35 protein-coding genes and 2 pseudogenes are annotated in these 42,898 nt (G+C 42.2%); 26 read left to right on the forward strand and 11 right to left on the reverse strand.

Features of this window, described 5'->3' with window-relative positions:
* Positions 1-301 precede the first annotated feature (301 nt).
* A pseudogene (locus tag RM368_RS24235) lies at positions 302-433 on the forward strand (Uma2 family endonuclease); the annotation flags it as partial.
* Positions 434-471: 38 nt separating this feature from the next.
* On the opposite strand, the gene RM368_RS24240 reads toward RM368_RS24235, so the two are convergent.
* Positions 472-672 carry a hypothetical protein gene (locus RM368_RS24240; protein WP_322696402.1) on the reverse strand — a complete coding sequence of 67 codons (201 nt, stop codon included), beginning with the start codon at positions 670-672 and terminating at the stop codon, positions 472-474.
* A 240-nt stretch (positions 673-912) separates the two neighbouring features.
* Between RM368_RS24240 and mnmE the strand changes: the two genes are divergently transcribed.
* From mnmE to RM368_RS24255, 3 genes are all read left to right on the forward strand, one after another.
* Complete coding sequence (gene mnmE / locus RM368_RS24245) at positions 913-2,307, forward strand: tRNA uridine-5-carboxymethylaminomethyl(34) synthesis GTPase MnmE (RefSeq protein WP_322696403.1); 1,395 nt, start codon at positions 913-915, stop codon at positions 2,305-2,307.
* Between the two features lie 511 nt (positions 2,308-2,818).
* Complete coding sequence (locus RM368_RS24250) at positions 2,819-3,172, forward strand: element excision factor XisH family protein (RefSeq protein ID WP_322696441.1); 354 nt, start codon at positions 2,819-2,821, stop codon at positions 3,170-3,172.
* Positions 3,160-3,489, forward strand: coding sequence for a XisI protein (locus RM368_RS24255; protein WP_322696404.1), 330 nt, complete (start codon positions 3,160-3,162; stop codon positions 3,487-3,489). The genes RM368_RS24250 and RM368_RS24255 overlap by 13 nt, the downstream gene beginning before the upstream one ends.
* A 75-nt stretch (positions 3,490-3,564) precedes the next feature.
* Here RM368_RS24255 and RM368_RS24260 read toward each other — a convergent pair whose 3' ends face one another.
* The 3 genes from RM368_RS24260 to RM368_RS24270 form a co-directional block, all read right to left on the reverse strand.
* On the reverse strand, positions 3,565-5,046 hold the full coding sequence (locus RM368_RS24260; protein ID WP_322696405.1) for a DICT sensory domain-containing protein: 1,482 nt from the start codon (positions 5,044-5,046) through the stop codon (positions 3,565-3,567).
* A 328-nt stretch (positions 5,047-5,374) separates the two neighbouring features.
* Entirely contained in the window at positions 5,375-6,877 is a 1,503-nt protein-coding gene (locus RM368_RS24265) for a UDP-N-acetylmuramoyl-L-alanyl-D-glutamate--2,6-diaminopimelate ligase (RefSeq protein WP_322696406.1), read from the reverse strand.
* A gap of 53 nt (positions 6,878-6,930) precedes the next feature.
* Positions 6,931-7,206 (reverse strand): glutaredoxin family protein, encoded by a 276-nt coding sequence (locus tag RM368_RS24270; protein WP_322696407.1) that lies wholly within the window; start codon positions 7,204-7,206, stop codon positions 6,931-6,933.
* A gap of 184 nt (positions 7,207-7,390) precedes the next feature.
* On the opposite strand from RM368_RS24270, the gene RM368_RS24275 reads away from it, so the two are divergent.
* The 11 genes from RM368_RS24275 to psb35 all read left to right on the forward strand — a co-directional run bounded on the left by RM368_RS24275 (position 7,391) and on the right by psb35 (position 19,704).
* Positions 7,391-8,356 carry a homogentisate phytyltransferase gene (locus tag RM368_RS24275; RefSeq protein ID WP_322696408.1) on the forward strand — a complete coding sequence of 322 codons (966 nt, stop codon included), beginning with the start codon at positions 7,391-7,393 and terminating at the stop codon, positions 8,354-8,356.
* Positions 8,357-8,359: 3 nt separating this feature from the next.
* Entirely contained in the window at positions 8,360-8,833 is a 474-nt protein-coding gene (locus RM368_RS24280; RefSeq protein WP_322696409.1) for a tetratricopeptide repeat protein, read from the forward strand.
* Positions 8,834-9,397: 564 nt separating this feature from the next.
* Positions 9,398-11,551, forward strand: coding sequence for an ATP-binding protein (locus tag RM368_RS24285; RefSeq protein WP_322696410.1), 2,154 nt, complete (start codon positions 9,398-9,400; stop codon positions 11,549-11,551).
* Between the two features lie 292 nt (positions 11,552-11,843).
* Positions 11,844-13,070 (forward strand): tetratricopeptide repeat protein, encoded by a 1,227-nt coding sequence (locus RM368_RS24290; protein WP_322696411.1) that lies wholly within the window; start codon positions 11,844-11,846, stop codon positions 13,068-13,070.
* A 107-nt stretch (positions 13,071-13,177) separates the two neighbouring features.
* The gene (gene cobA / locus RM368_RS24295) at positions 13,178-14,767 is read left to right on the forward strand and encodes a uroporphyrinogen-III C-methyltransferase (RefSeq protein ID WP_322696412.1); all 1,590 of its coding nucleotides are present in this window, start codon (positions 13,178-13,180) and stop codon (positions 14,765-14,767) included.
* Positions 14,768-14,836: 69 nt separating this feature from the next.
* Positions 14,837-15,433 carry a dephospho-CoA kinase gene (coaE, locus tag RM368_RS24300; protein WP_322696413.1) on the forward strand — a complete coding sequence of 199 codons (597 nt, stop codon included), beginning with the start codon at positions 14,837-14,839 and terminating at the stop codon, positions 15,431-15,433.
* Between the two features lie 239 nt (positions 15,434-15,672).
* Complete coding sequence (locus RM368_RS24305) at positions 15,673-15,978, forward strand: hypothetical protein (protein ID WP_322696414.1); 306 nt, start codon at positions 15,673-15,675, stop codon at positions 15,976-15,978.
* A 496-nt stretch (positions 15,979-16,474) separates the two neighbouring features.
* Positions 16,475-17,629, forward strand: a complete 1,155-nt coding sequence (locus tag RM368_RS24310; protein ID WP_322696415.1) for a KamA family radical SAM protein — start codon at positions 16,475-16,477, stop codon at positions 17,627-17,629.
* A 198-nt stretch (positions 17,630-17,827) separates the two neighbouring features.
* Positions 17,828-18,214 (forward strand): SET domain-containing protein, encoded by a 387-nt coding sequence (locus tag RM368_RS24315; protein ID WP_322696416.1) that lies wholly within the window; start codon positions 17,828-17,830, stop codon positions 18,212-18,214.
* Positions 18,215-18,253: 39 nt separating this feature from the next.
* Positions 18,254-19,294 (forward strand): D-alanine--D-alanine ligase, encoded by a 1,041-nt coding sequence (locus tag RM368_RS24320; protein ID WP_322696417.1) that lies wholly within the window; start codon positions 18,254-18,256, stop codon positions 19,292-19,294.
* Positions 19,295-19,476: 182 nt separating this feature from the next.
* Entirely contained in the window at positions 19,477-19,704 is a 228-nt protein-coding gene (gene psb35 / locus RM368_RS24325; protein ID WP_322674798.1) for a photosystem II assembly protein Psb35, read from the forward strand.
* A gap of 126 nt (positions 19,705-19,830) precedes the next feature.
* Here psb35 and RM368_RS24330 read toward each other — a convergent pair whose 3' ends face one another.
* Positions 19,831-20,271: a cyclic nucleotide-binding domain-containing protein gene (locus tag RM368_RS24330; protein WP_322696418.1), complete on the reverse strand. Its 441-nt coding sequence runs from the start codon at positions 20,269-20,271 to the stop codon at positions 19,831-19,833.
* A 588-nt stretch (positions 20,272-20,859) separates the two neighbouring features.
* Between RM368_RS24330 and RM368_RS24335 the strand changes: the two genes are divergently transcribed.
* Complete coding sequence (locus tag RM368_RS24335) at positions 20,860-21,534, forward strand: cadmium resistance transporter (RefSeq protein WP_322696419.1); 675 nt, start codon at positions 20,860-20,862, stop codon at positions 21,532-21,534.
* 242 nt (positions 21,535-21,776) lie between these two features.
* A complete protein-coding gene (locus tag RM368_RS24340; protein WP_322696420.1) occupies positions 21,777-22,448 on the forward strand; it encodes a pentapeptide repeat-containing protein in 672 nt (223 codons plus the stop codon).
* Positions 22,449-23,048: 600 nt separating this feature from the next.
* Here RM368_RS24340 and RM368_RS24345 read toward each other — a convergent pair.
* Positions 23,049-24,734, reverse strand: coding sequence for a SulP family inorganic anion transporter (locus tag RM368_RS24345; RefSeq protein WP_322696421.1), 1,686 nt, complete (start codon positions 24,732-24,734; stop codon positions 23,049-23,051).
* A gap of 624 nt (positions 24,735-25,358) precedes the next feature.
* Between RM368_RS24345 and RM368_RS24350 the strand changes: the two genes are divergently transcribed.
* The 8 genes and pseudogenes from RM368_RS24350 to RM368_RS24385 all read left to right on the forward strand — a co-directional run bounded on the left by RM368_RS24350 (position 25,359) and on the right by RM368_RS24385 (position 32,681).
* Entirely contained in the window at positions 25,359-25,805 is a 447-nt protein-coding gene (locus tag RM368_RS24350; protein WP_322696422.1) for a hypothetical protein, read from the forward strand.
* Positions 25,806-25,822: 17 nt separating this feature from the next.
* Positions 25,823-25,975: a hypothetical protein gene (locus RM368_RS24355; RefSeq protein ID WP_322696423.1), complete on the forward strand. Its 153-nt coding sequence runs from the start codon at positions 25,823-25,825 to the stop codon at positions 25,973-25,975.
* Between the two features lie 33 nt (positions 25,976-26,008).
* The gene (locus RM368_RS24360; RefSeq protein ID WP_322696424.1) at positions 26,009-26,191 is read left to right on the forward strand and encodes a hypothetical protein; all 183 of its coding nucleotides are present in this window, start codon (positions 26,009-26,011) and stop codon (positions 26,189-26,191) included.
* Positions 26,175-27,914, forward strand: a complete 1,740-nt coding sequence (locus RM368_RS24365) for a DnaJ domain-containing protein (RefSeq protein ID WP_322696425.1) — start codon at positions 26,175-26,177, stop codon at positions 27,912-27,914. Before RM368_RS24360 ends, RM368_RS24365 begins: the two co-directional genes overlap by 17 nt.
* Before the next feature lie 57 nt (positions 27,915-27,971).
* Positions 27,972-28,589: pseudogene (locus RM368_RS24370) on the forward strand (Uma2 family endonuclease).
* A gap of 663 nt (positions 28,590-29,252) precedes the next feature.
* Positions 29,253-30,704, forward strand: a complete 1,452-nt coding sequence (locus RM368_RS24375) for a glycoside hydrolase 100 family protein (RefSeq protein ID WP_322696442.1) — start codon at positions 29,253-29,255, stop codon at positions 30,702-30,704.
* A 90-nt stretch (positions 30,705-30,794) separates the two neighbouring features.
* The gene (locus RM368_RS24380) at positions 30,795-32,201 is read left to right on the forward strand and encodes a 16S rRNA (cytosine(967)-C(5))-methyltransferase (RefSeq protein ID WP_322696426.1); all 1,407 of its coding nucleotides are present in this window, start codon (positions 30,795-30,797) and stop codon (positions 32,199-32,201) included.
* Positions 32,202-32,258: 57 nt separating this feature from the next.
* Positions 32,259-32,681, forward strand: a complete 423-nt coding sequence (locus RM368_RS24385; protein ID WP_322696427.1) for a TerB family tellurite resistance protein — start codon at positions 32,259-32,261, stop codon at positions 32,679-32,681.
* A gap of 295 nt (positions 32,682-32,976) precedes the next feature.
* Here RM368_RS24385 and RM368_RS24390 read toward each other — a convergent pair whose 3' ends face one another.
* Positions 32,977-34,455, reverse strand: a complete 1,479-nt coding sequence (locus RM368_RS24390) for a cobyrinate a,c-diamide synthase (RefSeq protein WP_322696428.1) — start codon at positions 34,453-34,455, stop codon at positions 32,977-32,979.
* Positions 34,456-34,693: 238 nt separating this feature from the next.
* Between RM368_RS24390 and RM368_RS24395 the strand changes: the two genes are divergently transcribed.
* Positions 34,694-35,329, forward strand: coding sequence for a glutathione S-transferase (locus RM368_RS24395; protein ID WP_322696429.1), 636 nt, complete (start codon positions 34,694-34,696; stop codon positions 35,327-35,329).
* A gap of 915 nt (positions 35,330-36,244) precedes the next feature.
* On the opposite strand, the gene opcA is transcribed toward RM368_RS24395, so the two are convergent.
* The 4 genes from opcA to fbp form a co-directional block, all read right to left on the reverse strand.
* Positions 36,245-37,627 (reverse strand): glucose-6-phosphate dehydrogenase assembly protein OpcA, encoded by a 1,383-nt coding sequence (opcA, locus tag RM368_RS24400; RefSeq protein WP_322696430.1) that lies wholly within the window; start codon positions 37,625-37,627, stop codon positions 36,245-36,247.
* Between the two features lie 157 nt (positions 37,628-37,784).
* Positions 37,785-39,314 (reverse strand): glucose-6-phosphate dehydrogenase, encoded by a 1,530-nt coding sequence (gene zwf / locus RM368_RS24405; RefSeq protein WP_322696431.1) that lies wholly within the window; start codon positions 39,312-39,314, stop codon positions 37,785-37,787.
* Between the two features lie 125 nt (positions 39,315-39,439).
* Entirely contained in the window at positions 39,440-40,585 is a 1,146-nt protein-coding gene (gene tal, locus RM368_RS24410) for a transaldolase (protein ID WP_322696432.1), read from the reverse strand.
* A 525-nt stretch (positions 40,586-41,110) separates the two neighbouring features.
* Positions 41,111-42,160: a class 1 fructose-bisphosphatase gene (fbp, locus tag RM368_RS24415; protein WP_194043026.1), complete on the reverse strand. Its 1,050-nt coding sequence runs from the start codon at positions 42,158-42,160 to the stop codon at positions 41,111-41,113.
* Positions 42,161-42,898 lie beyond the last annotated feature (738 nt).

Genomic DNA, 42,898 nt, shown 5'->3' on the forward strand with positions numbered 1-42,898 from the left:
CGGGCGGTCGTTTATTGAATTCGGGCGGTCGTTTATTGAATTCGGGCGGTCGTTTATTGAATTCGGGCGGTCGTTTGTTGAATTCAAGCAGTGATTAGGGTGGGGTAAAACCCAGATTATTGAACAACGTAGAGACTTGTGTGTACACCGTAGCGCCTTTTAGGAGAGGGAGGCTGTCCGGGAGAGGTCTGTCGAACTCACGTTAGTTTAGGCTACTGGGAGGCGATGAAACAAGAACTGAACAGCAAGTATTAGGCGATGCCTAATTTTGCCTAAGTTTCAGAGAACGGTTGTTTAAGAAAAATTACGCTTTTACACTTGTGAAGGAGAACTGATTCCCACACCGGAAGAAGTGGCACAACACCAGAAACAACGTAGCGATCGCTTGGCAGCAAAACTGCGAGAATTAAATATAGATCCAGATACCATTTAACTTCCACGCTGTCTTGCTTGTGCCTGTTACCCTGAATGCTATGGATCTTCAGGAAAAACCCATTTTGGCGGTTCCGCCATTTTTTTTCGCAGACGTTCTTGTGCCAACTCCAGCATTTTCTCTAAGGGAGTCTCTTCAATAAATTTTGTGGCTGATTCTTTAAACTCGGTATTGGGGCATTTATCCCCTAAAACACACCCATTAACACAGGCTACAGCGCAGTTAATCTTTTGCTCCACAGTACATTCCTCTCTCTAAAAGTTATAAGTTATAAGTTGTGAGTCATGATTTTCATCTCTAACTCTTCACTGTTAACTCTTTACTATCAGGCATGACCTACAGGTAAATTTTACCTTGCCAGTTGGTATCTCATTAGTCTAAATACTCACTATTTAGAAAGTTATGAGTTATGAGTTATGAGTTATGAGTTATGATTTTTACTCCTAACTCCTTACTCCTCACTTTTATAAAGGGCGCTCATGTCAGAACTGTTTGCTACTACTGGAACTATAGCCGCGATCGCCACTGCTGTTGTCCCCCAACAGGGTAGTGTTGGGATTGTGCGGGTATCCGGTTCTCTAGCAATGGCAATCGCCCGAAGTCTCTTTCATACACCAGGGCGACAAGTTTGGGAAAGTCACCGGATTCTCTACGGTTACATTCGCCATCCCCAGACGCAACAAATAGTGGATGAAGCTTTGTTGTTGATGATGAAAGCACCCCGTTCTTACACCCGTGAAGATGTAGTGGAATTCCATTGCCACGGGGGAATTATCGCAGTGCAGCAGGTGTTGCAACTGTGTTTGGAAAATGGCGCTAGACTAGCGCAACCTGGAGAATTTACTCTCCGCGCCTTTTTGAATGGACGATTAGATTTAACTCAAGCCGAAGGTATTGCTGATTTAGTGGGAGCTAAATCACCCCAAGCTGCTCAAAGTGCTTTAGCTGGTTTACAAGGAAAATTAGCTCATCCGATTCGGCAGTTACGCGCTAACTGTTTAGATATCTTGGCAGAAATTGAAGCTCGGATTGATTTTGAAGAAGACTTACCTCCGTTGGATGATAAAGCAATAATATCAGCAATCGATCGAATTGCCGCAGAAATAACTAGGTTATTACAAACCAAAGATCGAGGTGAGTTGCTACGTACTGGTTTAAAAGTGGCAATTGTTGGGCGTCCGAATGTGGGTAAGTCGAGTTTATTGAACGCTTGGAGCCGGAGCGATCGCGCCATTGTGACTGATTTACCTGGTACAACCCGCGATGTTGTCGAATCTCAGTTAGTTGTCGGCGGAATTCCCATACAAGTGTTAGATACAGCAGGGATTCGGGAAACAACAGACCAAGTGGAAAAAATTGGCGTTGAGCGATCGCGTCGTGCTGCAAATGCAGCTGATTTAGTCTTGCTTACCATCGATGCTTCCGCAGGTTGGACAGAAGGTGATGAAGAAATTTACCAAAAGGTACAACACCGTCCGGTGATTATAGTGATTAACAAAATCGATTTAGTAGAAGAAAGTGAAAGAACAACTTTTCAATCTAAAATCTCAAATCCAAAATCCAAAATTGTCACAGCCGCAGCCCAAAATCAAGGTATTGATAATTTAGAAGCAGCAATTTTGGAGATAGTTCAATCTGGAAAAGTGCAAGCTGCTGATATAGATTTAGCCATTAACCAAAGGCAGGCGGCAGCCTTAACTCAAGCTAAAATGTCTTTGGAACAGGTGCAAGCGACAATTACCCAGCAGTTACCTCTTGATTTTTGGACAATTGACTTACGAGGTGCGATTCAAGCTTTAGGAGAAATTACTGGAGAGGAAGTAACAGAATCAGTTTTAGAGAGGATTTTTAGCCGTTTCTGTATTGGTAAATAATCTAGATAAGTATCAATAAAAAAATAAAAAGTCGTAATATTTATGTCGAATTGTTAATTGTTATAATATAATGCTTGATACAATACCAGCTCGAGTTCTTGGTTGTCTTAGACCAGGCATAATCACGGTTATAGCCTTTCCCGGTGCAGGAATGTTAGATGGTGGGTTACTAATGGAGTTACCAACTGAAATAATTCCGGTAGAGCTACGAATGCCAAATAGTGAATTTATAGTAGTTCGCAATAAACAAAGTGGAGAGTTTACACAGGTGTTGCCAAAAGATTCATCCAAATAACATTATGTCTTTTATCAATAAGATTAATTCTGTAAACGGATTAATTTTAAAACCCAATCCAGGTAAAATTACCAGTGTAAACTATTTGCTTTAATAAAATTTTTATAGTTGCTGCCAACAAAAACTGCCAGTGAATATATTTATAATTAAATTATGTCAGCTAAAGATATTTTTCATATTGCTGTTTGTTCAGCTTTAAAAAAGGATGGGTAGACTATTACCCATGACCCTCTATCAGTTAAAGTTGATGAAATTGAATTTTATGTAGACTTAGGGGCAGAAAGAATCTTAGCTACTCAAAAAGCTGGTCAAAAAATCGCAGTTGAGATTAAATCTTTTATCGGTGCATCGGAAATTAGTGATTTTTATGTCGCTTTAGGTCAGACGCTCACCTACCGTTCAGCATTACGGAAAAAGTACCCTGAACGAATTTTATACTTAGCTATCTCTGAAGATGTTTATCAAGACTTTTTTATTCGGCCATTTATTCAAGAAATAATCGCTGAACATCGGCTGAAGCTTCTGATTTTTGAACCCATTAAAGAAGAGGTTTTGCTATGGAAAGAATAAACTACCGTGAATTAGTGCAGACAATCCTGAAACGTCATTCAATTCACCACTCAAATGATGATACAGAAGTACAGTTAATTTTTGATACAGAGCGTGACCATTATCAAGTTCTTCATTTGGGATGGGAAGAACTGAGGCGAGTTTATGGTTGCATCATCCATATTGATATTAAGGACGGCAAAATTTGGATTCAGCGCGATGGAACTGAGACCGGAGTAGCAAATGAGTTAGTAACTGCTGGAGTGCCAAAACAAGATATTATTTTGGGTTTTCATGCTCCTTACAAGCGAAAGTTTACTGAGTTTGCACCAGGTTAGGCAAAATAACTGTAGGAATTATAAGTTGTGAGTGATGAGTTAAAAATTCATAACTCATCACTTATAACTCATAACTCATAACTCATTTTCTGTTGCGATCGCTCTTGGGATATTACCAGCAGTTGCCAGTTGCACTGTAAAGGTAGAACCTTCAGATAATTTACTTTTTACAAAAATAGATCCACCACAGCGCAGCAGCAATTGCTGTACTATCGTTAACCCTAACCCAGCACCACCATAATCTTCGGTTGCTGTTGTACGCACGCGATAAAAGCGATCGAAGATTTTGGGAATTTCGTTTTCTGCAATACCGATCCCTGTGTCGCGGAATTCTAATTGGACATAATCGCCTTGATTACGGGCACGCACCCATACTTGACCTCCATTAGGAGTAAACTTAAGACTGTTGTGCAACAGATTAATTACAATTTGTCTCAGCTTACCAGTCATGCACCAAACAGATGGAAGTTCAGTTGGTACGGTGTAGGCTAGCATAATTCCTTTTTCTTGGGCTACAGGTTGGTAGGTACTAACTACTCCAGGTACTATATCTGAGAGACGCACCAACTCCAAAGTCGTCCCGTCCAAATTTTGTTCTAGCTGCACCAGTTCCAAAAAACCAGTAATCAGGGAGTTTTGCCGATCGCACTGGGTATTTAACATCTGTAAATAACGTTGTCGTTGCGGGGGTTTCAGATTAGGGGAATTTAATAACGAAAGTGCCGTTTTCATGTGCGTCAAAGGTATACGCAGTTCTTGACAGACATTTTTCAGGTATTCATCTTTGAGTTGCTCTTTGTTGTGCAGTTCTTGATTTTGCTGCTCCAACTTATTAGTGCGTACTGTGATGATTTGACGATTAATTTCATCTTGTCGGAGGAGTTGTTTTGCCAACAGTTGATTCATCAGTACAGGTTGGGGCACGGTTGGACAAATAAAACTAGCAGGTAGTGAAGATGATTCTGGTGCAATCGCTTGTTGGATACTATTTAATACTTGCTGAATTACTCTCCCTTCAACAGTAGTTACAATCAGCAACGGCTGGTTTTTATTAGTATTTACCTTCCCCGATGTCTTATTTTTACGTTTTTTAAGTGGTCGATGAGCCAAAATTAAACTGCAAAACTGTGGCGATAACACCATCAGAAAGTTTTCCCGTCGCATTTGGCTATCTGGTGGTAGGTGAACAGGAATGTGATAGGGGGACAAGGAGGATGAGGGGGACAAGGAGGTATTTACTTTTTCCTCTGCCTTGTCTCCCCCTGCTCCCTGATCTCCCCCTGCTTCCTTTTTCCTACTCTCATCAATCTGGCAACTATAAATAAGACTAGACGCACCTACCGAGGATTGATAACGCGCTAATTCTGATTGCCAAATTTTATCTGGTGGTAGCTTCACCCAGAGAGTCGCTGCAATTTGCTGCTCAATGAGTAAGTCAATTTGCGCTCTCACCAGTGATAGCAGAGTAGCAGGACTGAGCGACAATGGTTTCGGAGGCGCTTGCACTCCCATAACCAGTTGATAAACAGACAGATCCTTAGCCAAAGAAATATTCATGAGTCAAGCACAACTTGGATGAAGCAAGAAATAATTCTGTCTTCGATTTTCACCTTTATATGTGCATTTTTTACAAAATCACCACGGAAAGAAACATTAATACCAATTCAAAATTCAAAATTCAAAATTCAAAATTAAGAAAGCCAGACAGAACAAAGGTTTGGGAGTATGTATCTGTCGCTCTACCTAGAGGGGGAGTAAAGAGGCAGGGGAGAAATCAATTCAAAATTCAAAATTCAAAATTCAAAATTCAAAATTCAAAATTAAACAACTTCTGCCTCCTGCCTCCTGCCTCCTCTTTCCCAATGCCCAATGCCCAATGCCCAAATTAAGCTTGGACGTTAAGTCTTTCGTGTAAAGCGTCGCGGGCGTGTTCTCGGTCGTCAAAATGGATTTTTTCGGTGCCGAGAATTTGGTAATCTTCGTGACCTTTACCAGCAAGCAATACTCCATCACCGGGTTGTGCTTGTAAAATAGCGGTACGAATTGCGATCGCTCGATCGCAAATTACTGTTGGCTGCACTGTGTCAGCTATTCCCGCCAAAATATCTTGCAAAATCCTTTCTGGGTCTTCAGTTCGAGGATTATCTGATGTCACCACTGCCACATCAGCTAACTCAGCAGCGATTTTACCCATTTTTGGGCGCTTGGTGCGATCGCGATCGCCTCCACAACCAAATACACAAATCACTTTTCCAGGTATAAACGGACGCGCAGCTTTCAATAAATTTTCTAAGCTATCGGGCGTGTGGGCATAATCCACAATCACGCTAATATCTTGCTCACTACTAATTTGTACGCGTTCCATCCGTCCGGGAACTCCGGGAAACTCAGGTATTACATTTGCCACTAACTGCAAATCTAGCCCTAAGTGCAAAACTGCTCCTACGGCTGCTAAAAGATTTTCTAAATTATATTGTCCGACTAGAGGCGATCGAAAAGCCACATCACCTTTTGGTGTATGTAATGTCCCACTAACACCATTTGGCTGGTAATTTAAATCGCTCATCCATAAATCAGCGCTGTTGTCGTTGACGCTGTAACTCCAAACTCGTTCGGAATCTAACGAGGCAATTAACCGCTTCCCGTAAGCATCATCAGCATTAATTATTGCCCGTCCCTTGAGATAATTAGGACTAAACAATAACGCTTTGGCAGCAAAATAATCTTCCATATCGCTGTGATAGTCGAGATGGTCTTGAGTAAGATTACTAAATACCGCCACCTCAAATTCACAACCCAACACTCTACCTTGGGCCAAAGCGTGAGAACTGACTTCCATCACCCCGAACTCACTCCCAGCCTTTAGTGCCTCTGCTAGCTGCTGTTGCAGTTCCACTGCAAAGGGGGTAGTGTGGGCAGCAGTTTGCTCAAAACCTGCCCAACGAGTGTAGAGAGTTCCCATCAAAGCTGTAGCTAAATTAGCTTTGTTGAGGAGAAATTCAATTAAATGAGTAGTTGTAGTTTTGCCATTTGTACCAGTTACGCCTACCAACTTGAGTTTTCGCCCTGGATAACCATAAAAAGCACTGGCTATCTGCGCACAAGCTTGAGTGATGTTGCTTGCACTAATGACCACAGCCTGATTTGTGGGAGGATTTTTTTGTGCAGCTTCGGGAGAAACGATCGCAGCTACAGCCCCCGATGCGATCGCACTTTGCCAAAATTCCCCACCATCAACCCGCGTTCCTGGCATCCCAATAAACAAATCTCCCACACGACAAGCATGGGAATTCGTCTTTAAACCCCTAACTTCCACATCCTCTAAAGTTGGATAACTAGGCAATTGCTCAACACTGTCTACCGCCGTTAGTAATTCCCGCAATTTCATTTTGTGAACCTCGTCACATTCTTGATCTTGCGCTTATTCTGCATTATTTTTTTCTAATTGGCTAAATATTTACGCAACATTTGCTCCAATTGCTGTACGTTAGCACGAGGAGAAGGACGCGGCAATGGTTTTTCCTCTGCGTCCTTGGCGCCTTGGCGGTTCGATAAATAAAGCATCGGCACCTCATACTCATACGCAGCAAACCAATCTTCACGAGTCGTAATATCCCTAACTTCCAACTCGAAACTAAGATTTTGGATTTGTTCTAGCTTTTCTTGCAAGCCTTCACATAAATGACAGCCGGGCTTACTGTATAAAATTAATCGCATTCTTGATATGAGTTGGCGCAAGAAGTTATAAGTTTAGAATAACGTAGACGCTGCGGCTTGTCGCAAGCTACAGCAGAGGGCACGGAGGAGAAGGGTGAGGGCTGTTGATTCATGAAAGAAGTCTAATGACCAAATTCTGTAACAATGATTAACAACCAATCAGAATACTGTATTTAAGCTACTCATGAGCCAAAGTTCTCAAAACAGCCCTTTACCAGGCAAACCTGTTCAATCATATTTCCAGTGGTTATACGCCTTCTGGAAATTCTCTCGTCCTCATACGATTATTGGTACAAGTCTGAGTGTTTTGGGTTTATATTTAATTGCCATTGCCATCAGTAGAGACGCAATGAATCTTGTCTCTACGTATTCTCTATTCCCTGTTTTTGGTGCATGGATTAGTTGTCTGTGTGGCAATGTTTATATTGTCGGGCTGAATCAATTAGAAGATGTAGAAATCGACAAGATTAATAAGCCTCATTTACCCTTAGCGTCTGGTGAGTTTTCTCAGCAAACTGGCCAATTAATTGTCGCTTCTACTGGAATTTTGGCGCTGGTTGTGGCGTGGCTAACTGGCCCGTTTTTATTGGGTATGGTAGCAATTAGTTTGGCCATTGGTACTGCTTATTCTTTACCACCAATTCGCTTAAAACAGTTTCCCATTTGGGCGGCGCTGTGTATTTTTTCGGTGCGCGGTACAATTGTTAACTTAGGTTTATATCTGCATTACAGTTGGGCGTTGCAACAAAGCCAAACAATTCCGCCTGTGGTATGGGTGCTGACGTTATTTATTTTGGTGTTTACCTTTGCGATCGCCATCTTTAAAGATATCCCCGATATGGAAGGCGATCGCCTCTACAATATTACTACTTTCACCATCAAACTCGGCCCCCAAGCTGTGTTCAATCTGTCTCTTTGGGTAATCACTGCCTGCTATCTGGGAATAATTTTGGTTGGGGTGCTAAATGTCGCCTCAGTTAACGCCATATTCCTGGTAGTTACTCATTTGGGGCTGTTGGCTTGGCTGTGGTTGCGGAGTTTGAGTGTAGACTTACAAGATAAAAGTGCGATCGCTCAATTCTACCAATTTATCTGGAAACTCTTTTTTATGGAATATCTGATTTTTCCTATCGCCTGTCTTTTGGCTTAAACAATGCTAGAAACCTTTCCCACTAGTTCGATTATCGCTGCTGTTGTAGTTGTTCTGAGTCTGTCAATCCTTGGCTATTTCGCCTGGAAAACTTTGATTACCTCAGACTTGTTTCAAAAAGGTATCAATCTTGCCCAAGCAAAAGATTACCAAGGTGCAGAAGCGGCCTTTCGCAAAGTGATTTCCATCAATTCTACAAATGACGTAGTGCGCTTGTTTTTGGGAGATGTTTTAAACCAACAAGGACAAGTAGAAGAAGCAACAGAATTATTTCAAGAAGTAATTCGCCGCAGTCCGAAAAATCCTGATGCTTACTTGCGTTTGGCGAATATCCTTATGCAGCAAGAGCGAGAAGAAGAAGCTAAAACTAACCTGCAACAAGCTAAAGATTTATTACAAAAACAGCGCCAACCTGAAAAAGCTAAAAAAATCACTCAACTGTTAGATAAAATGAGTGCTAAGTCAAACGAATCTTAACTTTAATGAGAGTTGCAGATATTAAGTTTTACTGTTGTGTCTCCTAATTTTTGCCATTCCCATCATTATGGTGAGAATGGTTTTTATTTGGTAATTCACTGTTGTATACCATAATTATGTCTGCAATTTCCACAAGTTTGACCGCTCTCTTCATAGCCGTTACAATTGCGATCGGATGCGCTTCAAGCTCCATAACCACAATTAATTCATTTAGGCTTTAGAAGAGAATATATTAGTAATTTTAAATGATTGATTTTTGCCGAACAGCGATGATACTAACAGCCTTTTGGTTTTATAAAGACATATTGTAGTCTCCTTACCTTAAGCAGTGCAGAAATTAGACACACTGGATCGCTAATATTTGAGTAAGTATCTAGGCATAATAAATTTAAAGTTTGTAGTAAGGACTTTAGTCCTGAGAATCCTTGCTCTGAGCGATAAATCACTCACTACAAAATAGAAGTTTATTTTATATTTAATTATGTCTACCTACTTACTAAAATAGTATTAAGCAAAGGTAGATATTTAGTAGTAAATTTTAATAAATTAAACAATCCAGTTTTTATGTCAAATATAATATCAGAAATGTGGACTAACTTTTTGACATCAGAATCATTTATTCCACATGGACATTGTTATCTATGGCAAACGAATTTAGTTTGGTTACACATATTATCTGATGCATTCATTGCACTAGCTTATTACTCGATTCCAGCTACACTCTTCTACTTTGTCCGCAAGCGACAAGATTTGCCCTTTGATTGGATTTTTCTACTATTTAGTGGATTTATCGTAGCTTGCGGCACTACTCATTTAATGGAGATTTGGACACTTTGGCATCCAACCTATTGGGTGTCGGGGTTTCTCAAAGCAGTAACTGCCACAATATCTGTAATTACCGCGTTAGAGCTTGTACCTTTAGTTCCTCAAGCATTGGTACTTCCTAGCCCTACTCAATTAGAACAAGCAAATCAAGAACTTCAAACCCAAATAAGCGAACGCTTATGGGTAGAAGAGGAACTGCGAAAATACCAGAATCATCTCGAAGAAATGGTTGCTGTTCGCACCAATGAAATTACTCAGACTAACGAACAATTACAACAAGAAATTCTTGAACGCCAACGCATCTTAGAAATTCTCCGGCAAAGCGAAGAACGCTACCGTTACTTGGCTGAGGCAATTCCTCAACTTGTTTGGACAACTAAACCTAACGGTGAATGCGATTATTTTAATCAAAATTGGTGTGAATACACTGGGCTAACGTTAGAACAATCTTTGGGTTCTGGTTGGTTGGCTGCATTGCATCCAGATGATGTGCAAAGAGCTGATAAAGTGTGGTCTGATGCTGTCAAAAATAGCACTATATATAACAATGAATATCGCTTTAAACGAGCTGCTGATGGCTCTTATCGTTGGCAGCTAGCACGAGGTTTACCACTCAAAGATGAGCAAGGTTTTGTAGTCAAGTGGTTTGGAACCTGTACGGATATTCACGAGCAAAAACAAATACTTGAAGAACGAGCGCACCTACTGAAATTAGAACAAGTAGCACGAGCAAAAGCAGAAACAGCCAATCGAATTAAAGATGAATTTTTAGCCGTCCTCTCTCACGAACTACGCACTCCACTCAACGCAATTCTCGGCTGGTCAAAGTTGTTGCAAACCCGCAGATTAGACCAAACAAAGACATCTGAAGCCCTAGCGACAATCGAGCGAAATGCTACCTTACAGGTTCAACTGATTGAGGACTTGCTGGATATTTCCAGAATTTTACAAGGTAAACTGACGCTGAATATCACGAAGATTAATCTCAAATCCACGGTATTGTCGGCACTACAGACAATGCAGTTAGCAGCAGAAACAAAGTTGATTGAGGTGAATACAGTATTTGAACCGGGTGTGGGACAAATCATGGGCGACTCGACTCGTTTGCAGCAAGTCGTCTGGAATCTCCTTTCTAACGCCATCAAATTTACACCCAGAGGCGGAAAGGTAGAAGTGCGACTCCAGGAAACTGATGGCTATGCTCAAATAATTGTTAGCGATACGGGTAAGGGAATTAGCGCTGACTTTTTGCCATTTGTGTTTGATTACTTCCGCCAAGCAGATAGCACCTCTACGAGAAATTTTGGTGGATTAGGACTGGGATCAGCAATTGTGCGTAATATCATCGAAATACATGGCGGCGTTGTCAAAGCAGATAGCCACGGTGAAGGTCAAGGGGCAATATTTACTGTTAGCTTACCGCTTCTGCCAGATGAAAGTTCAACGCTGATGGATGGACAAAATTATCCTGCATTCTTAGCTTCTAACTCCTTACCTCTGAATGGCATCAGGGTTTTAGTTGTCGATGATGATACTGATTCACGAGATTTTGTTGCTTTTGTATTAGAGCAAGATGGGGCTTTTGTGATGGCAGTATCTTCTGCTGAAGAAGCATTACAAACTTTAGCAGAGGTCAAGCTAGATGTGTTGGTAAGCGATATTAGTATGCCCGATATGGATGGCTATATGTTAATACATGAAGTGAGAACTCGGACACCAGAACAAGGTGGACGAATTCCAGCAATTGTCTTGACTGCCTTTGCAAGAAACGATGACCGCGAAAAAGCCCTAAAAGCTGGGTTTCAGATGCATTTATCAAAACCTCTTAACCCAGAAAAATTAATTGCAGCCATTGTTAAATTGATAGAAACAAAGGTGTCAACAATTACTTAAAAGCGACTTTTTAGTTTTAATAAAGCACTATTTATAGTGGGGAAAAGGGTAATACAAAACCTTTACCCTTTCCCCCTTTCCCTTTTACCGACAAATGCCAAGAAGTCTCTTTATATGAAATTACACTTGTATCAAGTTAGCTTAATCACTTATAATTCCTGCTATAACTCCGCCAAAGCTACGCTTTTGCTCCCCAAATAGCAAGTAAGGAAGGGCTGAGATGGGGTACTTTTATGATGGCAATTAACCGAACTTGAGATTAGATGTAAACCAAGCAGGTAAGGTAAGAAAAATGCTGAAAAACAAGAATCTACTGGTAGCAGCTATTATCTGCTTGTGTTTGAGTAATGGGAATACTGCTTTTGGTCAAAATATTGGCGTTATTTTCGCAAAAATTCCAAATACTCAGTCCGCAGTTATTCGGAACAAAAACGCAGTTGCTAACTTCGAGCAAGGAAACAATCTCTATAAACAGGGAGATTTAAAGGGAGCAGAGGCGGCTTTTCGGAAGGCAATTGAACTAGAACCCAATTTTGCACAAGCTTATATTGCTTTGGGAAATACTCTCGACGATCGCGGTAAACCACAAGAAGCGATCGCTCAATACAATAAAGCCATTAGTCTCGATCCTCAAGACTCTAGAGCATATTTTAATCTCGGTTTGACTTTAGCAAGACTGAATCAATTAGAACCTGCGATCGCCCAATACAAAAAAGCCATCAGCCTTGAACCCAAGTATGCTGAAGCTCACTATAACTTAGGAAACGCTTTCTACGCTCAAGGCAAGCTAAAAGAAGCAGTTACCGAATATACAGCAGCTATTCGCCTCAAACCAGACTATGCACCGACTTACACCCGTTTAGGAAATGCTCTCTACGATCGAGGTGAGCTAGCAGAAGCAGTTACTCAGTATAAAAAATCTATTAGCTTCGATCCCAACTATGCAGACGCTTACTATTACTTAGGAAACGCCTTGTACGCTCAAGCAAAGCCAGCAGAAGCAATCGCCAACTATACCGAAGCCATTCGCCTCGCTCCGAAAAACCCAGCAGGTTATAATGCCTTGGGAAATACTCTGTACGCTCAAGGCAAACTAGAAGAAGCGATCGCACATTACAAAAAAGCCATCAGCTTCGCTCCCAACTATGCAGACGCTCACTATAATTTAGCAAGTGCTTTTTACGCTCAAGGCAAGCTCACAGAAGCAATCGCTGGCTATACCGAAGCAATTCGTCTCGATCCCAAACACGCACAAGCTTACACAGGTTTGGGAAATGCGATGGACGATCGAGGTAAACCTCAAGAAGCGATCGCACATTACAAAAAAGCCATTAGCCTCGTCCCCAACGATGCATTCACTTACTATAATTTGGGAATCACTTTAGGAAGACAACAACAGTCAAAAGAAGCGATCGTTAATCTCAAAAAAGCTAGAGAATTATTTCAAGCTGATAAAAACAAGGAGATGGTTGAGCAAGTCGATCGGCTAATCCAAAAAATTAATACCCAGACGAATTGAATAAAGGTGTAGGGCATGGGGCATAAGGAGCAGAGGAGCAGCACTTCGGCTACGCTCAGTGACCGAGGAGCAGGCGAGAATAACAAATGACAAATGACAAATGACAAATGACAAATGAAAGGGGTAAAGTCTACCTCGTAGGTGCTGGGCCTGGAGATGCAGCATACCTGACAGTAAAAGCTTACAATCTTTTAGCTGCTGCTCAAGTGCTAGTCTACGATGCTTTAATAGATGCTCAATTATTGCAGTGCGTACCAGATGATTGTCTGAAATTGGATGTCGGGAAACGCGGTGGCAAACCCAGTACAAGCCAAGCCCAGATTAACAAGTTACTGGTAAAACACTGTCTGCAAGGAAAACAAGTTATACGGCTCAAATCAGGTGATCCTTTAATTTTTGGGCGTTGCATTTCCGAAATAGAAGCGTTGAAAGCATCCGGTTGTGATTTTGAACTAGTACCAGGAATTTCCTCAGCCCTCGCTGCACCTTTATTGGCAGGAATTCCTCTAACAGATCCGGTGTTAAGCCGAACTTTTGCAGTGCTTACAGCTCATGAACCAGAGGTTTTAGACTGGGAGGCGCTCTCACGCTTAGAGACACTGGTAATTTTGATGGGAGGGCGACATCTAGCAGAGATTATAGATCAACTGGTAAAACACGGGCGATCGCACTTAACACCCATTGCCATCATCCGTTGGGCAGGAACTCACGATCAACAAATTTGGACGGCGCAACTGAGCAATATTCTAAAACAAACCGCCGGATTATCCCTTTCTCCGGCGGTAATTGTGATTGGCGAAGTTGTTGGGCTACGCAAGTACTTACAACCTGAGAAAATAGATTGTCAGGTTTCTACTACAGGCAAAACTTTTAGCCCCCCTGCTATGTCAAGCAATTTCCCCCTATCTCCCCTTACTGGTAAAATGATCTTGGTAACACGCTCAATTGGGCAATCGAGTCAATTTAGCGATCGCCTCATTGCATCAGGTGCAACAGTCATCGAAATGCCTACCTTAGAAATCGGCCCCCCCTCCAGTTGGGAAGCTTTGGATAATGCGATCGCTCATTTATCTGACTTCGACTGGTTAATTCTTACTTCTACCAATGGCATAGACTACTTTTTTGAAAGGCTAACTACCCAAGGTAAAGATAGCCGTGCTTTAGCAGGTGTCAAAATTGCCGTCGTTGGTGAGAAAACAGCCCAAAGTCTCAAACAACGCTCTCTGCAAGTAGATTTTATTCCCCCCAACTTTGTTGCCGATTCTTTAGTGGAAAATTTCCCAGATCGATTAGATGGTAAAAAGGTGTTATTTCCCAGAGTTGAAAGCGGCGGCAGAGAAGTTTTAGTTAAGGAATTAACTCTCAAGGGAGCAAAGGTGATAGAAGTTGCGGCATATCAATCTTGTTGTCCTAGTAGTATTCCACCTGCGGCAAAGTTAGCTCTCCAAAACCGCAAGGTAGATGCAATCACCTTTGCCAGTTCTAAAACTGTACAATTTTTCTGTCAACTTACTAATAATATATTTGCCAACAACTCCGATCCTAGCCAATTATTAGAGGGAGTTTGTATTGCCTCTATCGGCCCCCAAACCTCTAAAACTTGCCATGATTTATTCGGACGTGTGGATGTGGAAGCCGAAGAATACACTTTAGATGGTTTAACCCAAGCACTGATCGCATGGGCGACAAATTCTTAGATGAGGGAGCAGGGGAGCAGGGGAGCAGAGGAGAATGACAAATGACAAATGACAAATGACTAATGACTAATGACAAAACGCATAATCGGCTTAACTGGTGGTATCGCCACAGGCAAAACCACTGTCACCAATTATTTAGCTAGCACTTATAATCTGCCGATTTTGGATGCAGATATTTATGCTAGAGAGGCAGTATCTTTAGGTTCGCCTATTTTGGGTGCGATCGCTCAACGTTATGGCGAACAAATTTTACTACCAGATGGCAGCCTCAACCGCCAAAAGCTAGGCGAAATTATCTTTAATCGTCAAGATGAACGCAACTGGATAGACAATTTGATTCATCCTGCTGTGCGCGATCGCTTCCTCAAAGCCATTGCCCAGTCTTCGTCACAAATACTGGTGTTAGTAGTGCCTCTATTATTTGAAGCTGGAATGACTGATTTGATAACAGAAATCTGGGTAGTGCGGTGTTCTCAAGAGCAACAACTACAAAGATTGATACAACGAAACCATTTAAACAGAGAACAGGCACGTGCCAGGATTAACAGCCAATTATCCATCGAAGAAAAAGTGGCTCATGCAGATGTCATTTTAGATAACTCTTCTACCCTAGAAGTACTACTGAAGCAGATAGATGTAGCTCTAGCTACGACAAGTAGTAACTAAATTATATTTTTATTAAAATATATACATATATGACATTTTCAAGACATAAAAAGCTTATTAATTAATACTAGATAGTTAAGCAAAAAACTTATATCTCACCAAATCTTGTCTAACAGTTAGGTGATTTTACAGTTGAATCTGCGGTTAATAGTACTGTAAATTTAAAAGAATGGCTTTTAAATAAATTATAAGTTCTATTTTAAATGTTTTTAAGTGCCTTCTCTTCAATCATAACAGGTATGAATTTAAGTTCTAGTTTTTTAAATAAATTAGCTCTAGTTATCTCTCCAGTAACAGAATTCAAACAAAAGAATAAAATCCATGATTACAGACAACAAGTTTGTGGAGGCGACTACATATTTGAGCGCCTCAATGAAGGAACAATCGGCTACATGACTGGAGTAGGGAAAAGCGTTAAAACTTGCGATCGCATTATTTTACGAGAAGGTTGTGAATCTTATCAATATCAAGTTGAAGAAATTGATTATTACTCCGCTCCATCTGATATGTGGATAGCTTTACTCAAGCAAATACCAAATGACTAAATATTAAAGTTAACCAGTTGCTTCAATTCTAGACTTCAATACAGTTCAGAATTCCGAGTATATCATTTATCGAACAGAATTCAGGAGTCAGGAGCGGAGCGTCCTTGGCTTTGCTTCTGAATTCTTCTTCAATCGAGTTGTCTTCTTGGCACAATCGCGATCGCCCAACGTAATCAAATGTAACGTAGCTGGCTGGATTATCTACACAAGTTGTAGATTGAGCGATCGCTACGATCGCAGTATAAATATACTTGGTATAGAAACATACTTGTCAGAAACTTGAAAGTAAATTTTTTTGTTTTACCTAAAAATCTAAGTAAACATACTAATACACTGTGAGATAAATTTGCTTACCTTTAACAAGGGACTTGAGCAGGGGAAATTCATGAATTGCCCTTACTTGTCTGCTTGCTTAATTGAGATGGTAGCTGGATTTGCGCCGCACTCTATTAGGCTGTGATTGGTTTATTATTCTCAGCTTAATTTCGGTCTAATCATGATCAAAAACATTACTCTAGATCCTCTAGTAACTGATACTCGGTGTGAAGAAATTTGTCAGATTTTGGGAGAAACTTACAACCAGGAACACTGGAACGATTGGCGCTGGCAAATGCGGCATCGGTTGACTAAGTTAGAACACTTTCAGAAGTTATTCAGGCTTAGTGCTACCGAAGAACAGGGACTTTTAATTGCACCAGAGAAGTTTGCTGTAGCCGTAACTCCATATTTTGCATCACTACTCGATCCAGAAGATCCCCTTTGTCCGCTACGGTTACAAGTGATACCACGGCAAGAAGAACTAATAGTTAGTCCAGCAGACATGGTAGATCCATGCGGTGAGGATGGCGACACTCCAGTACCAGGACTGGTACACCGCTATCCTGACCGAGTGTTGCTGCTTGCCCTAGACAGCTGCGCTGCTTATTGTCGTTACTGCACCCGCTCTCGTTTGGTGAGCCAAGGTGAGATGTACCCAGTAACGCGGCGGTTGGATGCGATCGCTGCTTACTTGGAGGAACACACCGAGATCCGTGATGTGCTAATTTCCGGTGGCGATCCTCTATTGATGGCTGATGAACCTTTAGACAATTTGCTGAGGCGGCTGCGTGCCATTAAGCATATTGAATTTATCCGCATTGGTTCCCGCGTGCCGAGTTTTTTACCGCAGCGAATTACACCAGAACTGGTTGCCTTGCTACGTAAACATCGTGTGTGGCTATCTTTGCACTTTTGTCATGTGCAGGAACTTACCCCAGAAGTGGCACAAGCTTGCGATCGCCTCGCTGATGGCGGCATTCCTCTAGGCAGTCAAACCGTGCTGTTAAAAGGTGTGAATGATTCTGAAAAAGCCCTGAAGAATCTGTTTCACGGTCTTCTTAAGCTGCGTGTACGACCTTATTATCTTTATCAATGCGACCCTGTTGTTGGGACTGCACATCTGCGAACGAGCGTGCAAACTGGGCTTGATTTAATTTCTAAATTACGCGGTCATACTACTGGCTACGCTGTCCCAACCTATGTAATTGATGCCCCTGGTGGCGGTGGCAAAGTCCCAATTCAAGCTGAAGCTCTAGTTGCTTATGAGAATGGTACAGCTACAGTGCAAAATTGGGCAGGTAAGACGTACACCTATGTAGATCCAGTAAAGTAGGTTTAACCCTATATATACAGCAGATTTCAAGGAAAGTGAGGTACACAAGCATTCGTCTCAAAGCCAGGTATAAAGCCTGTTTTACTTCCTGAATTCTCCTGTAAGTTGCTTGCGATCGTTAAAAAAGGTCAGTTGGAATAGGTTCTGTTGAGTTCTTGGCAAACCAAAAAACTAAGTAATTGCAGGAGATTAGTTGGAATGTTGATTGTTGGTAATACAAACCTCAAAGGTCGAGGTGTCTTCGCACAGAAGCACTTTTTGAAAGGAGAACTCATTGAGAGAGTGCCAGTTGTTGTTATACCCGCAGAACAAGTTGAATTCCTAGATAAAACAATTTTGGGCAACTATTACTACGATTGGGAAGATAAAGCTGCGGCGATCGCTCTAGGTTTATCTTCCTTGATCAACCATTCCTACAATCCCAATGCTTATTATGTGAAAAAATTCGCTGACCGAGAGTTGGATCTGATTGCCTACCGAGATATAGAAGTGGGAGAAGAAATTACTGCTAACTACAATGGTTCTCCTGATGATAAATCTCCTATATGGTTTGAGGTTGTTGATGAGATATTTTCACTTAATTAAGGATTTAGTAATCGAAATTCTTTAATTAAGATATTTGATTTGTACGTTAAAGCGAACAGAGAAAGCTTTCTCACTGGGAATTATCGGGCTATGGGGTTATTTATTGGTCTGTGTTATGACCTGAAGGCAGATTACCTACAGGCTGGTTTCAATGCCTCTGAGGTGATGGAGTTCGACGATGAAGAAACCATCATCGGGCTGGAAACTGCACTATTGCAGTTAGGTCATCAGGTTGAACGTGTCGGTAATGGTAGAGAACTTGCTGTACGTTTGGCAAAAGGCGATCGCTGGGATCTGGTTTTCAATATTGCTGAGGGTTTGAAGGGTCGTTCTCGCGAAGCTCAAGTCCCGGCAATCTGCGAATTATTCGCTCAAGCTTACACCTTTTCCGATCCGCTTACCTGCGCCCTGACGTTAGACAAGGCACTAACTAAGAGAGTAGTGCGCGATCGCGGTTTGCCGACAGCTCCCTTTGAGGTTGCGAATACTACCGCAGAGGCAGCAGCTGTGTCGTTGCCAATGCCACTTTTCCTTAAGCCTATGGCGGAAGGCAGTTCTAAAGGGGTAACTGGGCGTTCTCTTGTCAAAGAACGCGAGGAGCTAGTCAATACTTATCAAGTGTTACACGAACTTTTTGGGCAACCAATACTCGTGGAAACCTTTCTTCCTGGTAGAGAAGTAACAGTAGGCATTATTGGCAACGGTAGCAACTCACGGGTAGTAGGTGTGATGGAAGTAATTTTTACAGGTCAAGTGGAAGCTTTCGCCTACACCACCCTCAATAAAGATGAGTATTTGGAACGGGTATCTTATCGTTTGCTCATAGATCCCGAACCACTGGCAGCACAGGCAAGGCAACTAGCGCTGGATGCTTACCATACTCTTGGTTGCCGTGATGCTGCCCGTGTGGATCTACGCTGCGATCCTAGTGGTGTGTTGCAGTTTATGGAGGTTAACCCATTGCCAGGGCTACATCATATCCGCTCAGACTTACCAATGATCGGACGTTTGGGTGGTATGACATATACAGAAATCATTGCTGAAATAGTCGAGTCTGCATGGCAAAGATATAAATGCTGAAAAATAGGCAGTGGGGCAGGCTGACAGGTGCAACAAACCTATATATGTCAGCGACTTCCCCCTCCCCTCTGCCTTTTTTATGCAATATGAAGTTGCTCAAACTAAACTACAGAGGGATGTTAGGTGATACGCTCATCTTATAGGGTGTTCAATAGTGTTACCTGACTGTGGAGAATATACTCATGAATTTATTATTTATGCAAACAGCAGCACCAGCTATAGATGCTGCCCCTCATTTTCCTGTTGCTTTTACCTTGGTGTATGTCGTTGGTTTTGTTGCTGCTGTCACCATTGGCTCAATAGCTTGGTACAACTCGAAACGCCCCGCAGGTTGGGAAAGCAAAGAACGTCCTGATTTTGTGCCTAAAGTTGATAAAGAAGAAACTCCGGGTGTGGGTGAACCTAAATAATAAGCAGTGATCAGTGCTGAGTTTAATAATCAAACTTACAGCAGTTTTCATTTATTTTGAACCACATTTTAGATTATTCAGAAGCCTTGTAGAGACGTAGCAGTGCTACATCTCTACATTTGCCTATTAACTCCGCAAAGAGCTTACATTCATATCGTCGTTCAATCTGCGAATCAAACGGGATAACTCACGAATGATATTCACCGCAATTTCGGGAGTTTCTTCGATCGCATCATATAGTTGCTCTTGCGTCAGTTCTAAAAATTCACAAGGTTCCAAAGTCGTGGCAGTCGCAGATCGAGGTTGAGTATCGAATACTGCCATCTCACCAAAATATTTTCCCTGTTCCACCTCTGCCAACTGTTTATTCCCAATGTGAACTTTAACTCGACCGGAGACGACAATATAGAGCGATCGCCCTTCTTCTCCCTGTCGAAAGATGGTGTAATTAGCTGGGAATGACAATTCGTTCATCACTGAAGTGAGCCGCACAATAAAATCATCCCGCAATTCCTTAAAAATCGGGACTCGCCGGACAAATAATAAACGGTCAACACTGGTTAGCATAATTACAAGTTAAAAATTCAACATTACTGAACATCTCAAAACTGAAGTCAGAGGGCGATTAGTCATATTACCGATGTTGAATGCTAGCCGTCAAGGATATCCGAGCCTTTATCATCTGACAACGCTTCTCTTCAATAAGAGCGATTGCATAGAAGTTTCTCAAACAATAGCTCAGTATTCAATACTACTCGTTTTGTGCATTTTGAACTCAGAATTTAGTTTCGGGAAAAGGTTAAAGGTTTTTTCTTTCCGTTTTTCCCTCATAAGTGTCAATGGGTACAAAGCCGAAAACATCTAGTAATTTTGTCAATCACTTTTATTTATCATTTTAAAAAACAAGAGTATTTGCTCTTATTTGGCTGAAAGCCATAATATTGACTTCATGAGCTCCCAAGGTACCTTGCTGAGAAAAAAATCACCAATTTGATTGGAGGCAATGCCTCTAAAAATTGGGTCATTGGCTGATAAATAACGAATATCACTCGGTTGTCGTTAGAAAAACAGTCACAAAATCTCCTAACCTGCCCTCAGATCGAGAAGCAGAGAGGATTAAGACAAAACAGCATTGAATTACTGTGAGCAACAATTATGGCTTGGCTAATTAGTACATTATTGATTGGAATCTCTGTCGCTTTTGCAACTACCTTTGACGACAACTTATATTTGACAGCTTTTTTTGGGAAAGTCAATCGTAATTTTCGTCCTAAGCATATTGTTCTCGGTGAATTCCTGGGATTTACTACCTTAGTATGTGCTAGTCTCCCTGGTTTCTTCGGCGGTCTGATTATTCCTAGCAGCTGGATTGGTTTACTAGGTTTACTTCCCATCACCATTGGTATCAGTCATCTCATCAGTCGAGAAGAACAAGAAGAGACAGTGCAAGCGGTGTCAGTTGACTTAAACTCTCCGGTAAAATCTGGACGCCAGAAGAAATCACTATTAGCAACCATCCGCGATCCTCAAACTTACCGTGTTTCTGCTGTCACCATTGCCAATGGAGGAAACAACATTGGGATTTATGTACCGTTGTTTGCCAGTAGCAATCTTCCAAGTTTGGGTGTAATTCTGTGTGTTTGTTATTGCAGTGTTGGGGTGTGGTGCTTGCTCTCTTACAACCTGACTCGTAATCCTCTGATGACTCCCGTTTTAACTCGCTACGGTCGCAAAATTTTCCCCTTTATCTTAATTTACTTAGGACTGTCTATCTTAATTAAAAGTGAAACATATCGACTTTTACCTAGTCTGGCAATGCTTGGGAATTAGGTATGAGGCGATCGCTCCCTCCAGTGGACGCTCCAGGCGATCGCAATTTTTGATGATGTAAGCAAACAAATCAGCGATCGGTTCCCATCCAAATAGATTTTTTAATCACTTGAATTTATCAATATGAATAACAATAATATTTGCTCTTATCAATCAACTTATCTAAAGTGAAAATAAAGCACATTATCGATGGCTCTTATAAAAGCAAGTCCACCAATAGGAATCAGATCGTGAAGGAACTAATGAATCAATCCAACTCTAAAAAATTAACTCAGTGGCTCGTAAAAGCAGTGTTTCTGGTAATTGTAGCGGGATTTACTCTGCTTATCCAGCCCAGCGCTAGAGCGCAAACACTAACACCATCCATACCTACGGAATCTGAACTAGCTCCAATTGAATCGCCAATAGAGCCTGTAACACCACCAGTAATATCTCCGCTTCAATTACCAATAGAGCCTGTAACACCACCAGTAATATCACCAGTTGTATCGCCAATAGTGTCAGTAGCAGATAACCTTAGACATTTATTACAAACTAATGAATGTGTTGGCTGTAACCTCGCTGGGGCAATGTTAAAGGATGCAAACCTGCAAGCAGCAAACTTGGAAAATGCTAACTTACAAAATGCAGACTTAGAAAGGGCTAACTTACAGCAAACAAACTTACAAGGGGCTAACTTTCAAGGAGCAGATTTAGGCAAGGTAAACCTTTGGGGAGCAAACCTAGTGGGAGCAAACCTATTTGATGCAGACTTAGAGAAAGCCAACCTACTGGGAGCAAACCTGCAAACCGCTAACCTACAAAACGCAGACTTGGAAGATACAAATCTGACAAATGCAAACATCCAGGGAGCGAACCTAATGGGCGTTGATTTGGGCGATGCAATCAGACCAGAGGGATTTGCTATTCGGTAATTGAACTGAAGTTCTCCGTGCGAGTTGAATAAAAAATATCAAAAGCCTGATTCAGCAATGAATACAGGCTTTAATTAATTCGTAATTCGTAATAAATAGACTTCTTGGCATTTGTAGGGAAAAGGGTAAGGGGGGAATAGCACTAAGATAAATCCAAAGTCTTGTGTTGCCTCGTTCCCAGCCTCCAGGCTGGGAACCCATTTTGCGAGGCTCTGCCTCTGGTCAAGAAAGAAGAGGCGGAGCCTCTTGGAACTCGTTCCCAGTCTTCAGACTGGGAACGAGGTTAAACAAGACTTTCGGCTTTACAAGCGTGCCATTCGGGTAAGGGGGAAAGGGAAAAGGAATAAAAAACCTTTCCCCTTTAACATGCACCCCTTTTCCCGCCTCTTGCAAAAGTAACTTTTGCAAGAGGTCTAATGTAGATGCAAAGGGACTTGCCGCCGATTAGTACAGAGAACGCAGAGAGAGGAGAAATAGAGAGGATGTTTAAAAAGTTTTTTTGGTAACATCAAAGCCTTTTTTCAGAAGTAAAGAGGTTTCGAGAGGGCTTTCTAGGATATTTTGTGACTTTTCAAACATTCTCTTAATGTCAAAATATTTTCAGTCAATTAATTCCAGCAATTCTTTTGTTTTCAAATCAGCCGCTACAGGTTGAGAACATGCAATCTGAGGAGAGATGGAGCAAATCGCCTCTGTGGTTGTTTCAAAACAATTTGACAACCCAATTGTATTTAACAATCCTGTACGTTCTAGTAGTTGTTGGACTTCAGGTTGTAAACCTGTGAGAATTAAGCGGCAATTGTGCCGTTCCAAGTCATGATAAATATCCTCTAAGGCTACTAATCCAGTTGTGTCCATATTTGGTACAAACCGCAGCCGGAGAATTAAATACTTTACTTCCGGTTCATCGCGGAGGAAAGTAGCAAACCGTTCAGCAGCACCAAAAAATACGGGGCCATCTACCCGATAAACGGCAATTTCCTTACCTAATTCCAGAGGCGTACCAGGGGGAAATACTTCGGTTTCAGGTATTTTGGCTAGGCTCAATTCGCTCATCCGTTTGATGAACAAGGCTCCAGCTGCAATCAATCCCACTTCGACAGCGAGAACTAAGTCAAACAAGATTGTCACTAGCCAGGTGAGAATCATTACAGCAAAGTCGGAGTAGGTAGCACGCATCAATAAACCAATGGCTTCCCACTCAACCATTCGCAGGCTAACCACCATCAAAATCCCAGCCAGTGCTGCTAAAGGAATCTGTGCTGCTAAGGGTGCTAAAGTTAAAACAATAATCGCTAAAGCAACACCGTGAATTACGCCAGATAGTCGGGTTTTGCCGCCAGAACGGACATTTACAGCAGTCCGAGCGATCGCACCTGTGGCAGGAATACCACCAAAAAATGGCACAATCATATTAGCCAAACCTTGACCAATTAATTCGCGATCGCTATTATGTTTCTCGCTGACTGTCATCCCATCAGCTACTACCGCCGATAGCAAAGATTCAATACTCCCCAGTGCAGCTAAAGCCAAAGCCGGGTTAATTAGTTCTCGAATCAAGCCAAAATCATTCCAGTGGGGAATACCTTGAGGCATCGGTAAAGATTGAGGAATCGTGCCAATTGTTGGTACATTTAAATGCAAGGAAGAAGCGATCGCAGTTGCTAACACCAGTCCCACTAAAGAACCTGGTATTGTTGTATTGATCCTCGGCCACAAAAGATTGGTGGCAATCACCACAACAGCTAAGGCAACTGCTGCCCAATTAAGAGCTTCTACATGAGTTAGACTTTGCCAAAGTCCCGGCAAAAAATGTTCGCTACGCGGTAATTTTAAACCAAAGAAATTATTTAACTGACCACAAAAAATAATCACGGCAATACCATTAGTAAAACCTGCCGTCACCGGATAAGGAATAAACTTTACTAACTGTCCAAGTTTGGCAACCCCCAAGGCAATCTGGATAATCCCAGCCATCACCCCAGCAATCCAAACTTTCTCAAGGCCGTACTTGGCGACAATTCCCACCAAAACTACAGCCATTGCACCTGTTGGTCCTGTAATCTGTACTGAGGAACCACCAAAAATTGCGGCGACAATTCCCGCCACAATCGCGGTGTAAAGTCCCGCCTTCGGTTCCACACCACTGGCCACCGCAAAGGCTAAAGCTAAAGGCAATGCCACCACTGCTGCTGTTAGTCCTCCCGTAAAATCGCCACGCAGTCCACTAAACAAGCTACCCAGCCGCAAAAGCTGTGGTTCTTTGAGGATATTAGATGTTGCCATATCTTGATTTTCAATTCTTATACACAATTTGTTGAAGCACACACAAATGTTATTCCATCTTTTCGGTAAATTTCATCAGGATTGTTGATAATTCCCTGATTGCCTATGGGTTTTGGTTAAAGTTTGCCTATTTGCTGATTAATAAAAGCGCAGGCTTGCTTGACATAATGAATATAGTGTGTACATGAAGGTTGGCGATCGCTACCTAAAGTCTCAGTTACAGAGATAAATTTCTGCCTTAATCCAAATAGATACGAATTTAAGATCGGGATGCAAAGCATACAACCACGGTCGAGATCGTTAGTTGAGAAAGCTATAATTTGCTTGGAGTAAAGGTGATGAAGTGCAACTATTAACCTGTGATTCAAATATAACCGCATCAAGATTAGTTCCGATTCTTTGGTAATGAGTGCGTAAAATCGCCATGTTTTAAACTCAGAGGGAGGCAAAGTAACGCAGAGCTTTGCCTAATTTATTTCGCTTCGCTACGAATTAATGAAATATTGTACTGAGATTTTTCTGAGATAACATTAAAAGCAAAAGTCAAGGCTTAAGTGATTTTTACGAAGACGTAACAGTATTAATTAGTCTACGCTCTGGGTAATAAGGCTACTCAGATAAACTATGGGACTTTACGACCAAAATCAATCATCACAGGATGCGCTACGAAAGTTACGTGAAGGAGCAAGCCACTCCAGAGTAGCCCAAGAAATTGCTCAACGAGACTATGCAAAAGCTCAAGCCGAAGCTGATAAATGGGAACAAGAATATCAACTTGCTTTGAAAGGAAGTAATCAGGATTTAATTAGTAAAGCAAAATTCCAAAAGGAACGATACCAAGCAATTGCTAGTAGACTAAAAAAACTTGTAGGAGAGCAACAATCACAAGTAGACGCAATTAAAAGTAGTTTGAAATCTTGGGAGCAAAAGATTTCAGAAGCACAAAAGGAAGTATTACGCAGTAAGACTAACACCAGTGAGGTTTCACCAACATTCATCAGTTTTGAATATAAAGATGTTGATATATCGGTTGAATATAAAAACTTGATGTATCGATTGATAATGAATTAGAGCAACTTAAAGCATTAATGCTACCACCTAAACCCCAAGAGCAAACTAAATCTAAAAAAGATAGCAAAGTACTTTTAGCAAAGGCTATTCATGAGACAAAAAAAGCTGTCAACAGCACTGTTGCTAATCAAGAAGGTATTGAGAAAGATTTTGAAAAAGCCCAGAAATAAATTAAATGCTGGAACGAAAAACTTCAGGACGCTTTGAAAAACAATGATGATGATTTAGCTCTTCAAGCTGTAGTGAATAAAAAAATACAAAATAAAATTGTGCTTGTTCTTTTAACTCAGCTTCAACAGCAGCAAGCAACAGTAACTTTACTCAGACAAAATCTGATGACTCTAGAAAATTTCAAGAAAACATTAGGCAATGATACAAAACTCTAAAACAGGTGCGGCATTCATTGCAGGTGGAACCATAACAGGCGTTGGTATTTCTGCAACTGTAGGCGGGATGGGGCTAGCAGGTGGATTTGGCGCTGTCGGTATTGGTGCAACTCCTGTAGTTGGTGCTGGCGCTGTAGCTGGTGCGGCTGCTTATGGCGCTCTTAAAGCCATAGCAGAAAAAGATGCAGCTGCCTTCGCTACAATGGCAATTGGTGCAGTCGGTGGTGCTGGTGTTTATAGCGTCGTCGGTGGTATGGGTTTAGTCGCACCGAAAGTAGGGCTGGCATTTGGGATTGGTGCAGTACCGATGGCGGGAATTGGTTCAGTAGTCGGACTCGCCGCCTATGGTATTGCCAAACTGCTAGATGAATCTGAAATTAGCGAAACTCCAGCACAGCTTTTTGAGCGGATGGAAGAAAAAGTTTTGCAGATGGGCTACTATTATGAAGCAGTGATGGAATTAGAAGCATTTTTATCTGGTGACGATCTCAACCAAAAATTTGCTGGTTTGGAAATCGAAGATGAGTTACAAGCGCTTAAGACTGAATTAAAGAAAAAATCAGAATTTGTTACGCCTAAAGCTTCTACTCCCCATATTGAACCAGAAAAAATATCTCTGACAACTCAGCTACCTGACACCTGGAGATGTGTACGCACACTCAAGAGTCACTTAGCGGCAGTTAATGCGATCGCAATCAGTCCTGATGGTATTACCTTAGTTAGTGGCAGTGATGACAGACAAGTTAATTTGTGGAATTTGAAAACCGGAAAATGGCTGTACACGTTCTCTGGACAAGCAGAAGCAGTTTTATCTGTTGCTATCAGCCCTGATGGACAGCAGATTGCAAGTGGTAGTGTAGATCGCAAAATCAGCAGTTGGCAGATAGACACTAAAAAATTTCTCCATACATTCTTTTATTTAAATTCTCCCTACAGTCATAATGGCTTTGTTAACTCGGTAGCATATAGTCCTGATGGAGCAATTATTGTTAGTGGTAGCGCTGATAAAACGATTAGAATTTGGGGATGCTACACGGGAACAGTAAAACGCACATTGAATGGACACTCAGACGCAGTTTTATCTGTTACCATCAGTCCCGATGGTAAAATCCTTGCAAGTGGTAGCGCCGATAAAACTATTAGACTTTGGGATGTCAAAACTTGGGAACAACGCAATATTCTCACTGAACATTTGGGAGCGGTGAATACAGTTGTTATTAGTCATAACAGTCAAACTCTTATTAGTGGTAGCACAGACACCACAATTAAATTGTGGAATCTCCAAACTGGAGAATTAATCTCTACTCTGACTGGACACTCAACTGCGGTTTTGTCTGTTGCCATCAGCCCCGATGGAAAAATCCTCGCCAGTGCCAGCAGAGACGGTACGATCAAACTTTGGAACCTCTACACTGGGGAATTACTACAAAATCTTTCTGGATGTAATCCCGTTGCTTTTAGCCCTGATGGCAAGACACTGGTAAGCGGCGGTAATGGCGGAAGCATCAAGATTTGGAGTCAATTTACTCTCGACTCTGGATTATCTGGGGAATGGTGGGAAGTCTTGGGCGTAAATCAGAGCGATCGCCCCAATGTTGTTAAACTTGCATACCGCCGATTAGCAAGATTGTATCATCCTGATGTTAATAGTTCTACAATTGCAAAAGCCTCAATGCAAGCAATTAATCAAGCTTATAAAGAATTCCATAAACAGGTAATATGAAGTTAGCAGTTTATCGATGCTAATCCAAATATGAATAATATCTGAGGAAATAGTGTTATGGTTCAAGATTTAGTAGAAGCGATCAATTTTGAAGATTTTGTCGAATGGAAACCGGAAAACGGCAGATATGAATTACATAAACGAGTAATAGTTGAAATGCAGCCGACGGGGGAACATGAGTTAGTCAGAGCATTTCTGATTAGAGAACTTAATTTTGAAATTCGGAGATTTGATCTAGCTTATTCGATTCCTGCTCAAGCATTAATCAAATCTGTCGATCAAAAATCTGGTTATATTCCAGATGTACTGGTATTGAATATCTCTAACTTAATTAATGAACCACTTTGGAAAAAATCATCAACAGTTACTCAAGCCGCATCAATTCCATTAGTAGTAGAGGTTGTGAGTACAAATTGGCGAGATGATTACTTTCTCAAATTCGCTGAATATGAGTAAATTGGAATTCCAGAATATTGGATTGTTGACTATGCTGCTCTTGGTGGAAAACGGTTTATCGGCAATCCCAAACAACCGACAATATCAGTTTACAGATTAGTGGAAGGTGAGTACCAAGTTACTCAGTTTCGTGGTAATGACCAAATTCAATCACCAACTTTAACAGAGCTGAATCTAACTGCTGAACAAGTGTTTAAGGCTGCTTCGGGGGAACAGTAATCAACATCACTTTGCTAATCTCAGTACTTGTGTACTTTGCATATTCTCTGTATCTTATGAATGGTATTTCGACTCAGTACTCTTCATTGTTTTTGGCTATATTGCCATAAAGGTTCCGTTTCATCTATCAGCAGGGTAAGATATTTAACCCTTGAGAAGTATTGACAGATTAAAATTTTATAGCCTTCATCTTGCATATTCAGAAAAAACGTTATAAATTATTAGAGAATAGGGGAATAATCTGACTTCTTAATGTCAAAAACTAATCCTGCTCAAGTAAATATACTGCAACCAGTTTAACTTCACACAACTCCTAAACAGCGCTGAAGATATGTTTTTGTTTGGTAAAGCAAAGATTCTGGACAGACAACGGAACAATAAATAATCTAAAAATATATCTTATGTGACTGTTTTTAGGAATTATCTTACTACTTGCGGTGGAGAACAACAGCTATAATTCACCAAAATAGTAATAGATTACAAGCAATTAACTAACAATAAACTTGCATAAATATCAGCAAATTTATTATTTGTTATTTGATGAATTTTTGCCAAATTATCTTTGCTATTCAAAGAATCGTTTTGTTATGCTGAGAATAGCAAAAGTAATAAATGAAGACACATCTACCACAAATTCACAATCCTTATGGAGTTATTCTGGTAATGCACCTAAACGAATTGGAAACTGCTGAGAATTTAAAAGAAGTGGAAGAAGCATGGATAGCACTAGAAAAATCAATTCTCTATTATCAAGGTCGCCCTGTTGGGACAGTAGCCGCTTATGATGTTTCTGTAGAAGCGCTCAATTATGACCAGTGCTTTATTCGAGATTTTGTCTCTTCCGCTCTAATTTTTCTGATTAAAGGTAGAACAGATATTGTTCGTAATTTCTTAGAAGAAACCTTAAAGTTACAGCCTAAAGAAAGGGCATTAGATGCTTATAAGCCAGGAAGAGGATTAATCCCAGCTAGCTTTAAAGTGGTATCAGAAAATGGGCAAGAATATTTAGAAGCCGACTTTGGCGAACATGCGATCGCTAGAGTTACGCCTGTAGATTCTTGCTTATGGTGGATTATTTTGTTGCGCGCTTATATAGTCGCCACAAAAGATTTTTCTCTCGCCTATCAACCTGAATTCCAAAATGGAATCAGGTTAATTATGGAAATCTGCTTGGCAAATCGTTTTGATATGTACCCAACGCTGTTGGTTCCAGATGGCGCTTGTATGATTGACCGTCGTATGGGCATTTATGGGCATCCTTTAGAATTGCAAGTCCTTTTTTACACGGCATTGCGTGCATCTCGCGAACTGCTAATTTGTCAAGGTAATTCTGATATTGTTGAAGCCATTGATAACCGTTTGCCTCTATTATGCGCTCATATTCGCCAGCATTATTGGATAGATATTAATCGTCTAAATGCAATTTATCGCTTCAAAAGTGAAGAATATGGCAAGGCTGCTGTTAATCTGTTCAACATATATGTAGATTCTGTTCCTTATTATGAATTGGACAAGTGGTTGCCAAAAAAAGGTGGTTATTTAGCAGGTAATGTCGGGCCATCGCAGCTAGATACTCGCTTCTTTTCACTCGGAAACTTAATGGCAATCATTTCCGACTTAGCCACTGAAGAACAGTCACAAGCGATTATGACTCTCATTGAGGAACGATGGGATGATTTGGTGGGAGATATGCCAATGAAAATTTGTTTCCCAGCTTTGGAACATGAAGAATACAGAATTGTGACTGGATGTGACCCCAAAAATATACCTTGGTCGTATCATAATGCTGGTAGTTGGCCTGTTTTAATGTGGATGTTGGCAGCGGCGGCTGTAAAAACTAATAGAACAAATCTCGCACAAAAGGCGATTGAAACTGCCCAAGGACGACTTAGTACAGATGAATGGCCAGAGTATTACGATGGGAAAAAAGGGCGACTGATTGGGAAACAAGCTAGGAAATATCAAACTTGGACAATCACTGGGTTCTTATTAGCAAAAGAACTAATGGCAGACCCCACTTCTTTACCATTAATCAGCTTTGGAAAATTACCAGCAGAACAGGTTTCTAGAGCGTGTGAGTTTGAAATTGCCAGTGTAGACCCATATATGTCTTGATAGGAAAGTTAGAAGTTAGGAGTTAGAAGTTGGGAGTTAGGAGTTGGGAGTTAGAATACAAAAGCCTCCTGACTCCTGAATCGTGTTTTCATGACAAACCCCCGTCAATTAGCTTTTATTGCCCTACGAGATGTTCATAAGGGGGCTTATGCTGATGTTGCCCTAGATAGAGTGCTGCAAAAAGTTAATTTGCCTGATTGCGATCGCCGCTTAGTGACAGAATTGGTTTATGGGAGCGTCAGAAGGCAACGCACCCTCGATACTCTCATCGATCAATTCGCTAAAAAGAAATCTCATCAACAACCACCAGACCTCCGCACCATCTTACATCTAGGCTTCTACCAACTGCGTTATCAAGAGCGTATTCCCGCCTCAGCTGCTGTTAACACCACAGTCCAACTCGCTAAAGAAAACGGTTTTGCTGGACTGGCGGGTTTTGTTAACGGTTTATTACGCCAGTATCTTAGAAAAGCAGGGGAGCAGGGGGGCAGGGGAGCAGGGGAGGCAGGGGGAGAAAACACTGTCTCATCTCTCCATACCGATCCGTTACAACTTCCAGAAAACCCAGTGGAACGCTTGGGCATTTTACACAGTTTTCCTAATTGGATTGTTCAAGTTTGGTTAGAACAACTGGGTTTTGCTGAGACAGAACAACTGTGTGAATGGATGAACCAATCACCAACAATCGATTTACGCATCAACCCACTTCGCACTTCCATTGAGGAAGTTGAGACGGCTTTGCAATCTGCTGGTGTTTTGGTGAGACGGATTCCTCATTTACCCCAAGCTTTACGATTTATTGGTAATACTGGGTCAATTCAAAAACTACCGGGTTTTAAAGAAGGTTGGTGGACTGTACAAGATGCTAGCGCTCAATTGGTAAGTCATTTGCTCGACCCCCAACCAGGTGAGGTGGTAATTGATGCTTGTGCTGCACCAGGGGGGAAAACAACCCACATTGCGGAATTAATGGCAGATAAAGGTAAAATTTGGGCTTGCGATCGCACTGCTTCTCGTCTTCGCAAACTCCAAGAAAATTCTCAACGGCTAAATTTACAATCTATTCAAATTTACACTGGTGACAGTCGCCACTTCAAGCAATTTCAAAACACCGCAGACCGCGTATTACTCGATGCTCCATGTTCTGGTTTGGGAACCATGCACCGTCATGCTGATGCGCGTTGGCGACAGACACCAGAATCAGTCCGAGAACTTTCGGTGCTGCAACGAGAATTGTTGACACATACATCAACTTTTGTCAAACCTGGTGGTGTACTAGTTTATGCTACGTGTACATTGCATCCAGCGGAAAATGAACAAGTAGTTTCGGCGTTTTTAGCTGATTCACCTCAGTGGCAAATTGAGTCTCCTGTTGGCGTTGAGTTACCTGATTCTACCGATATTACACCTCAAGGTTGGTTTAAACTTTGGCCCCACCGACAGGACATGGATGGTTTTTTTATAGTGCGCTTAAGAAAAAACAATAATTCCGAGTGAATACTGTTTGGGATTGTACGATTTGGTAGAGGCCTGAATCTACCAGAGGAGGCAGCAATGGTTTCCCCTTCCAATGTAAAAAATTTAGTTAAAATCCTGATTGGAGCAGCCTGGATCGATGGCAGAATCCAGCCAGAAGAACGGCAATATCTCCGCGAAATAGCTCAAGCAAAAGGTTTAGCTAACGATCCAGAAATTAAGCCTTGGCTGTACGAATTAGTTCCTGTGCAGCCAAAAGAATGCTACGACTGGGTACGGGAGTATCTAGGCGATCGCCCCAGTCATGAAGATTGCGAAAATCTGATTGAAGCCATCAGTGGCTTAATTTATAGCGATGGTGAAGTTGCTGTCGAAGAAGCCAGACTCCTGACGCAATTGCAGGATATAGCGAAGCCAAATGAGTCAAATCAACCAGCTCCTAGTGCGCTTCTCAAACAAATTCAAAAGCTTTACCGCCGTTGGGTTGAAGTCCAAAACTAACATGGAACTATGAGTTGATCCAAGAGGAGGCGGTGAATTATCTCATATCATGTCCGCTAGATTACTTATTAAACCTGAAGAACTTCACCCCGCCAAAGCTATGCTTTGTCTCCCCTCCCCGCAAGCGGGGAGGGGCTGGGGGTGGGGTGCAATGACTTTGGAAATCATAACTAATTATACGGACATGATATTACTGCCTTTTTGTGTATCTTTGTCCCCATAATCCACAATAAATTAAGACGCGATTTATCGCGTCTCTACATGAAGGTTTTGGGGTTATCTGAACTGTGTTGGCTTAAATCCACGTTTTTGATGATGCTACTTTTAGACATTCTTTAAGAAACTGTTGGGGAATTTCTCTATTTTCTCCCCAATGCTGATGAACATAAGAAGCATAAATATTTGCAGGTAAACCCCATCCTTCGCATCCCATATTTTCGTCACAATCGTAGCGAAAGGTTTCAAATAGGGGTTGAGTCGGAGTTAAGGTTAAATGGGAACGATGAAACTCATGTCCGTAAACAGTTGTATTTGCTTTAACTAACAAATTATCTTGCAAAGCTACAGCACGACGATAGCCCAAAGTTAAACGTCCACCCATCACAGCAGATGTTGGTAGCACTCCCGCCATTGACCAAGATTTACCTTCAAAATCGATAATTTGCTCGCACAAATACATTAATCCTCCGCATTCGGCGATTGTAGGCATTCCTTTAAGTATTGCCGTTTTCACTGCATGACGAACGCTAGAATTTTCTGCGAGTTGCTGGGCAAAAACTTCCGGGAAACCACCGCCAAAATACATTCCCTGGATATCTTTTGGTATATCAGTATCTTCTAAAGGACTCCAGAAAACCAATTCTGCACCAAGCTGTTGCAGCAAATCGAGATTGTCTTGGTAGTAAAAATTAAAAGCGCGATCGCGGGCTACTGCAATCCTAACTGGGAATGAGGCAGATAAGGAAGATGAAGCAAAAAAAGAAAGGGGTTCTGATTTTAACAAAGGTAATAAACGCTGCCAGTCAAAGCAAGTATCTCCTAAATCGGCGAGACGATCGATTAAAGCATTGAGTTCGGGAAGTTCGGCTGTGGGTACTAAACCCAAGTGGCGATCGGGAATTGTGATGTTATCTTGACGGCGCATTACGCCGAGAATGGGTAATTGTAAGGGTTCTAGGGAATCTTTCAAGAGAGAGAGATGGCGATCGCTGCCGACGCGATTTAATACTACCCCAGCTATTTTAATTCGGGGATCAAAAGATCGATAGCCGTGCGCGATCGCAGCCACAGAACCAGATAAACGACTGCAATCAATCGCTAACACCACAGGCAAATCTAACAGCCGCGCAATGTGTGCCGTACTCGCAAAGTCTGTTATTTGTCCTTTGTCATTTGTCCTTTGTCCTTCGTCATTTGTCCTTTGTTCTTTGTCCTTTGCAAATGACATAGGCGCTTTGCCTTCCCGCAGGGTATGACTAATGGCTAATGACGAAATTCCATCAAACAACCCCATCACCCCTTCCACGAGGGCATATTCACTCAGTTGGCTATGATAGGCAAAACATTGCTGAACGTAGGCTTCAGAAGTCAATACAGGGTCTAAATTGCGACAAGCACGACCAGTTACGTGTTGATGAAACATCGGATCGATGTAGTCTGGCCCCACCTTAAAAGATTGTACCAAGCGATCGCGACGGCACAAAGATGCTAAAAGGGTGAGCGTGACTGTTGTCTTACCCACCCCACTACGTTCTCCGGCAATGACTAAAGCCATAAATGAAACAAATTAGGTTTTTATGTAGCAACTATTTCGATTATTGGCTGTGTGTTTATCGTTGCTTTTTGCAAAAGCAGATGCACCAGTTTCTCCAACTAACTAACTCAAACTTATACCAATTAGAAACTAGAAAACCACCCAATTAGGGGAGTTAGGTTGAAAACGTCTGTTTAATAATACAGTTGGAGATTAGCCGAGATCGGATAACAATTAGCTAGCAAAAGAGGAAAGTTTTATGATTACAGTGCATCATCTTAACAACTCGCGATCGCAGCGGGTGCTGTGGCTGCTTGAAGAATTAGGTATCGAATACGAGATCGAGTTCTATGAACGCGATGCCAAGACGATGATGGCACCGGAATCGCTGCGCCAAGTCCATCCCCTCGGCAAGTCACCAGTAATCACAGATGCAGACTTGACGATCGCTGAATCGGGTGCAATTATCGAATACCTAGTCGATCGCTACGGTAATGGTCGGTTAGCCCCAGCATCGGATACGCCAGAGTATCTGCGCTACAAGTATTGGCTGCATTACGCCGAAGGTTCGGCAATGCCACTGTTGGTGATGCGGCTGATATTGAACAATTTCGGGGCAGGCGACAGCAGCGCGGTTAGCGGATTCGTCGCGCCCCAGATCAAACTTCACTTTGACTACATAGAAGACGAACTCCGTAAAAATACGTGGTTTGTAGGCAATGAATTTACCGCCGCCGATATCCAAATGAGCTTTCCCCTAGAAGTAATCGCTGCACTCCCCGAAGAAGTTGAGAACCGGCCAAAGCTGAAAGAATTTGTCGAGCGCATTCACGAACGACCTGCTTACAAACGCGCCCTGGAGCGTGGAGGTAAATACGAGGTATCTTTTCAATAGACTTCTTGCATGAATTGATGAGCTTTCACCCTAAATCCTTCTCCCAAGCAAGGCTACAGTGTACACAAAAGTCTTCTAAAGCTGTCCCACGTCTTGAGCTGCTATGTTAATGCATCGACCTGTTATGTTAATACATCGACTTGTTATGTTAATACATCGACCTGTTATGTTAATACATCGACCTGTTATGCCAATACATCGACCTGTTATGTTAATACATCGACCTGCTATGCCAATGCATCGACCTGCTATGCCAATGCATTGACTTGTTATGTTAATACATCGACTTGCAAAGATTAGCCCACCCTAAGTTACACCTGACTTTTCACATTATGTGGAAAAGCTAACGATTGACCTAACCCCCTTCCCTCGCAGGGAAGGGGGAAAATTCAAAGTCTCTCTCCTAAAAGGAAGAGAGGAATAGAAGAGAGGTTTTCCAAATACCGTGAAAAGTCAGAAATTACACAGCAACTCTAAAAGACTAATGTGTACAGCGTAGCCCAAGCTTAGGAGAAGGTTGGGACAATACGGTTCGATTAAGATTTTTTGATGAAAATTATTGCTCGCCAAAGACGCGATACGCCGTCAAGACAAAAGATTGATTATTGTAGAGACATGATGAATCCCGTCTCTTGCTTTAACCGAACAGTATTGATTTAACACCAAGGAAAATATGGCGGTTCTCGCGTGGATGCAATATACTCTGACCTCACTTCCATTCCTCTCTTAAAAGGAGAGAGGCTTTGAATCTTACTCCCCTTCCCTTGTAGGGAAGGGGCTGGGGGTTAGGTCTGTATTGGACTCAACCGAGAAGCGCTATAGAAAAACCCTCCAGATGATTGAAATATCCAAAAATCTGAAGAGTTTGTGTTTGATTTTCGCAATTTTGGTAACTTTTATTGTTTCCAGGCGCAACTAACTATTTGTTTCCAATTTGAAAATATTCGCAGTCACTCCCAGACTTTCTTCAAAAAGTGACTCGCGACCCCAGCGTTGTACCTGCTGACTCAGCAATGCTTCCGCCTTTTGTTCCGAAAGTGAAGTCACCTGTTGAAACAGACCAGCAGATTGAGCGCCGCCGTGGGTTTCCATCCGCATACAACCACCAGTTTCCGAGCAAATTACTGTACCACAGTCTGCCTTCGGATTGGTCGAACTGAGGCGCAAAGCAATCAAGTCGCCAGCAATTTCACCCACATCCGCAAGGGGAACACCCGCTAATTCGGTTTCTACTTGGCGTTGGTCTTGGGCAATAAAGTTAATGCGAGTGATATCATAATCTCCGGTTTCCTTTTTATAGGAAACTGGCTGCCATCCTAGACGACTTGCCAACCAACCCAAAAACAGCAATGCTTGTGCCGGGTTGCCTTTTTCGTAATCAATAGTTACTCGGTCAACTTCCCCAAGGGCGGCCCGACGATTAGGCGAGTCGTAAGCTTCAGCTGTCAATTCCTGCCATGCTGATAGGCGACGCCAGTTGAGGTCAGCCAAAGGAACCCCACTTTCCACCAAATCTTGGAGGTGGAGTAAATCACTTTCTGGCTCGTTAAAGCGGCAAGAATCTACAATCACATTATTGCAGACGGCTGCCAATCGCTTGAATAGAGCGTTATTGGGGTCTGGTGTTGCTTTCCACCAGAGAAACTTTGGTAAGCCGCCAATCAACAATGCTGGAAGCATACCACCGATGCGTTCTAAGGCAGCAGCAGTTCCACTGAGAGTGATGTATTCGCAGCAAATTAGTGTGCTTGACGATTGCTTTTGGATTGGGCAATAGGCAGAAACCTGAGCCTTAACCCCTTCATCTTCGCCAGTAATGGGAAATAGCGCGATGATGCGGCAGGGGTTGCGGAGGGCGATTTCATCAGCAATTCTGGGGCTTGGGGCATTTAAACTTAAGCTGGGAAGTTCAATAGAACCATTGTCTCCCGTAGCACCGTTTCCTTGACGTTTGATGAATTCTTCTCTCAAGATAGCCAGGGTTTCAGGTGTTGCTGTTCCCGTATCTGGCAGGGCATATTTTGTCTGCACTTGCCGCAAGGCAGCTACCATCTGAGGCCCTAAAATCCCGTCAAGCGGGCCGTTGTAAAATCCCAAAGTAGCCAAAAGATATTGGGTTTCTTCGGGTTCGTAAACCACTAAAGTAAATGTTGTGGCGCGGGTGGCAGCAGGAAGCCCACCGTCCTCGCCAGTAATGCCATAACTTTGCCAAATTTGATGAAGTTCCGCTTCTATTTCGTTAAGCGAAATATCTTTTGGCGCCTGAAGTGAATAAATTGTAGAAGCTTGGGGAGCCATAGTAGATTTTGGATTTTGGATTTTGGATTTTGAATTTTATCATTGGTCATTTGTCATTTGTTGTTACTAGTGACTAATGACCCTTACGGGTTCGCCAGTCACTCATGGGGGAAACCCCCAAGACCGCGCTGGCTCACCAATGACTAATGACTAATATTTAGAGTCTGCGCCAGCGACGGCCATCCTGGTTAATTAAGAATTCTGCTTCTGTTGGTTCCCAGGTTCCAGCTTCATACTGGGGAATAGTATTGGCGTCGGCGGGTGCATCCCAAACGGAAAGGGCTGGCGTTACTACCTGCCAAGCGGCTTCTACTTCGTCCGCGCGGGTGAATAATGTTTGATCGCCCATCATACAATCAAGGAATAAGCGATCGTAGGCATCAGATGTAGCTTGGATGCCAAAGGAACCATAACTAAAGTCCATGTCAACGGAACGGGTACGGAATTCTGCCCCTGGCATTTTCACATCAAAACGCAGGGAAATACCTTCATTCGGCTGAATCCGCATCGTCAAAATATTGGCGTTTGTCTGTTGGGCAGCTGATTGGAACATCCGAGACGGAACTTCGCGAAAGTGAATCGAAATCTCACTGACTTTTTTCGGCATCCGCTTCCCGGTACGCAAGTAGAAAGGAACACCTTTCCAGCGCCAGTTATCTACCACAAACTTCATGGCGACGTAGGTCGGTGTGGTGGAGTTGGGATTAACGCCTGGTTCTGTCCGATATCCTGGCACTGCTTGACCCTTCATCCAGCCAGCACTATATTGACCGCGTACTGCTGACCGCGACAGATTCTGAACATCAGCTAAACGAGTAGCTTGGAGTACCTTCACTTTTTCTGTGCGGATGCTGTCGGCATCCATTGCGTTAGGCGCTTCCATCGCTGTTAGACAGTAAAGTTGCATGAGGTGATTTTGCAACATATCCCGTAGTGCGCCGGCGCTTTCATAATAACCAGCCCGGTCTTCTACTCCCACGGTTTCTGCCACGGTAATTTGCACGTGGTCAACAAATTGACGATTCCACAACGGCTCAAAAATCGCATTGGCAAAGCGAAACACCAACAAATTTTGAACTGTTTCTTTACCCAAGTAATGGTCAATCCGGTATACTTGGTTTTCTTTGCAATATTTCTGTACCACTTGGTTAAGACTTTGGGCAGAAGCCAAATCCCGACCAAAAGGTTTTTCAATTACTAGACGATGTTTGTAGGGATCTTCTAGCATCCCGGCGGTTCCTAGCTGCTTAATCGCTTCGGGAAAGAATGAGGGGGCAACTGAGAGGTAGAACATGCGATTACCTCGTGTGCCCCGTTTTTCGTCTAATTCACTCAATAAGTTTTTCAGTTTTTGGTAGCCTTCTGGGTTGTCTATATCCCCAGGGCTATAGAACAGACCTTGAGAGAAATCTTGCCAGAGTTCCCCTAAATCAACATCCGCATGTGCTTCTTCCATCCCCTTTTGCATTTGTTCGCGGAAGTACTCATGGCTCCATTCTCGACGTGCCACACCGACAATGGTTGTTTCTGGGGGAATACGCCGTTCTCGCCGCAATTTGTAAAGTGCTGGCACTAGTTTGCGCCAGGTGAGATCGCCAGAAGCGCCAAAAATGACTATAATCTGGGGTTCGGACATCCGTTGTTGTTGCAGACCAACGCGCAAGGGATTTTCTAGCAGACTAACCATAACAATTTTGGATTTTAGATTTGGTACTAGGATTGGGGAAAGGGAAAGGGGGAAAGGGGAAGGGGGAAAGGGGAAGAACTATACCTTTACCCTTTACCCTTTAACCTTTTCCCCTCTTCTGTTCCCTACACTGGTGACAATACCTTGATCTTCTCTTCTAAAGAGTTCATCAAGGACTGGAAAGGCTGGATAAACTTGTCAATACCCTCGACTAACAGTTCATCCATGACGTTATCGAGATCGATGTTGATGTCGGGATCTTTGAGGTTTTCGATCAGGGTGTAAGCATTATCTAAATCTGTTTCTAAGCGATCGCCTACGTTACAATGATCGGCACAAGCTTTAATGGTCGCTGGTGGTACGGTGTTGACGGTATCATGGCCAATCAACTCTTCGATATACATCACGTCTCTGTAGTTGGGGTCTTTGGTGCTGGTGCTAGCCCAAAGTAGCCGTTGTTGTGTGGCCCCTTTTGCTGCCAAATCTTGCCAACGCTCGCTTCTAATGATTTTCTTGTATTCTTGATACGCAATCTTAGCGTTAGCGATCGCTACTTTTCCTTTAACAGCTTTTAGCTTTGCTTCCACGGAAATATCATCAACGCCTTTTTTCAACTTAGCATCAATTTTGCCGTCAATGTTGCTATCGATCCGGCTGAGGAAGAAACTAGCTACTGAAGCAATTTTACTGATGTCCTTACCTTCAGCCACTCGTTTTTCTAAGCCCCGAATATAAGCCATTGCTGTGTTTACATAGCTTTCTACAGAAAACAGCAGCGTAATATTAACATTCATCCCTTCGGATATTACCTGTTCTACTGCTGGCAAACCATGTTCTGTACCAGGAATTTTAATCATCAGATTTTCCCGACCAATTTCTTGAAAATAGCGTCGGGCTTCGCTTATGGTTGCTTCAGTATCATGGGCAATGGTTGGCGGTACTTCAATACTCACATAACCATCTAATCTATTCGAGGCTTCATAAACGGGGCGTAAAATATCACAGGCATTACGGATATCTGCAAAAACCAGGGATTCGTAAATTTTGTCTATGGGTAAGTTAGCCCGAACTCCGGCTTCGATATCGGCATCATAAATAACGTTACCAGCGATCGCTTTTTCAAAGATCGCTGGGTTAGAAGTAATCCCAGAGATTCCTTGATTTTCAACCAGTTCTTTGAGTTCCCCTGATTGAATAATGTCACGGGTCAAATTATCCATCCAGATACTTTGACCGTATTGGTTAATTTCTAGTAGATGATTGGTAGACATAGCTCTAATTTGTTTCACTCCTGTATAGTGATGTTTCTAAGTAAGTTGACAAAACCGATCAAATGTTGATGGTGACTTTTGAATTGTGGCGTTGCCAATCACTTATTGCATCGGCCGGCTGAGATAATCTTTAATACATCTTCAAGAAGTGCTATTTTGCATTCCTAATCCTAAATCACCATGATTAACTTTTAATTAATGCCAGATGCTAGATGCATCCTTGATACTTTTGTCTTAATCTTCTAGTGCAGCATCGCAAAAATAACTATTGAGTCGAAAAAAGTTCAAAAGCTTAATTTACAAGCTTTTTTCTTTTATCTCTGCCTTCTCACACTAGTACAGCACGGCGTAAATAAACCACCCCTTCGGGTGACGCTCGCAGGCTCGCTAACGCTACGCTAACAGCAGTTCTTCATGGGGGGAACCCCCAAGACCGGACTGCCTCACCATTCCAAATCAACGAAACGCTTACGTTGTATTCATTTTGAATTTTGAATTTTGAATTTTGAATTCCGCTTTGCGGCACTAGTGTCCGTTTTGAATAAAAGACTCCACCTTAGCTACATCCTCTTTGCTACCAATAATTAAAGGTGTGCGCTGATGCAGTTTTTTTGGCACCACATCCAAGATATTTACTAGTCCTGTAGTAGCACGACCGCCTGCTTGCTCAATCAAAAAGGCGAGAGGAGCCGTTTCATAAAGCAAGCGTAATTTTCCTTCAGGGTTTTGAATTGTCCCTGGGTAGAGAAACACGCCGCCTTGAACCAAAATTCTATGGATGTCGCTCACCATTGCGCCGCTATAACGAGCGCTGTAGCCTTCTGTGCGATGAACGTAGCGAATGTATTCTCGAATTGATTCTTCCCACTGCCAAAAGTTACCTTCGTTCACGCTGTAAACAGACCCGTGGTTAGGAATGCGAATATTTTCTTCTGTGAGAATAAACTCTCCTAAGCTGGGATCGAGAACAAAGGAATGAACGCCCTTACCTATAGTATAAACCAGCATCGTGCAGGGGCCATATAGGATGTATCCGGCAGCGAGTTGCTTACGTCCGTTGGCGAGTAGGTCAGTTGCCTTACCATCGCTATCAGTTCCTTCTTGTTGGCGAATGGCGAAAATGGAACCTAAGCTGAGATTATTATCAGTGTTGGATGAGCCATCAATTGGGTCATACAGCAGGGTATAGCGGCCAATGGGACAATTTTCCGGGATGTAGTAAGGATTTTCCATTTCCTCAGAAGCGAGGCGACAAACTAAGCCACTTTGCTTAAACACTGAGATAAATACATCATTGGCATAAACATCCATCTTTTTGACGGATTCGCCTTGGACATTAACTTCCCCAGTAAATCCCAGAACACCTTCCATTAAACCAGCGCGACTCATCCGCCGAGCCACCAGTTTTCCGGCTAGGGCGATGCGATTCATCAACGCACTCAAATCCTGTGCATCTGGCGAAAAACTTTGAAGTTGTTGGAGGACGTGACGGGATAAAGTTGTACAGTCACGATCTAAAGCTCTGTCTGTAGCATCGTAGGCAGATAAGTCTAAAGATTCCGGCGCTTTAGTCATTTTTATGTTCTCCGCAGCAACTACTTGTTAATTGGGTTTTAGTCATCTGTAGCAACTTATAGTTGCTGCTTCTATCTTAGAAAGGTAATTTGATAACTTAGATGCGACTTTAGATAAACTAAAGAAATGAATCTTCAGTGACCCCTGCACCTAGATCCTAACTACTTCGACTTAATATGAATTTCTCAAGCGGCGGGTATGCCTATGCTTACTATCAACAAATTCAGGAGGCAGGAGGCAGGAGGCAGAAGGCAGTAGGCAGAAGGCAGGAGGGAAGCCACGTTTAAAAACGTGGAATTGAAGTATGGAGGCCTTGTGTCGAGATGCGTAGCAGGAGACACAATTTTTTTTATACTAGTGGGCAATAACCCATAACTAAAGTTTTTGTTAGTACTTTTTTCCTTTTGCCTTCTGCTTTCTTTGTAAAATCCCCACATTTGCGGCAGGGACTATAGGCTGACTTTGAAACATTAAGAGACTTCCAAATAAAAAAACATACAATTTTTCTTGTGGGGTGGACATCTTGTCCGCCCATAACCAAGGGCGCTCGTGTCGCCCACCCCACAAGATTGGATAATTTATTTCTTGGTAATCTCTAATACGAAACTAGTATCAGATTTGCCCAAGGCAAGCAATCTGCCTGGTTAACTAAGTACAACTTTGCGTAAAAGCGTAGCGTTTTTAATGCAAGCCGATGCATTCACAATGCAAGCCGATGCATTCACAATGCAAGCCGAT

Source organism: Nostoc sp. DedSLP03 (genome assembly GCF_034530815.1).
Lineage (GTDB): Bacteria > Cyanobacteriota > Cyanobacteriia > Cyanobacteriales > Nostocaceae > Nostoc.

Coding starts and splice junctions, on each gene's coding strand:
- mnmE (WP_322696403.1), top strand. CDS start 913: ATGTCAGAACTGTTTGCTACTACTGGAACTATAGCCGCGATCGCCACT.
- RM368_RS24255 (WP_322696404.1), top strand. CDS start 3,160: ATGGAAAGAATAAACTACCGTGAATTAGTGCAGACAATCCTGAAACGT.
- RM368_RS24260 (WP_322696405.1), bottom strand. CDS start 5,046: ATGAATATTTCTTTGGCTAAGGATCTGTCTGTTTATCAACTGGTTATG.
- RM368_RS24265 (WP_322696406.1), bottom strand. CDS start 6,877: ATGAAATTGCGGGAATTACTAACGGCGGTAGACAGTGTTGAGCAATTG.
- RM368_RS24270 (WP_322696407.1), bottom strand. CDS start 7,206: ATGCGATTAATTTTATACAGTAAGCCCGGCTGTCATTTATGTGAAGGC.
- RM368_RS24275 (WP_322696408.1), top strand. CDS start 7,391: ATGAGCCAAAGTTCTCAAAACAGCCCTTTACCAGGCAAACCTGTTCAA.
- RM368_RS24280 (WP_322696409.1), top strand. CDS start 8,360: ATGCTAGAAACCTTTCCCACTAGTTCGATTATCGCTGCTGTTGTAGTT.
- RM368_RS24285 (WP_322696410.1), top strand. CDS start 9,398: ATGTCAAATATAATATCAGAAATGTGGACTAACTTTTTGACATCAGAA.
- RM368_RS24290 (WP_322696411.1), top strand. CDS start 11,844: ATGCTGAAAAACAAGAATCTACTGGTAGCAGCTATTATCTGCTTGTGT.
- cobA (WP_322696412.1), top strand. CDS start 13,178: ATGACAAATGAAAGGGGTAAAGTCTACCTCGTAGGTGCTGGGCCTGGA.
- coaE (WP_322696413.1), top strand. CDS start 14,837: ATGACAAAACGCATAATCGGCTTAACTGGTGGTATCGCCACAGGCAAA.
- RM368_RS24305 (WP_322696414.1), top strand. CDS start 15,673: ATGAATTTAAGTTCTAGTTTTTTAAATAAATTAGCTCTAGTTATCTCT.
- RM368_RS24310 (WP_322696415.1), top strand. CDS start 16,475: ATGATCAAAAACATTACTCTAGATCCTCTAGTAACTGATACTCGGTGT.
- RM368_RS24315 (WP_322696416.1), top strand. CDS start 17,828: ATGTTGATTGTTGGTAATACAAACCTCAAAGGTCGAGGTGTCTTCGCA.
- psb35 (WP_322674798.1), top strand. CDS start 19,477: ATGAATTTATTATTTATGCAAACAGCAGCACCAGCTATAGATGCTGCC.
- RM368_RS24330 (WP_322696418.1), bottom strand. CDS start 20,271: ATGCTAACCAGTGTTGACCGTTTATTATTTGTCCGGCGAGTCCCGATT.
- RM368_RS24335 (WP_322696419.1), top strand. CDS start 20,860: ATGGCTTGGCTAATTAGTACATTATTGATTGGAATCTCTGTCGCTTTT.
- RM368_RS24340 (WP_322696420.1), top strand. CDS start 21,777: ATGAATCAATCCAACTCTAAAAAATTAACTCAGTGGCTCGTAAAAGCA.
- RM368_RS24345 (WP_322696421.1), bottom strand. CDS start 24,734: ATGGCAACATCTAATATCCTCAAAGAACCACAGCTTTTGCGGCTGGGT.
- RM368_RS24350 (WP_322696422.1), top strand. CDS start 25,359: ATGGGACTTTACGACCAAAATCAATCATCACAGGATGCGCTACGAAAG.
- RM368_RS24355 (WP_322696423.1), top strand. CDS start 25,823: ATGCTACCACCTAAACCCCAAGAGCAAACTAAATCTAAAAAAGATAGC.
- RM368_RS24365 (WP_322696425.1), top strand. CDS start 26,175: ATGATACAAAACTCTAAAACAGGTGCGGCATTCATTGCAGGTGGAACC.
- RM368_RS24375 (WP_322696442.1), top strand. CDS start 29,253: ATGCACCTAAACGAATTGGAAACTGCTGAGAATTTAAAAGAAGTGGAA.
- RM368_RS24380 (WP_322696426.1), top strand. CDS start 30,795: ATGACAAACCCCCGTCAATTAGCTTTTATTGCCCTACGAGATGTTCAT.
- RM368_RS24385 (WP_322696427.1), top strand. CDS start 32,259: ATGGTTTCCCCTTCCAATGTAAAAAATTTAGTTAAAATCCTGATTGGA.
- RM368_RS24390 (WP_322696428.1), bottom strand. CDS start 34,455: ATGGCTTTAGTCATTGCCGGAGAACGTAGTGGGGTGGGTAAGACAACA.
- RM368_RS24395 (WP_322696429.1), top strand. CDS start 34,694: ATGATTACAGTGCATCATCTTAACAACTCGCGATCGCAGCGGGTGCTG.
- opcA (WP_322696430.1), bottom strand. CDS start 37,627: ATGGCTCCCCAAGCTTCTACAATTTATTCACTTCAGGCGCCAAAAGAT.
- zwf (WP_322696431.1), bottom strand. CDS start 39,314: ATGGTTAGTCTGCTAGAAAATCCCTTGCGCGTTGGTCTGCAACAACAA.
- tal (WP_322696432.1), bottom strand. CDS start 40,585: ATGTCTACCAATCATCTACTAGAAATTAACCAATACGGTCAAAGTATC.
- fbp (WP_194043026.1), bottom strand. CDS start 42,160: ATGACTAAAGCGCCGGAATCTTTAGACTTATCTGCCTACGATGCTACA.